Below are 57,671 nucleotides of genomic sequence, written 5' to 3'. Positions count from 1 at the left end.
GTCACCCCGCGCAACAGCGTCATGGTGACCAATGTCGCGATGAAGGCTTGCACCTTGCCTTTGGCAATGATGATGCCACTGATGGCACCTAACACGGCGCCAGCAAACAACGCCGTTGGCACCGCCACCAGCACAGGCACTTCCATGGCTATCAAACTGGCGGCAAACGCGCCACAAAGCGCGAGCACTGAGCCAACACTCAAATCAATCCCAGCCGTAAGGATCACTAGCGTCATCCCCACCGCAATAATGGCGTTAATCGAGGTCTGGCGCAGAATGTTGAGCACATTATCGACAGTAAAGAAATTGGGGTTTAAAAACGACACCACGGTAATCAGGAGCAGCAGCGCAATCAGGGATTTTTGTTCAATCAACCACGCTTTGCTAAACAGTTTTTTGTTATCAGAATCGGATTGGGTTACGGCGTTGCTACTCATGCTGCATCCTTCTTAACGTGTTTACCTACCGCGCAAGCGAGTAGTGTTTCTTGGTCCGCCTGTTTGGCGTCAAATTCACCGGTAATACGGCCTTCATGCATCACCATGATGCGGTCGCTCATGCCGAGTACTTCTGGCATGTCTGACGACACCAAAATGATGCTGGTGCCTTCGCTTTTGAACCGATTAATCAGTTGATAGATTTCTTTCTTGGCGCCCACATCCACGCCCCGTGTTGGCTCGTCGAGAATAAGCACGCGAGGTTTGGTCATCAAACCTTTGGCTATCGCCACTTTCTGCTGATTGCCGCCGGATAGATTGCCAATGAGTTGGTCTCGGCTTGGGGTTTTTATATTGAAAAGTTGAATAAAATCATCCACCGCAATCACTTCGTCGCTGTGATTGATTTGCATGCCTTTACTTAACTGGTCTAGCGAGCAAATCGACATATTTTCTTTCACGGAGAGGCCGAGAACAAGCCCATCGCCTTTACGGTCTTCTGAGATATACGCAATGCCGTTGACGAGTCCGTCACGCGGGCTGATCGGGTTGACCAACTTGCCATTTAGCTTGATGTCACCACTGTGCAAAGGTAACGCACCGTAAATCACTTTCATTAGTTCAGTACGACCCGCCCCCATCAAGCCCGACACGCCCAAAATTTCGCCGCGTTTAAGGGTAAAACTCACCTCTTTCACACCTGGACCAGATACGCCCATCACCTCTAGGCAAGTATCACCATGGGTGACAGCGATGCGTGGGTATTGCTCTTCCAGCTTGCGCCCCACCATCATTTCGATCAGGCCGTCTTCGTCGGTGTCAGCCACTTTGCATTCGCCGATGAATTTTCCGTCGCGCAGCACCGTTATGTCATCACAAATGGTGAAGATTTCTTTGAGACGGTGTGAGATATAAACGATGCCGCAGCCTTGATCGCGAAGCTCGTTAATCACGGTAAACAGGGATTCAGTTTCCGTATCAGTCAGTGCATCGGTTGGTTCATCCATGATGATGACTTTGGATTGGAACGACAGCGCTTTGGCGATTTCAACCATTTGCTGTTCGCCCAGGCTTAACGCGCCGAGCAAGGTTTTCGAGCTATGTTTCACGTTCAAACGCGCGAGCAATTTATCCGCTTCTGCGAACATTTCATTCCACAGAACGCGACCCAGTGAGCTTGTGAATTCACGACCAAGAAAAATGTTTTCCGCGATGGTCAGTTCAGGAATCAAGTTCAGTTCTTGGTGAATAATGCTGATACCGGCTTGCTGCGAATCACGAGGGCCTTTGAACGCAGCAGGTTTGCCTTCGTAATGAATGGTGCCACCATCGAGGGCATAAATACCCGTCAGCACCTTCATCAGCGTCGATTTTCCTGCGCCATTTTCGCCCATCAGCGCCATGACACGTCCGGGGTACACATTCAGGCTCGCCTTATCCAGCGCTTTCACGCCGGGAAAGGCTTTTTCAATTTCGTTGAGCTGCAATATTGCTTGAGTCATGGTTTATCCTCATTTCGCTCGGATCAGAACACAACGCCAGCTTGGAAAATGACGTTGGCATATGGCGTACATTCACCGGTGCGAATCACCGCATGGCTGCTGTGGGTGCGCTGTTTAAATGCCTCATGTGAAAGGTATTGAATCGCAATGCTTTTGCCGCAACGCCCTTCTTCTTGTTTGATCTCGGCGAGCAGCGCGACGTGGCATTCAGGGCTTACTGAGGCAAACTCTTCCGCAATGATCACGCCTTCAATTTGGGATTCAGTCAGCACCACGCGCACCGTTTCCAGAAAACCGGGAACGCCATGGGTCAACGCCAAATCGATACGAGGCACATGCTGGGGAATGGGCAAACCCGCATCACAAATGGTGTATTCGTCGGTATGCCCCAAGGTGGAGACTAAATGCGCAATGTCTGAATTAAGCAGGGTACTTTTTTTCATTCTTTTACCTTGTCATCGCGATGATTCGCGCAGAGTGAGGGTTTTCTACCTGTCGATGGAGGCGTATTCACATCACCATCGAAACGTTTCGATGACAGTAATCGAAACGTTTCGATGGGTCTTTATCCGAAATGAAGAGCTGTGATTTTGATCGTCATACATGTCGATCATTGGCAGGAAAATTTGAGCTATTTCACTTTAAGGGGTTATATCTAAGCCACCGAAAGAGACTTGTTCAACGAGAATGGGTTTGGGTATACATGAAAACAAGACCAAACCCATGTTGTGGCACAAATACACTGTATTAAGAGGCGGCAGAGCGTCTTCAATGATAGGCTTCTATACCCAAGCAACCTCTTTTATCATATAGCCGCAGGCGTTTTTACTTACATGCACGATCATAATGAATACCCTACTATCTCAGGCATTTATCCTCTCACCAACGAATGGACCATCACACTACCGTCCACTTTTCAGAGCAAAATTGAAGATGAAGACTTGGTGATCTGGAAATCAGGGCTAACTATTTGGTGTTCTGTTTGGGACATTGACCCTGTAGAAACTCAACAAGATGCAATAACTTGGGTGGTCGAGGAACAAGCCGAAAAGGCGTTCGACGTGCATCAAACGGAGAAAGACGGTCTGATTTTTTATCGTTATCGTTTGTTTGAAGAAACCAACGACTATAGCGTGGCCTCTGTGTATTGCTTTGTGTTTTCGCACTCAAGCTACATACAACTTGGTATCTATGTCGACGATGAAGCCGACTACGCACAGGCCATCGAGATCTGCGAGAGCATGACGTTTATCAATATGGCGGTTCTCCACTAAACACCAAGATCTTCGTCAATGTCACGTCTTCTGTGACAGCCCAATTTGGTTTGCTTACATCGGTTTTGATCGCACGCTTGGCGACGGTTTGAAAGACAGCGATGCCTTCTCTTCCACCCATCTTGGGCATATTTGCAAGCCAACTAAGCACTCTGAATCATAACGCTATCTCTCGCTTTCAACAGAAATGCACACCTGTCATTTCCCCAATGTAAAAAAACCTCTGCACGTCTCGCTTCTACAACACCCCCTTTGTGCCACATGAGACATAGTGTGAAGTGACTTAGTCAAAAAGCACTGAGGGTTTTCCCTCTAACAATAATAAGCATGTGTTGTTTTCTTTGGAGCATTCAAATTTGCTGCCAAAGAGGGTTTCCAATGACGGATACGATCTCCCGCCAAAAACGAGAAAAGTGGTGCCCGACTGAATTAAGTCCAAGGTACGGCTCGTCTACACCCGTGCATCATCTAAGAAACCGCTTTCTCTCTGCGTGGATCTTCTTTTGCTTAGAATCCATTTTTCACGCGACGAGTTCTCGGTTCTTTCAGATCAAAAAAACAAAATAACTGGAGGTAACATGAAGACGGATATTCCTGAAGGCGCGAGAGCGCCGCACTTATGGGAAGCCATTATCTCGCTAATGTCACTCGTTCTCGGTATTAGTGTGTCGATTGTCATGTACGGGCTTGACCCACAAATCCCAATGTTATTGGGCGTGATAGTGGCCTGTGTCATCGCGCTGCGTTGCGGATTCACGTGGAAAGACATTCAAGCAGGCATGGTAAACGGGATTTATAATGCCCTACCCGCGATGATTATTTTGATGATCGTCGGCTCGCTCATTGGTGTTTGGATACTCGCGGGCGTCGTCCCAACGCTGATTTACTACGGCCTGAAAATCCTTGCCCCTGAAGTTTTCCTCCCTGCGTGCGTCCTCATCTGTGCCGTGACTTCTTTGGCGACAGGGACAAGCTGGGGCACAACAGGGACAATCGGTGTGGCACTGATGGGCGTTGGCGGCGGGCTAGATTTCCCTCTGCCTATTGTTGCAGGTGCGGTGCTGTCTGGTGCTTACTTCGGTGACAAAATGTCACCATTGTCTGATACCACTAACCTTGCGCCCGCCATGGCGGGGACTGACTTGTTTACCCACATCAAGCACATGTCCTACACCACTGGGATGACGATAACGATAACCTTGATTATTGAAACGGTGCTCGGCCTGCAATACAGCGCCAGTGGCGGTAATATTGAGCGCATCAACACCATTTTGACGACCTTAGACAATTCTTTCTTTATCAACCCTGTGTTATTCCTTCCTCTTCTGATTGTCCTTGTCGTCTCATATAAAAAAATGCCCGCCATTCCCGGTATTGCACTTGGTGTGATCGCAGGTGCCATTTGTGCGGCAAGTTTACAAGGTGCGGATTACAACGCGATCGCCAGTGTCGCCTTTGGTGGCTATAGCGCTGAAACTGGCGTATCTGATGTGGATTCTCTGCTCTCTCGCGGTGGTATGGATTCAATGATGTACACCATTAGCCTGATCATCGTCGCCATGATGTTTGGTGGTGTGATGGAGCGAACCAACCAGCTTCGCGTTATCGCTGACAAAATTCTTGCCGCCGCTAAGTCCACAGGTTCACTGATTGTGTCGACGGTACTGACGGCAATCGGCGCAAACCTTATTCTTTGTGACCAATACATGGCGATTGTCATGACAGCACGTAGTTATGCAGAGGCATATCGAGAACGTGGTCTGGCACCAGAAAACCTTTCACGCGCCGTGGAAGATTCAGCAACCGTGACGGCCAACCTTGTACCGTGGAACTCAGGTGGTGCTTATCAGGCTGCGACGTTGGGCGTTGCAACACTGGCTTACTTGCCGTTTAATTTCTTTTGTGTCCTCTCGCCATTTGTCACCATACTGTTTGGTGTAATGGGCTGGACTATCTGGAAAACAGATGACAATGAACCACGTGAATCGAGTGTTGAACGTGATTTGTAGTTCGAATAAGCGCTTGGTTTTGAGCTTGATTTAGACACACAAATATGGCGCTCCTTGAGCGCCATTTATATTGCATCTAATGAGAACAACACATTAATTCGGCAAGAAGACCTTCGACCATCCATCACTGACGATGCCATCATCAACAAGCTTTTGAATCGCCCCAGCATCTAGTTCTAACGCTTCAAGCACCTTGCGGCTTGATGCGCCAAATCGTTCTGTCTGCTTTAACGCAATAATTTCTGCCTCGTTCGGGCGTATTGAATAATGGTCAACAATCGTGGTTTCTAGCCCGCTTGGGTGCTGGTCATAAATCGAGAATGCATAACTGCCCAAGTGGCTCCCCACTCGATCATCATTTTTCCTGCTGTATTGCTCACGTAGCCATTCGATACTTTTGATTTCTGCCGCGGCAATATCAAGTTCACAAAAGGTATTGATCCAATAGTCACTCGATTGCTTAGCTAACGCATCGGTAAAGTAGGCTTTTCGTTGCGCGTCATCGAGCGACGATACCCCTTGAAAATGCTTGAGAAGCTCAAAGGTTGGCAGGTCGTTTTCACTCGCATCAAGGTACAGCCAACCATCACTGGTTTGGTAGATGTGTGACAAACTGCCGTAACCCAGCGCTTCTCGACCTGATGGTTCATTGAATGGCGGCCGACCAGCATAGTCATAGCAGTATTTAATCTGAGCGAGATTGGTGGTGGAAGACAATGACGTTCTTGCACGCAAAGCCTGCCCCGTTCTCTCACGATGATACAGCGCAACGGCGATACTCAACCCGCCCGCAAAACCACAGTTCACATCCAGCGTCCCAAGATGCGCATGTTCTTCTGGCGTTTGTGCACCGCCAAAACGACTCATGATGCCACTGTTTGCCTGAATGATATCGTCATAGCCGATGTAATCGGTTTTCTCACCGCGTTGAGGGCCGCCCAAACAATCTAAGCGACAAAAAATAACATCGGGGTTAATCGCCTTAAGTCGATCGTCACTCAAGCCCAAAGCTTCCACTTGTCGTGATGGGGCATTGATCACCACCACGTCGCTATTTTTGACCAATTTTTCAAAAACCTCTTTGCCTTGGTCAGTCAACATATCCATCAGCAGGCTGTCTTTTCCTATGTTGGACAATACGCTGAAAAGCACACCAATCAAGGGGTCATAAAGCGGTGTTGTTGGGTCAAGCTTGGTAACTTTCGCGCCGAAGCGCCCTAGAAATGCCGTGGAGTGGGGCCCTGCGATCACGTTCGTGAGATCTAGAATACGCACCCCGTTGAGCCATTGTTTCTCTCCGCCATCCAGATCAAGAGGTGAGATATGTGAAGGTGTGGCACAAGAAAATGTTGAGCGTTGAGAGAACAAGTCCACTGCCTCGGAGAAATCGCCCTTACGACTCGGGGACACGTCGCACATTTGATCAGCCATTTCCTCAAACCAAACCAAAGGCCCTGGCTGCTTCATTTGGCCATAGGTTTCGTCTTCAACCGTCACGATTAAACCGGCTTCATTACAATGCTGACTGTTTACCCACTCTTGTGTGGTGCGATGCGGAGCACCAGGAATGCCATTTTCGCCAAAGAGCTTCCCCCACTCTTCTGAGGTTTTGCTGATAAACACCCGCTTCATTTTTTCAGAGATTTTCGCCGCCCAATTAGCCGGCAAAGGATAAACACCGATGGATGTTTCTCCCTCCCATTCCGCCATTGGCTGATACAAATCAGTCACATCAGGCAGCCCTTCTTCAACCAGTTCATCGTAAAGTCCCACAAGTTGTAAGCAACGCTTGGCATGGTTACGGTGTGATGGGCAGACGACATAAAAAAAGCGGCCATCTTTGCATTCATAGGTGCGATAGAAAGGGTCGAGGAATTCTTGCAGATCCTCATAGGTGACATCCATTTCCAGCCCGTGCTCACGACGATACGCTATTTCACGCTCACGCATAGTGAGGTATCGATCTGGTAGGCTGTCAATCACAATGGAGTTATAGGATAGGCCCTCCATCAACGCTGCAGCAATTGGCACTTCAACGTGATCACCTCGCCCATGTTTCTCGCGAGCATACAGGGCTAATGACACGCCACTTACCGCGAGTGTGGTGGCGTAAGCGGAGCCAAGTGCCAACGGTGAAAAGCTGGGGTTGCAGCCCATCAGTACGCGATTGAAACCCATGTCCGTGAATACGCCGGATGTTGCTGAAATAACCGCTTCGGTCGCTTTCCACTCTCTTCTCAACGTATCGTTAGAAGCGAAGCCAGGGACAGACAAAGTAATGAGCCTTGGGTCAGCCACACGAAGTGTGTCCAAATCTATACCCAACTGGGACAGTTTTCCCGGCCTAAAGTTTTCAATAATGACATCAGCAGAAGCGCAAAGAGACAGTGCTTGCTCCCTTCCTTCTCTTGTCTTTAAATCCAACGTAATACACAGTTTATTTCTATTTAAAACCGCATTTGCAGGATCATTCCACAGGGGCCCACCCGGTGGATCAATGTGAACAACGTTTGCACCCAAATCGGCAAGAATCATTGCAACTGCTGGCCCAGCAATATACTGCCCAAAGTCGATAACGTTAATTCCGGCAAGCGGCAGTGTATTCCTCATTTATTTTCGCTCCTACCATAGGCATATTTATCTGAAATGAGAAACCCTCCTTTTCAAAGGGAGGAGCTTTCATTACTTCCGATGATAGTTTGCGATTTAATTGAAGACTATTAATAAAAATTAGGTCTTAGTATATAAAAAATTAATGACCTTAGTTTATTGACTATATAATTCTCGATATGAATTATTCGACACGTCACGTCCAACTTCGTTTAGGATCCAATCGATAAATAACTGCGCATGTGAATGCAAAATCGTTGAATTAGAATTCACTAAATAGAACGCCTCTCGCGTTGCAACCTCTGTCTCAAATAAGCGAACAAGTTTACCTTCATTGATATAGCGCTTAACTAGACTACTTCGACCAAGGGCGATGCCTCCATGATTGACTGAAACCTCCAGCGCATTGACCAGTGTATCGAATTGGCTACCATGCTCAAACTCTGCATAAGGCAATCCCATACTGGTGAACCAATGCCCCCAGCCATCTTCATAGCCAATAACATGTAGCAGTTTTTCGTTTAGTAGTGCTGTCGGCGCGAAACCAGAAGGCAGCGTTTCTGCGTATTGCTTGCTACACACGGGGTACAACGTATCCCATGTTAATCGTCGTGCATTGAGGTGTGGCCAACGCCCGTTGCCATGCGTGATCTCCAAGTCACAATCGCTCGAACCGGTACGATTGTTCACCCATATATTACTGGTAATCTTAAGATTTACTTCAGGGTGACTATCCGTGAACCCCTGTAGCCTTGGCGCCAGCCAATGAATGAAGAACACCATATTGACACGTATATTAAGCAGTTTGGTTCGCCCTTGACCAAAGAGTTCTTCGGTCACTTCGGACAGTTTCTCAATCGACTCATGAACCACAGGCATATAAGCAGAGCCCGCATCCGTCAGCTCTAGCCCTCGGGGTAGACGCACAAAAAGCGCGGTGCCCAATTGGCTTTCTAATCCTTTGATATGTTGGCTCATGGCAGCCTGCGTAATATGAAGCTCTTGTGATGCATGGGTAAAGCTTAAGTGTCTTGCTGCCGCTTCAAAGGAACGAAGCCAATTCAATGGTGGAAGTCTCTTTTTCATATTTACGTCCTTGCTTATATATTCTCAATGTAACCCATCAAAACAGAATGTGACGTAATAAATTCGAAACACGAAAACCACGTATAAATTTTCTTATGCCATAGGCTTCGTTTTTTTTGATTGCTCAAAAATCGATAAACATGGAGTTTAATGAGATAGGAAAATTAATACTTACAGCACTAAACATTTTTCAAGTTCCAGCGAAAAAAAGCCATAAAGACAGAATGTGATGACCATCACTAAAAACCATAATAAAAGATATTGGAAAGGAGTATCGCAATGCAACAAGAAATAAACCCAGATAAACGCACAGGCATTTTTGCTGGCGTTAATCCTGTCATGGCAATTGGTTCATCCCTACTTATTATATTGTTTGTTCTTTACACCATATTAGCACCAGAGCATGCCAGTGGCGTTTATTCGGCTTCGAAAAGTTACATTGCAACAAATTTAGCGTGGTACTACATCGGCTTGATGAGCACATTTTTATTTATCTCTATTTATCTTGTATTTAGCCGATACGGAAACATTCGGTTAGGAAAAGATGACGAGAAACCTGAATTTGGTTTCTTTTCCTGGTTTTCAATGCTGTTTGGCGCAGGTATCGGCATCGGTATTCTTTTTTGGAGTATCGCTGAACCTATGTACCATCTCCAAAGTAACCCATTTATCTCTCCTGAAAATGCCATGTCGATTGAGGCTGCGCAGGTAGCGATGCGTATTAGCATCTTCCATTGGGGTCTTCATGGTTGGGGTTTATTCGCACTTTGTGGTCTGTCCCTCGCATACTTTTCTTATCGTAAAGGTCTCCCACTTTCTATCCGCTCCGGCTTGTACCCTTTGCTCGGTGATCGCATTTATGGCCCGATCGGCCACGCCGCTGACCTCCTTGCCGTATTCGGTACTGTATTTGGCATTGCGACTTCGTTAGGTCTCGGCGCTCAGCAAATGAACGCTGGCTTGAACTACCTATTCGGTATTGAAATTAATACCGTCACACAAGTTGTCATTATTATTGTCATTTCCATGGTCGCGACGTTTTCGGTGATCACGGGTGTTAACAAAGGCATCAGGATCCTCAGTGAGCTCAACATGCAGTTGACTGTCGTCATGCTCGCTTTTTTCATTATTCTGGGCCCGACGGCTTACGTGATTGGTTCATTTTTCACCAACTTGGGTGACTACTTACTGAACTTCACTTCGCTCGGATTGTGGGTTGATCCTGACCCAACGCACACTTGGCAGGGTTCTTGGACCATCTTCTACTGGGGATGGTGGATTGCATGGGCACCGTTTTGCGGCGTTTTCATTGCTCGCATCTCACGTGGCCGTACCATCCGTGAATTTGTGCTTGGCGTGCTGATTGCGCCGACGCTACTTGCCACATTTTGGATCACCATTTTTGGCAATACCGCCATGTACATCGAGCTATTTGGCGGCGGAGGTGTAGTAGAAGCGGTCAACGACGACCTCACACTTGCCTTGTTTACAACCATAGAACTGATGGACGTAGGCCCCATTCTCACCACCCTTGGTGCCACCATTTGTACCATTATGCTCGTGACCTACTTCGTCACCTCTGCTGATTCCGCAACACTTGTCATCTGCACCCTTATTTCAATGGGTAGCGAACATCCACCTACTCGATACCGTATTTTTTGGGGTATGTCGATTGGCTTTGTGGCCGCCGTTCTCTTGCTCGCAGGTGGATTGGGTGCGCTGCAAACGGCCTCTATTGTCGCCGCCTTACCCTTTTCGTTCGTGATCATTGCAACGGCTATTGGCCTTTATCGAGCACTACGTAGAGAACCTCTTCCCGGAAAACCTGACGCATTAGGAGCAGCAGAATGAGTGTATCAGTCACCTTACCCAGAATGATGGAAATTGGGGGCGGCGCTATCGCTCGCGTTCCCGACATGGTTAGAAACTTGAATGCCAGCCGTGTGCTGTTGATTACCGATAAAACCATGGTTCAGTTTGGCTATGCCGACAAAGTTCAAGCACTGCTGACTCAAGCAGATATTGAATCGCGTGTTTATGCCGACACCATCCCCGAGCCAACCGCAAGTTCAGTGAATGAAGCGGTACAAATAGCCAAAGATGGCGGCTTTGATTGCCTTGTTGCACTGGGTGGCGGAAGTGCCATTGACAGCGCAAAAGCCATCAGCATTCTTGCACGATTTGGCGGAGTGATGCGTGACTACAAAGTGCCTCGCATCGTGAATGAAGAAGGGTTGCCCATCATTGCCATCCCCACCACGGCGGGCACTGGGTCAGAGGTCACCAAGTTTACGGTGATCACGGATGACGCTACCGATGAAAAAATGCTGTGCGTGGGTTTAGGGTTCTCCCCTACTGCTGCCATTGTGGATTATGAACTCACCATGACCTTGCCTGCGCGAATTACTGCAGACACAGGGATTGATGCGCTCACTCACGCCATCGAAGCTTATGTTAGCCGCAAAGCGAGCCCGTTTAGTGACTTTAATGCACTCGAAGCAATGCGTTTGATCGCGCCAAATCTGCGCAAGGTTTATCACACCGGCAGTGATACAAACGCCCGTGAATCCATGATGCGTGGTGCAACGTTGGCAGGCATTGCGTTTTCCAACGCCTCTGTCGCTTTGGTACACGGAATGAGCCGCCCTATCGGCGCTTTCTTCCATGTGCCCCATGGCCTTTCTAACGCCATGCTCTTACCCAGCATCACGGCGTTTTCTATCGAAGAAGCCCCTGAGCGCTATGCAAAATGTGCAATGGCGATGGGTCTTGCCACCGAAAGCGACCCTATCGACGTTGCCAACACTCGACTTGTTGAAGAGTTGGACGCAATCAATCAAGAACTCAATGTACCGACATTGGCGGAGTTTGGCGTATCGCAAGACGAGTTTGAATCTGTGTTGGAGACCATGATTGAACAGGCGCTCGCGTCTGGTTCGCCATCAAACAACCCTAGAATACCCACCCCTGATGAAATGAAATCGTTATATCGACATCTTTGGTCTTAAGAGAAAGGAGCCCCTCAATGGAAAAAATTGGACATTTGATCAACGGTGAATTGCGCGAAGACTGCACAGACACACAGTGGGTCTACAACCCAGCCACAGGTGAAGCGATCAGAGAATTGCTGTTGGCGCCAGATGCACTCACCAATGAAGCTGTCGAGATCGCCAAAGCCGCTTTTCCCGCGTGGCGCGATCAGCCCGCAATTAAACGTGCACGTATCATGTTCCGTTACAAGCAGTTGCTTGAAGAAAACAAAGATGAAATCTGCAAACTCATCGGCGAAGAACATGGGAAAATTGCGCATGACGCCATGGGCGAGTTGCAACGCGGCATCGAAAATGTGGAATACGCTTGCTCCGCCACTGAATTGCTCAAAGGCGAGTTCAGCAAAAATGTAGGCCCAGCTATTGATTCTTGGTCGGAACATCAGCCACTTGGCGTTGTAGCGGGAATTACACCGTTTAACTTCCCTGCCATGGTTCCGCTTTGGATGTTCCCAATGGCACTGGTGTGTGGGAATTGCTTCATTCTCAAGCCCTCCGAAAAAGACCCAAGCACCTCATTGTTCATCGCTAAACTGCTCAAAGAAGCGGGACTTCCTGATGGCGTGATGCAGGTCATTCAAGGTGGAAAATCAGTGGTTGATGGCTTACTCACCAACGATGGCATTGAAGCGGTTAGCTTTGTCGGCAGCACACCAATTGCAAAATACATTTATGAAAAAGCCAGCCAGAATGGTAAGCGCTGTCAGGCACTGGGTGGCGCGAAAAACCACGCCATTGTGATGCCAGACTGCGACCTCGAAAACGCAGCCAATCAATTGGTTGGCGCAGCTTACGGATCATGCGGCGAGCGCTGCATGGCATTGTCAGTTGCGGTCGCAGTTGGCGCCGAAACAGCAGACAAATTGGCTGCCTTGCTCACGCCTAAACTCGCCAAGCTTCGCGTTGGCGCGTTTTACGATAATGACAATGACTTTGGGCCTTTGATCAGCCGTGAGCACAAGCAAAAAGTAGAAGGATATATTTCTTCTGCGGAAAACGACGGCGCAACCATTGTTGTCGACGGCAGAAACCCATTTATTGAAGGCTACGCAAGTGGTTATTTTGTCGGCCCAACACTCATTGATAACGTCCTACCGACCATGACGAGCTATCAAGAAGAAATCTTTGGCCCTGTTCTGCAAATTGTCCGCGTGGACACCATGCAAGAAGCCATGGCGTTAATTGATAGCCATATCTACGGCAATGGCACCTGCATTTTCACCCGTGACGGTGAGGCGGCGCGGTATTTTTCAGACAACATCAAGGTCGGTATGGTGGGCATCAATGTACCGCTGCCCGTCCCTGTTGCTTACCACAGCTTTGGCGGATGGAAACAATCCTTATTTGGGGACTTGCACGCCTATGGACCTGATGCCGTGAAGTTTTATACACGCAGAAAAACCATTACCCAGCGTTGGCCATCGGCGAACGTTCGAGAAGGCGCGGTGTTTTCAATGCCAACCCTTTGATCGTTTCGTCCGCCGTTTAGCCCGATAGCCCGATAGCCATCAGGAAAGGTCACGTCCCTCGTCCGTATGGCAAGGAGTGTAGCGGTTGAGACGTTTAAAAAAGGCAACGCCCTAGGTCTCGATGACCTAGGGCGTTTTTCTTTGTGCTGTAAACACAACACTTGTGCGTGTGACACCATGTTGGCGAATAAAACCGCAGGCAATTGAGAGCACTGACTTCGTAAATGATTTGTTAATGAATGGATAAAATTGAGATCGAGATCTCGGAACGGATTTAGGTTACCGGTAACACTATTGCAACGTTACCGGTAACATCAGTAACAAGCCGGCCAAAAAACGATCAGTGGAAACGCTGTTATTTGTCAACGTGGAACCCATAAGGATACCTCTGAAATGAAAGTGCTATCTAAAGCTTTGTTAGCTGCCACCCTCACCGGACTCTTTTCAGCATCAGCGTTAGCCGCTGATTTTACGTTAAAAATTCAATCATCTGACCCATCAGGGGACCTCAACTATAAGCTTCAGCAAGAGTGGGCTGAAAGAGTCGAACTGATGTCTAACGGCAGAATAGACATAGATCTTCTGCCTGTCGGCTCTATTGTTAAGCATACTGAAACATTAAGCTCTATCAAGCTGGGGATCATCGACGGTCACGTGACAGCAACAGGTTACTTCTCCGGCAAAGATCCTGCGTTTGGTTTGATTGGCAACATGGTTGGCGCATGGTCAGACACCACGCAACTGCTGCAGTACATGAACTACGGCGGCGGTAATGAACTGATGACCGAACTTTACGCCCCTTATGGCGTGAAATTCATTGGCGCATCCACCACGGGCGTTGAATCCTTCATCTCTAAAAAGCCACTTAATGGCGTTGACGATTTGAAAGGCCTTAAGCTGCGTGCACCGGAAGGCTTAGTTCAACAAGTCTTCGCAGCAGCAGGCGCAACGCCGGTTAACTTACCCGGCTCTGAAGTCTTCACTGGCCTTAGCAAGGGCGTTATCGACGCCGCGGACTACACCGTATTTTCCACTAACCAAAAAGCGGGCATGAACGATATTGCTACCCACCCTGTGCAACCCGGCTTCCATTCACTGCCACTTATCGACATTTCAATTTCTCAGAAGAAATGGGATGCCATGCCTGCTGATCTGCAAGAGATCTTGACTACCTCGGTCAGAGACTTCTCTTACGACATCACCACGCAGCTAAAAATAGCTGACCAAGCGGCAGTCACCGAAGCGCAGAACAACCCAAACATCACCATTCACGATTGGTCTGGCGAAGAGCGTAAGAAATTCCGCGAAATCGCGAAGACCCAATGGAAAGTGTTTGCTGAACGCTCGCCAAATGCTCAGAAAGTTTATGACTCGGTCACACTGTTCCTGACATCTAACGGTTTGCTGTAACCCCCTTCGTTTGGATTCCCTTCCAACCATTGGATTTCAAGAGGGCTCACGCCCTCTTTATTCAGGACAAGATTGTTATGGATAATAAACTGGCCAAGGCTGAAGCCAGCCACCATGAAGACGAGCCGCGCAATTTTTTAGACAGAGCCATTATTCGTGTCGGCGACGCGCTCAGCGTGCTGTTTATCGTCACCGCGTTGATCTCGTTTTACGAAGTCATCATGCGCTACGCCTTTAACGCGCCCACGACTTGGGTGCATGAAACGGCCTCGTTTATTGGTGGGTCTTTGTTCATCATCGGTGGCATTTATGCTTTTGCGGCCAACAAGCACGTTCGCGTCGTGCTGATCTACGACGCCGTATCACCTCGAAAACGCCAATACCTCAACATCGTCCACCACATTATTGGGCTCGCTTTCGCTGGCATGCTGACTTATTCCGCCTACCTCACCGCCAACGAATCTTGGTTTGCACCGTGGGGAGACCTTCGCCTTGAGACATCAGGTTCGGTGCTAAACGCCCCTTACCCTGCGCTGCTCAAAGGGCTTATTTTCGTCGTACTCTGCATTTTGGTGATTCAGTTTACGCTGCACCTCATTCAAGAAATCACCCGTTTTAGGAAGTCGAAAGATGTTTGATTTATCGGCAATCGGCCTCGGTTGGGGCAGTATTCTCATGCTGGCAATGATGGTCGCTCTCCTGCTCACTGGCATGCAACTGGCCTTCGTGACTGGCTTTGTCGCCTTGTTTTTCACCTTAGGTTGGTTTGGCCCTGATGCGCTGCCTTTGATTGCTAGCCGCACCTACAGTTTTGTTTCAGGTTATGTGTTTCTCGCTGTCCCCATGTTTGTCTTGATGGCTTCAATCTTAGATCGGTCAGGGATTGCCAAAGATTTGTTCAATGCCATGCGGATCATTGGTCGTCGTGTTCGTGGCGGCGTGGCGGTTCAAACTCTGCTTGTTGCCGTGATTCTGGCTTCGATGAGCGGTGTCATTGGCGGCGAAACCGTCCTACTCGGCATTCTCGCGCTGCCTCAAATGCTGCGATTAGGCTACAACCGCAAGCTCGCCATTGGTACAACCTGCGCGGGCGGCGCACTCGGCACCATGCTGCCCCCCAGTATCGTACTCATCATTTATGGCATGACCGCGAGTGTCTCCATCGGTGATTTGTTCAAAGCATCGTTCTTGCCTGCCCTGTTGCTGGCAAGTTTCTACATCGCTTATGTGTTGATCCGCTGTTATTTAGACCCGTCACTTGCGCCCGATACCATTCCGTCTGATGCGGAAGAAGAGGAGGAAATCAGCTACATGAAGGCGCTGTTTTTCCCGCTACTCTCTGTTGCGGTAGTGCTGGGCAGTATCTATTCCGGTATCGCGTCGGTCACAGAAGCCTCGGCACTCGGCGTTATCGGCATCATGGCGAGTGCGGCAATTCGTGGTGAACTCAACTACAGCATGCTCAAAGACAGTGCCGTCGCAACCATGCGTACGTGCGGCATGATCATTTGGATAGGCATCGGAGCCAGTGCCTTAGTCGGCATTTACAATCTGATGGGCGGCATCGATTTTGTCGGTGATGTGATCTTCTCCCTCAGTGGCGGTGGTGCGCTTTCCACGCTTCTGATCATGATGCTGATTTTGCTGGTACTGGGCATGTTCCTCGATTGGGTTGGTGTTGCTTTGCTCACGATGCCGATCTTCGTGCCCATGATCACCGAGCTGGGTTATGACCCGATTTGGTTTGGCGTGGTGTTCTGTTTAAACATGCAGGTTTCTTTCCTGTCACCCCCGTTTGGGCCCGCGGCGTTTTACCTTAAATCCGTTGCACCAAAAGACATCAGTCTAGGCGAAATCTTCAGTTCGCTGCTGCCATTTATCGCGCTTCAGATCCTTGTGCTGGGCTTAACCATCGCCTTTCCGCAACTCGCTATGTGGTGGAAATGATGCCGTTTCTAACCGGTCACTCGGTGACTTTTTTGTGCCTTCCGCATTGATAAAGGCAAGAGGATAACGATTGTAATGAAACCTAAGAAAATCTTATTCATGGGCGTTTCAGGCTCAGGGAAAAGCCTCATTGGTAGCCTGATTGCACAAAAACTGGCTATTCCCTTTTATGATGGTGATGACTTCCACCCTGAGGAAAACGTCAAAAAAATGCGTCAGGGTATTCCGCTAAGTGATGCCGACAGACACGGTTGGCTAACCACATTGAACCAATTATTCATCGACAATGATGAGCTGGTTGTTGCTTGCTCTGCACTGAAAAAAACCTATCGCGACACTTTGCGCCTCAACAACGATGACATGACAATTGTGTACCTCAGAGGAGATTTCGACACCATTTGGTCTCGCCACCAAAAGCGTACCGATCATTACTTCAACGGCGAAGAAATGCTGCGCAGCCAATTTGAAACCTTGGTTGAACCCACGGCAGATGAGGCCGTTTTTATTGACGTTTCACATCAATCGGAAGACGTAGTAGATCAAGTGATCCTCGCACTAGGAGGCGCTAGCAATGAGTCAGTCTGATATTCCATGATTGGCCTTGGCGTGATGTGCCAAGAGAAGAAGTTGAGTTCTAGCAACCGGTGCTCACACGGCGGCACAGTGTTATTGCCCTAAGTACCTCATATTCGTAAACAACCTAAAGATGCTTGGGTATAAACGAGCCACTCACAACAAAATGGTGAGCGGAATAGCGCGAAGGTGTAACATCAACGACCACGATATGTGAAAGGATGCGATTAGAATTTCATTATGGCGAGTAAGAAAAAAAGACCGACACTTCAAGATATCGCCGACCAAGTTGGCGTAACAAAAATGACAGTGAGCCGCTGTCTTCGCGACCCGTCACAGGTATCAGAAGCGCTGAAAGACAAGATTGAAACGGCGGTCGAAGCGCTTGGCTACATTCCTAATCGTGCCCCTGATATTCTTTCCAATGCAAAAAGTAACGCCATTGGTGTGCTCGTGCCTTCTTTGACTAATCAGGTGTTTGCTGAAGTCATTCGCGGCATCGAATCGGTGACCGCGCCCGCTGGCTATCAAACCATGATTGCTCACTACGGTTACAGCGCTGAACTCGAAGAGCAAAGTATTGCTTCACTGCTTTCTTACAACGTTGACGCCATCATTCTTTCGCAAACCACGCACACAGACAAATCGAGGAAGATGCTCGAAACCGCCTCTATTCCTGTGGTCGAAATCATGGACTCCATTTCTCCCTGCATTGAACAAGCCGTCGGATTTGATAACGGTGCAGCAGCCAAAGCCATGACACAGGCCATGCTGGACAAAGGATGCAAGCAAATTGCCTATTTCGCCGCACGCATGGATCAGCGTACGCAACTGAAAATGGCGGGTTATCTCGACGCCATGAATGCCAGCGGATTAGTGCCCATTACCTTGCAAACAGAGGAAGCCTCTTCGTTTACCTTAGGGTCAACCTTGCTCAAGGAGTTGGTCGCAAACCACCCTGATGTCGATGGCATATTTTGTACCAACGATGATTTAGCGATCGGCGCGCTCTTTGAGTGCCAACGCCGTGATATTCGTATTCCCGAAGACATTGCCATCGCAGGCTTTCACGGCTTGGATATCAGCCGAGCAATGCTGCCTAGACTGGCGACGGTCGTCACGCCAAGGGAAGATGTAGGACGCGTCGCTGCCGAGCAATTGCTCAATCGCCTAAAAGGCAACGAAGATTGGAAACCGTCTATCGACCTTGGTTACCAAATAGAGATCGGTGAAAGCCTCTGATCTATCGTCATGAATCCTTTATGAATCAGACTTCTATCCATTACTAACACTTTGCGAACCCTCCGCGATAATTTTGTGAGATTTGTTCGCTAGATTCTCCCTATCACTCCTGATCGCTTCGCGCAATTTGGAGCACTGATGTCAGGGAGATCAAGATGACAGTTTCACTTAATTCGGCGTTGTTTCCGCCATCACCAAAATCATTGCTAACGGGCAATGACAACATCTTCAATATTTCACCGCTGGCAAGTCTCGATGCCTTCGAGCTTCGAAAATTCATTGAGTTTGGTCGTGGCCCTCGAGAAAAGCCCTCGTTCAATACACTAAATAAAGCTTTCGAATATCACGCCGAGAATACACCCCATGCCATTGCCGCTATGCATGGCAATCGCTCTATTTCTTATCAAACCCTTAATCACAGCGCTGAACAGCTCGCAACATTTCTCCAGCAACGTGGGGTTAGACCTGGCGACTCCGTCGGCCTTTTCCTTACTCGGTCAATACCTATGTTGATTGGTTTGATGGCATGCCTAAAAATTGGCGCCAATTATGTGCCCCAGCACGCTGGCGTCGCCCCACACCCTCAGCTCGAACATATCGTTGACACTGCACGCATTAAGATCGTACTGACACTTTCTCAACACCTAAAAGACCTCCCTACACTCAACGGTTGTGCGGTAATTGAGCTGGATAATCTATTAAAATCAGAAGAGTTTTGCTCTTTAGACATAACAGGTAAACGCCCAACAAAGCCTCAGAACACCTGCTTTATTCTGTTTACCTCAGGCACGACTGGAAGACCCAACGGTGTGCAAGTTACGCATCAAAATGTCTGCAATATTGTGATGACTACACCGGGTAATCTTGGTGTCAAACCGGGCACACGCGTGGCGCAGATATTGAGTATTGCGTTTGATATGTCAGCGTGGGAAGTGTTTGTGGCACTGTGTCATGGCGGAACTTTGCTAATTCGGGACAAAATCATTGAGCACACCGCCATGAATGCCGACGTGATTGTCGCCACGCCATCGGTACTGAGTCAGATTGACCCTGAAAAGTGTCGTGATGTTAGTGTTGTTGCCGTTGCAGGTGAGCCCTGTCCTAAACCACTGGCAGATACTTGGGGCGCATTCTGCGATTTCTATAACTGTTGCGGGCCGACAGAAACCACCATCATCAATACCGCCAAACTTTACCGTCCTGGCGACTCACTGACCATTGGCAAACCTACCCCAAACAACACCGTGTATGTGCTAAATGAAAAACTCGAACCCTGCGCAATCGGCGACGTGGGTGAAATGTGGGCGGGCGGTGTTTGCGTAACGAAAGGGTATCTCGCTAACGCTGAACTCAGTCAATCACGATATCGTGCGGATCCTTTTTTAGGCGATGGACATGTGATGTTCAGAACACGAGACCTTGGCAGATGGACGCCAGATGGTGAACTTGAACACTATGGCCGCACCGACGATCAAGTGAAAGTGAAAGGGTTTCGCGTGGAGCTTGATGCTGTCTCAGCCATGATTGAGCAACTGCCTAGTTGTCGCTTGGCCGTCACCCTAAAAGCAGACACTGACCACCTCGTTTCCTTCGTTGTTCCTGCCAATGTTGACGAACAAGAAGCGATAAACCACGTTGCTGAAAACCTTCCCTATTATTGCGTGCCTGTGCGTGTCATGGCCCTCGATGCGCTGCCATTAACGCCACGTGGGAAAGTGGATAAACGCGAACTAAAGGCGCTTTATGACCAGTTTCACAACAACGTTAAGTCCCACAAGACAGGAGAGGAATAACCCATGATGGCTCCTTACTCTCATTCCCATTCTGAGTTACCTGCCAAGCAGGGTTTACTGCAACGCATGTGGAAATATCCCGCACTGGAACATTACGTTCGCTTAATCATCTTGGTGTCTGTGATCAATCTAGGTTGGCTGATCTATGGTGTCACGCAGGGACAATGGTTTTTTACAAGCCAGATTGATCTCTCAAGCCTCAGCAACATGGTGATCAGTAACTTCTTCGTTGCAATACTGATTCGACAACAGTACATCATCAATTTACTGTTCTGGCTTGCGACACGCGCCCCCGTCACTTGGCCGCTTTCTGTTCGTTGGCATCTAGGCAAAATCTATCATCACGGCGGTCTTCATAGTGGCTGTGCGGTAAACGGTTCGTTATGGTTTGCGCTTTTCACTGGTGCGCTGATTTATCAACGCAATCAAGCCCCTTCATCCGTCTCATCCACCAGCCTGTATAGCACAATGGCGATTGTTGGCTTATTGGTGGTGATCATCGCGATGGCCATGCCCAATATTCGGAAGAAGTTTCACAATGCCTTCGAGCGGACACACCGTTTTGCCGGGTGGTCAATCCTCATCTTGTTTTGGGTGCAGGCATTCGCGGTTGCGGCGGACAGCAAACCCGAGTTAACTCCATTGGCTCGCATGCTGCAAACACCATCTATGTGGCTCATCAGCATCATGACATTCAGCATACTGTTACCGTGGTTACGCCTCCGTAAAGTGCCTGTTTCTATCACGACGCCCTCACGCCATGTCGCGCTGCTGAAGTTCAATTACGGCGTCACCCCGTTTGCGGGCTCTTCAATGGCAATAAGCCGCTCTCCACTTTCTGAATGGCACCACTTTGCCAATGTACCTTCGCCAACTGAACCCGGTTATCGCTTGACCGTATCCCGCGCTGGTGACTGGACGGGGAAACTGATTGACGACAAACCGAGTCACCTATGGGTGAAAGGCATCCCGACCGCGGGTGTCGCAAACATCGAAGTACTGTTCAAACGCGTGGTGTATATCGCTACGGGCAGCGGTATTGGCCCTTGTATACCACATTTGTTAGCACAAAAATTGCCGATTCAGCTGGTGTGGTCAACGCGTGACCCTCGCAAAACCTATGGTGATGAATTGGTCGACGAAATTCTTGCCGCACAACCCGATGCACTGATCTGGGATACCGATAAGCAAGGTAAGCCTGACATGGTGCAATTGGCTTATGCTGCCTACGAAGCGTTTGATGCAGAAGCAGTTATTTGCATTTCCAATCAAAAACTTACACGTCAAGTTGTGTTCGGTTTAGAAAGCCGTGGCATACCTGCTTTTGGCGCCATCTGGGACAGTTAAGGACATGAATATGCTTATTAAAACCACCATGGACCAAGGCGTTGTTGTCATCCGCCTAAATCGTCCAGAGAAACGTAACGCGCTCAACTCAGCGTTGATGCAAGAACTCACGGCAACACTCTCGGAATATGACACTAATCCCGACGTGGGCTGTTTTGTTATCACAGGCTCTGAACAGATCTTCGCGGCAGGCGCAGACATCAGCGAAATGGCAAACAAGAACTACCAAGAAATGGCTGAATGCGATTATTTTGCGGGTTGGGAAGCTATCGACCGAATTCGTACTCCCATCATTGCGGCGGTTTCGGGTTATGCATTAGGCGGCGGTTGTGAGCTTGCGATGATGTGCGACACCATTTTTGCGGCCGATTCAGCGCTATTTGGTCAACCTGAGCTCACCATTGGCGTCATTCCGGGCATGGGTGGCTCTCAGCGCCTGACCAAACTGGTCGGAAAAGCCAAAGCCATGGACATGATATTAACAGGCAGAATGATGGACGCGACAGAAGCTGAACGTGCAGGGCTGGTGTCTCGTGTCGTGCCTGAACACCAACTGCTGCGAGAAACCATGGATGCGGCACACACTATCGCCAGTTACAGCAAACCTGCTGTTGTTCTGGCAAAAGAATGCGTTGTAAATGCAGAGAAGTTGCCCGTGAGCGAAGGGGTACGCTTTGAGCGTCGAGTTTTCCACAGTTTGTTCGCGACTCACGACCAAAAAGAAGGAATGAAAGCGTTTATTGCTAAACGTAAACCCAATTTTATTGGTCAATAACACGCAATCATTGCCGACCCAACACATTGAACAGATTTCTGGGGAGCTGCGATCAATCGAACGCCAGCCCCCCAATTACTTCTTTTACCCTAAAGTCGCTAAAACACACGTCGTACCCTATATAGCTGATATGACACTGTTTACAACAAAGTGTCTTAACTTGGACAACTTTTCCTTCTCACTCCTCATAGAATTACCTTCCGTGGATGAGTCACCATCATCCATTTTTAATGGCCATTCTGAAAATGGTCATGACAAAAAGGACGATGTGATGAGTGATGCCAACAAGCCTAGCGATGAGGAAGAAACGGATAAAGGGGAACAATCCGCCGCCGTAAACAGCGCGCGTCGCTTCACTTATTACCTGATCGCGTTAGCATTGGTCATTTGGTTCTATACCTTGTGGGCTGACCGCGTGACGCCTATGACCAGCCATGGCAGAGTCAACGGGCAGCTTATTCGCATTAGCCCTCAGGTCTCAGGCCCCATTTCGAGCATTTCGGTGGTTAACAATGCCGAGGTCAAACGCAATCAAGCCTTGCTTGCTATTGAAAAGAGTCCGTTTCAATTAAACGTAGAATCCGCGCGGTTAGCACTTCAACAAGCCTCGCAATCCGTCAATGCCGATTCTGCGGCTGTAGACGCAGCCAAAGCCACGCAAGTCGCGGCTCGCGTCAAACTCGCCAATGCAAAACAACATGCTGAACGCAACACGACTCTCGCGCGTCGAGGCGTGGTCAGCCAAGCCACGCTTGATGACAGCCTATCGGCACTGAATACCGCCAGAGCCAATCTTGCAGAAGCCACCGCAGCATTTGCCAGAGCGCAGGAAGCATTAGGTCCGAAAGGTGAAAATAACCCTCAGGTTAAATCAGCGCTGAACAAACTCGATCAAGCACTGCTCGACCTGTCTTATACCGACATCAATGCCCCTGCCGCTGGTGTCATCACCAATATCAACCTAACAGCCGGTGATTATGCGGCGACAGGACACCCTCTACTGACCTACATCAATAACAATCATTTCTGGCTAACCGCCATGGTGCGTGAAAATTCGCTGGTCTATATCCAAAAAGGCACCATCGTGAAGATTGTCTTTGATGCCTATCCCGGTGAAATTTTTCACGGCGAAGTCACTTCGATTGGCTGGGGTAGCAGCGGCAATGGAAGCCTTCAAATCGATGGCAACAATGGCTTATTTGACTCGCCAGCAGGTATTCAACATGCACAGCGTTTCCCCGTGAATGTTCGTTTCTTTGACATTCCCGATGACGTTAATCTCCGATACGGCGGCCTTGCAACCGTCAGTTTTTATCCTAGTCAGTCTGAGTTTGGAGAAGCCTTGCTTGATTTGTGGACGTGGATTTGGAGCTACCTGAGCTATGTCTCGTAGTGGTGTATCCTAATCATGTTTAGACGCCCCGGTAATGCCATTATCCGTGTTGCGGTTTTTCCCGTTTTGCTCCTATTTTGGCAGCACGTGTTTGGCACAGAAATACCGCTATTAGGCCCTGCAATCTGTGCGGTGTTTTTATGTACTTCACACAAGCCGCCGCCACTGATGATGGTGATACTAATGGCTGTTGTGCTATTTATCACGGCATGGTTTCAGGCCAGTCTCAGTAATCTATTGCTCGACAATCCTATTGTTTATTACTGCATGCTGTTTGTGGTGTTCTATTGGTGCATGTTGCGCTGTCGAATTAATCCACAAGATTTACTGGCGACGCTACTGGTGGTTTCAACAGCAATGATTGCCGTGTTCTCCCGTCAAAAAGGGATAGACGTCACACAAGTGCCACTGGCGTTGATGGAGAATATTTTTATCGCTGGGTTTGTTGCCTATCTGGCGTATTTTCTTGTTCCGGGTGGCGACCCAATAGCGCCGACACCAACGCCACAGCCCTCGGAACCCAAACACACCGAAGTCTGGCATATCGTGGTGAAAGCCAGTGTGATTTTGCTGGTTTTGATCAGTTCTATCGCCCTCAATCTGGTGCAAAGCACCATCGTCACGATTACCGTTGCATTGATACTTAAAGATCCCGATCCGATCAGTGCGCATAGTTATGGTATTCGACGTTTTCTTGCCACTCTGGCTGGCTTTCTCTTCGCGTTGCCTGTGCTCATGATGAGTGTTTTGCAAACCAATCTGATTGGGAACATGGGTATTGTATTGACCTGTTCGCTCCTTATGGGCGTTCATGCCATGAATAAAAATGCCAGTTACAGCACGATTCAATTGCTCTATTCCGGATTTGTGGTCTTGGTGTATTACGGCATTACTCAGAATGCAGGCAGCGCTTTCATCGAGGATGGAAAGCGCCTTTTCTCGATCATGGGCGCGGTGATGTTAGGAATATTTGTATTGATATTGCTTCAGCCCAGATCCACAACAGTCACAACTGCCAAAACAAAAAAAGCGAGACGAGTGACTTAGAAGCGTGGGGGGCGATGTATTTGGCTGGCTTTATTTTCGCCCACGTTCATCTGCTTGCTCATTTTTCTCGTCACTACTGCCACTAGATGGATCAGTGTCTGATGCGCTAAATGAAGGCAACGGCTCAGCGCTTGCCGGATCGTCTGTCATCATCATAGGCATGGCACCGGTTTCATCTGCGCTCTCTCGCAAACTTCCATTCACTTTCGGCAACGATGAGGTCATTTGAGGTTCATCTTCGTCTTCCATGACTGTCGATAAAACAGCAGGAACGACGCGAATTTGGCTCGCCGTCGTATTGGCGATCGAAGACAGTTCAAAATAGACACTGAATCGGTTTGCTGCATCGTCCTCTTCAATATGCTCTAGCTGACTTTGATGAAGGCTCAATATGGCGTCAACAATTTTGGTTCCCATCCCTAATGAGCCAGAAGCGCTGCCTTTGGCAACATTATTAGACAATCGAAATCCCACACGGCGCGCGCCAACTTTGACAGCCTCAACCAAAATGGTTGAATGCTGAGGACTATGACGAACTGCATTTTCAAGCAGATTGTCGAATACACGATTGATCAGTTGCTCATCAGCGATGACTACGCATTGAATGTCAGCACTCACCACAATGTCGACCTGCTTACGTTTCGCTGACAATGAAAAACGTTGCTTGATATCTTTCAGCAAAAACGACACATCAATCTCTTGATATGAAAGAACAATTTTGGCTGTTGGGGAGCGAGCGGCATCAAGCTGCTCTTTAAGATGGCGCTGAAGTCGCTGTGCATTATGATACGCCGTATCGATCATGCCTCGCCCTTCATTGTGCTGTATGCGCCACGTTTCGAGATAACCCAGCACATTCGCCAACGGAGTTTTGAGGTCATGACTCAGTTGCACAAGATGCTCACGGCGCTGTGCTTCTTGAATTCGCAGTTGAATAAACTGTTGTTGTATCACGGCCATCATACGCCGATATTGCGCCGCGATTTCTTGCAACTCGGCAGCAGAAAACTGTAACGGCGGAGTGACGCGGAATTCAGAACTTGCCGCTTGCTCAATTTGATTCACCATGAGTCGCCCTGGAATGATGATATGGCGAAACACCAGGCGATAGACACACAAGGCAAAAAGCAAAATTGCCACCAAAGCAGCAAATATCACTGGGGCATACAACAACAAGGATTCTGGATCCATCAACACGCCACGATGCGAACTGCCAATCACCACGTACAAGTAACCGGCTACGTTGCCGCCCACATCGATTTGCGCTGCTGAAAATACGTTTTGGCCACCTTTTGACAAGGGGTCATTCCCCAGAATAGGAAAAGGTTGCTTTTGAAGAAATTGTTGAATCGGCGCAACATCAACCTTACGTCTTACAACGTCTTCAATCGGTGGGCCGGAGGTAGTGATATTGCCCTCTGGGTCAAGAAAGTAGATTTCAAAGTCAGGCCCCAGCAACATTAATGTATGGAAAATGGAGGAGAGTGCCTCAGTGCTGTAATCGTCACCCACCATCAGTGGGTTATCATCTCTCATGTGAACAGCCAGCTCGCTGTGAAGTGCCTGTTGTGCCCGGAATTCATTTTCTTTCCAAACAGACACACTCAAAAATGTCAGCAAGGCTGCGCTGATCAAAAACCACACTAAGGTAAATAACAGCAGACGGTGTTTGAACGTCAATATCCCACTCCATGACAGATTTTATCTTTTAGACTCATGCTGTCTGCACACACATGCCGACAGATATCACCACGCACAATGCCAGACCAATCACTAAGCCAAACCAAACCAAAAACAGGTTATAAGCGATGTAAGGTCGCCGCTTCTCGAAATTTATACCCGACACCCCATACAGTATGGATGTACTTCGGCATGTCTGGATCACGTTCCAATTTGCTTCGTAAACGATTCACTGCACAACAAACAGTATGACGGTATCCGTCATAGTCCGTGTTCCAAACACGGCTCAATAGCTCGTCTTTGCTGAATACTCGCTCTGGCCTTTTGGCTAAACAACAAAGTAGCGAAAATTCCGTAGGCGTAAGATCAATGGTTTTGCCACCTAACGTCACACTGTGTGTTTCGGGTGAAATCTCCAGATGATTGAACAACAAGGATCCGACACTTAGCTCATCGCTGACAGCATCCGTTTCTTCTGCTGGAATGTGATGCCACTGGTTGTGCACAGCAGCCCGACGCATTAATGCGCGTATTCTTGCCTGAAATTCAATCACGCTGAATGGCTTTGCTAAATAGTCATCAGCGCCCGATTCGAAACCTTCCACCATGTCGGATTCAGAGTCCATTGCCGTTAATATCAAAATGGGCACGCCATTGTGCTGGTGACGTAATTGCTGGCACAAGGTCATACCGTCGCCATCATCAAGGCCTCTATCTAATACCACGGCATCTATTTTTCTTTCGCTGAGGACGCGAAACCCTTCTTCCAATGACGTCCCTTTTACGACTTCATTGCCCATCACTTTTAGGTGCAGTGAAACCAGTTCGGCGATGTCTGCATCATCTTCTAGTACGAGTACAGTCTGCGACATATTGACTCCCTAAACCTTTTATTGAGGACACCATGTATGAACAAGGAACGCGCAAATAAATTTCATCCTTAAACCTGGAAATGAGGTATGTCTCGTGTAATTCTCCAAACTGAATGTGAATTCTTACAAATAAAACGCACGATTCATATTAGTGGGCATTTTAAGAAGAAAAATCAGAGACTTAATTACCAAACAACCGACAGAACACCGCGCAATTTGATTAGGGAGCGAATCAATTTGAGCATGAAATGTAATGTGGGTGCAGAAAATGTGATGCGTATTTGTTATGATTACAATCAATGCGTACATACTTTTCAATCTGTTAAACCATGTTTGAATGGTTTTCGTAACAGTACGCGAGCGTCATAAATGATTAGAGCTGTATTGATTAATGCAGCAGTTCATATGAGAGGGAACTTCCATGAATAAACTTTTAGCCACGTCATGCCTGCTGCTTTCAGCAATGCCAATGACCAGTTTCGCCGCAGAATGTGGCAAGGTCACCATCGCAGACATGAATTGGAGTTCTGCAACAGTTATCGCCAATATTGACCGCTTCATTCTTGCAAATGGTTATGACTGCGACGCAGAGTTAGTGCCGGGCGATACCATGCCAACCGGTACATCAATGATTGAAAAGGGCGAGCCAGACATTGCGCCAGAATTCTGGAGCAACTCACTAAAAGCGGCATTGGACAAAGGCGTTGAAGAAGGCCGATTACGTTTTGCGGGTAGCACACTATCTGAAGGTGGCGTAGAAGGTTTCTGGGTACCTAAGTTTCTTGTCGACAAAGACCCGAGCCTAGCCACGATTGAAGGCGTAAAAAACAACCCACTACTTTTCAAACACCCAGAAGATCCAACGAAAGGTGCATTTTATGGCTGTCCTGCTGGCTGGAACTGCCAGATTTCATCAGGCAACCTATTTAACGCATTGGGACTTGAAGACAAAGGTTTTGAATTGATTGATCCAGGTTCAGGCGCTGGTCTTTCTGGCTCTATTGCCAAAGCATATGAGCGCGGTCAAGGTTGGTTTGGTTACTACTGGGCGCCTACTGCTGTGCTTGGTAAATACGAAATGGTCAAAGTTGACTTCGGTTCAGGCATTGATGAAGAACACTTCAAAAGCTGTATTACAAGCGAAGAGTGTTTAGATCCCAAAGCGACCATGTACCCACCATCAGCGGTCGATACGGTGGTAACGGAAAGCTTTGCACAACGTGCCCCTGGTGCAATGAGCTACCTGGCTAATCGTTCATTCACCACCAATGAGCTAAACACTCTGCTGGCTTGGATGGAAGATAATCAAGCAGACGGTGAAATTGCCGGTGAATATTTCCTCGAAAATCATAGCGACATTTGGACTCAGTGGGTAACCCCTGACGTGGCAGCAAAAGTGAAAGCGGCACTGTAAGCGCGCATTCAACCAACGGGCTGATGCATTCAGCCCGTTTCTTCAATCACAAATAGTGTCATTGCTCTCACCCGCCTAACGTCTCATCAGTCTCAGTTAAAACACCGAGGCTAAAATCGTACCGGGTATATTCACTATATTTTACTAATAACAACTATACAGAGGATGCTGTACTGTTATGGCAGATAATTCTTGGTTAACGGAATTCCCGGAGATGGAACGCTCCGATCTTCTAACCATCCGAAAAACACTTGATGGTGCTTATCGCGAATTCTCACGAAACTATGGCGAAACCATCGAATCATTTTTCGACCCCCTTCTTCAATTTCTCATCTGGTTTGAAAAGCTACTACTCGGCACGCCGTGGTGGTTAATGATCGTTATTCTTGCTGGCGTCTCTTATCTTGCCAGCCGCTCATGGAAACTCGGCGTCAGTGTTATATTCGTCTTCCTCGCCATTGGTTACTTTGGCATGTGGGAAGATACGATGCGGACCATGAGTATCATACTGGTATGTACCATGCTGGCCATTGGACTCGGCATACCCATCGGTATCGCCATGGCCCGTTCAAATCGCATTCAATCTCTGGTCACCCCCCTACTTGATGTCATGCAAACCATGCCAGCATTTGTCTACTTGATCCCTGTCGTGATGTTGCTTGGCATTGGTAAAATTCCGGGCGTCATTGCCGTTATCATCTATGCGATTCCACCGGTTATACGCCTGACCAATCTCGGTATCCGACTCGTGGATAAAGAAGTGCTGGAAGCAGCAACAGCCTATGGCGCGAGTTCAACACAACGTTTGTTTGGTGTGCAGTTGCCCCTTGCCATGCCAACTATCATGGCAGGCATCAACCAAACCATTATGATGGCACTAGCGATGGTCGTTATCGCCTCAATGATCGGCGTAAAAGGCCTCGGCCAACCGGTACTGAAGTCTATTACTAACCAATACTTCACCCTCGGCTTAATCAACGGTCTTGCTATCGTTGCCTTGGCAATCATCTTTGACCGAGTGTCACAAAGCTATGCAAAACGTACTCAGCAGCATTTAAGTGGAGGTCATCATGAGTAAGTCCAGCACTACACCGCTGATTCAAATCAAAGGCCTTTACAAGATTTTTGGCAAGACACCAGAGAAACTGCTGCCAGACGTGAAAGCAGGCAAGTCCAAAGATGACATATTGGCTGCATCAGGACATACCGTAGGCCTGCAGCAAATTGACTTAGATATCGAACGAGGCGAAATCTTCGTGATTATGGGTCTGTCTGGCTCAGGTAAATCCACCCTCATTCGCCACTTCAACCGTCTGATAGACCCAACTGAAGGTCAAATCATTGTTGAAGGTGAAGACGTGATGAAGTTGGACGAGAAAGGCCTACAACATTTCCGCCGCCACAAAATGTCCATGGTGTTTCAACGATTTGGTTTGATGCCGCACCGCACCGTTTTGCAAAACGTAGCTTACGGTCTGCAAGTACAAGGTGTCAGTAAAGCAGAGCGTGACAATAAAGCGACCGAATGGCTTGAAACCGTTGGCCTTGCTGGCTACGAACAGCAGTACCCGTCACAGCTTTCGGGTGGCCAACAGCAGCGTGTTGGTCTCGCTCGCGCCTTGTGTACCGATGCAGAAATTCTATTGATGGATGAAGCCTTCTCTGCGCTTGACCCACTGATCCGTAGTGAAATGCAAGATCAGCTGATTGGTTTGCAAGAAAAGCTTCAAAAAACCATCATTTTCATCACGCATGATTTAGACGAAGCGCTTCGCTTGGGTGATCGCATTGCCATTTTACGCGACGGCAAGCTTATCCAACAGGGTCGCCCGGTTGATATCCTACTTAACCCAGCCGACGACTATGTTGAAGCTTTCGTCAAAGATGTGAATCGCGCTCGCGCACTGACCGTTGATACAGTGATGCAACCACAAAGCCTTCGTATTAGCACCGAAACCATTGGTGAAGCCCTCGCGCAAATGCGTCAAGCAAAAGTGCAGCACGGCTACTACATGAACGATGAAGGTTACCAAGGCGCATTATGCAGAGAGCGTTTGGAATCATTCGATTCATCACGTCATGGCGATGCTATTGATGACAAAGTGCTTGAAACGGTTCCAGGGATTCAATCAGACGCCCTGATAGAACAAGTTATCCCTGATACCATTGAGCATGAACTTCCACTACCCGTGCTTGATGAAGACGGTGAACTTCAAGGCCAGCTTTCTCGCGCTAGCGTGGTAGAGGTCTTGACTGATCAGCAAAGCAACGAAGAGAACACCGTAGATAAGGCTGAGGGCACAGACAAAAAGAAACCCGATGAGGAAAGAGTATCAGCCTAATTTTTCTCGCTTAAAGACTACGTGACTCATCGTCATCCAATCAATGCGCTTCATCTCGAAGCGCATTTTGTTTATCTTCCACATTTTTAAATCCCTGTCAGCTCACCAATAACCAACGAACTCTTCGCTATACTAGTTACATGTTTTCATTCTTGAGACGATATTGTGTTCGCGACCAATAGCAAAAACTCATACGCTCACAGCGCCTTTGGCCTTAAGCTCGCGACGATTAACTTGTTTAATTTTATCGAGCCACCTGGTGCCTTTTATGAGTTCAGTAACATCTACAGCGAAGATCAATGGCGACAAAAGCGCATGTGGCTTAATCGCTACATTGGCAGCTACCAGCCTGACATCATTGCGTTTCAGGAAGTGTTTAGCGCATCAGCACTCAAAGCACTGCTTGAACCGCTGGGATATCGATTTTTTTCCGTGGTGGATGAGCCTGAGCCAATCAATTCCGTCAACGATTACGTGTATAAAAGCCCGGTTGTTTGCCTTGCTTCGCGTTATCCCATATTGAGTGCCTTACCCATGCATGCTGATCCTGTGGTGTCAGAAAAACTGGGTATGAAAAAGGACTTCGAATATAGCCGCCTCCCCCTGTGTGCGACGCTCGAACTCCCTTCTCTCGGTCAAACGGATATTTACGTAGTGCACTTGAAATCCAAACGCCCAACCATGGAAGAAGACGACGAAAGTAAAGCTAAAGAGAAAACGCTTCATGATTCTATGCAGGCAGAAATTGCTGGATCTTGGGCATCATCAATTCAACGTGGTTCAGAAGTTTGTCAATTGATGGCATCCATCATTCAACGTCGCTTTCAAACCAATAATCCCGCGATTGTCATGGGTGATTTTAACGATGATTTGAATTCAGAGGTATTGCGCGCTTTTCATGTCACCGGCTTACGTTCAATTACGGAAGATATGGCGGATATGCCGCTGTCACACTATCAGCTTCATGATAGCTGGGATCTCTTTATCAAAAACACCGGTGAAACAGGCCTTGAACGCCCTAGCACGCACTATTTTCACGCAAAAGGTTCAGTGCTTGACTACATTCTGCTTTCCAACGAATTTAACAGCAGCGATCCGGCCAGCCTTGCAGAAGTTGGCGATTTTCATTGTGAAGACAGCCACCTCATTAACCCAAAGTTCGATCAAGATGCTTACAGCAGTGATCATGCCATTGTCAGTGTCACCATCGGTTTGCGCAGATAATCAAACATCGCGTTAGGAAAAAACAATTCGCTATTTATTCGCGACGCTCTCTAATCTGACGTAGTTTTAATAGAATAGTCTCAACAAAGAGACATTCTTTGTAGCTACTTATGCCGGAGAGCGCTCGCATGTTTCACACCTTACTATCGGCTCAACCACGACTCAAACCTTTGGGACTATCCACTTTAGCTTTTTTGTTATTTGCCATCACATTCTCTACGACTGCGCTCGCCGAGAAAAATGCGCCCAAGGAAATTGTGATTGTGAGCGAAGCATGGGAAGACGCCACAGAGAAAGACGGGACGGGTCTTTACTTCGACATCATGCGCAAAGTTTTTGAGCCTCTGGGATACAACGTTAAGACCCTAACGACGACCTATTCGCGCAGCATTTACTTAGTTCAAACCCAAAAAATGCATGCGTTTCTTGGTTCTTACATCGATGAACAAGAAAAAGTGCTTTATCCCTATTGGCATTTTGATGCCGAGCAAGTCTCAGCGGTTTACAAGGCTTCTGTTATTCCCAAATGGACAGGTGAAGAATCACTAAAGGGAAAGACGGTAGGATGGGTTAAAGGTTATGACTACAACGAATACATCACCACGTCAGTGAACGTGAGAGAAGTAAAATCACGCCGTCAGGGCTTAACCATGGTGTACTCAGACAGACTGGACGTACTCATCGACGCACGCTCTGAAATTGAAGAAGAATTCGAACAAGGCTACATAGACCGAAATGCGTTTGCAGTGTCGAACGTGACAGATTTAAAACTCTATCCAGCATTTACGAACACGACGGAAGGTGAAGAACTGCGAATGCTTTATGATCAGCGGTTTGAGGTATTGTTAAAATCAGGGGAATTACAGGCTATGTTTGATGAATATGAATGGGACTACTTCCCTTTTCAAACTCAGTAGCTGCGAGGCATAAGTCCCCCGACGCACCATTTTAAAGGGCTTGCCACTTATAAAGCCAACAATGGCATAAAATCAACACGTTAAAACATCCAAAACAAAAACGCCGCTAAACAGCGGCGTTTTTATCGAATTTTTGACTAACGATTATCAGTGACGTCGTGATAATCACCATCAATAGTTTGACCTTGATGACGCTGTTTAGGGCCATAAGGCGTTTGCTCAATGGGCTGTTCATGCTTTTGCTGGTACAAATTCGCTTGTTCCGCTTGAACTTTGCGTAGCTTTTTCATGATGAAAGGTTTGGCGATCAAAGCGCTAATTGAAACGATCAAACCAAACACCGCAGCAAACATTAACGTAAAGAAGCCTAAAATAAGCGTCACCACACCGATCAGGATTTGTCTCATGTAAATTCCCCGTGGATTAAAATCGAGTTGGCTTCAATACCATTAAAATGCGCCTCTCGCGCTCAATTTTCAAGGGTACTTTACAGATATTTACACTCTCGCCTTCCTATCCTTGCTCTACTGTCATACCAATAACTCAATGTGTCTCAATCATCGCTTTGATTTCATTCACTAATAACGGTACATTTTGCCACAACACGAAATGCCCTTCATTGTTAAGCATTTTCAAACTGGCGTTAGGTAAACGTTGTTTTGCGAAGTAGGCGTTCCCCGGATCAGCCAGATCGTCGTCTGCTCCATGAACCAAAACAATAGGCATAGTTAACGACGTCCAATCCTGTGCAGCAAGTTTCTCTAGCTCATGTTCCAATACCATCATCTCGGCATTGGAGCGCAACATGTCGTCAGGAACTAGCCACGTTGCCAATAGTGTGTCGGCGATATAGTTATACCACTTTGGTGATTCCAGCTTTGGATCAAACGCCGACGCAATCAGCAATAAGCTATCAACATGTTCCGGCGCGAGTAGCGCTAATTGCAACGCTATTGGTCCGCCTAATGAATGCCCAACAAGCAAGGTATTCTTGTTATCTTGAAGCAAAGGCAACAAGGATTCGGCTTGCTTTTTCAAGCTAGTCTCAACCGGCATTGAAGATTGGCCAAAACCCAGCCTGTCCACAGAGACCAGTTCGATTTGCTGTAAAGAAGGATGATTTAAATAATCGTCATACGCTTCTTTGCTACCCGGTGAGCCATGAATAAATATCACACGATGCGCAGACAAAGGGTTGCCCGCTGTCTTTTGAGGTACATGGGCATTGTCTGACGTTCGTTTTGGCACACTTTTGTGATCTACCTGGTCTGCTTGAGCATAGGTCGACGAACACATCATCAAGCCGATCAGCGCCAACATCCTTTTTTTCATTAAGTCTTTGTCCTTCTCTTGCTTGTCTTCCAAGCGCATAAATAAGTGTTCTAAGAATAGACCGCTAACCCCAATATTCGATTCCATCGGGCCGAAACTAATATGTGCCGAAAAGGAGACTTTACACATCCGCTTGCTTTTGAGACAGATTGGCAATGCCATCAAATGTAACCTGTTGCTATGTATCAATAAGCATAATGTCAGTAAGAGGATGTTTGACATGAAAGCCTTCAAAATAACAAAGAAGTCAGTAAGTCTTGTCAGTGTGATTGCCATAGCATTCGCTCTAAGCGCATGCTCAACAACACGCCATGATCAGCTTGCCAATTTGGGCTTCGCAACGCCTTATTTAGAAGGCTATGACGATGGGTGTCACAGCAAAGTTACCGCTGCAAAAACGATTAAAGATGGCTTTCGCAAAGACCCTGAACGTATGTTTAAAGAAGAAAGGTATGCTGAAGGCTGGGAAGATGGCTATGAGCAATGTTACGTGGTCAACAAATCATTCTACTGACAAAGTAAAAATCCTGCTCTTTGCAGGATTTTAGATATATATCATTCGTTTATCGTGTGTAGATCATGACATCAATGATCGCGCGGGATCACAATCGATCGTTGTATCTCGTTGCCATTTTCTAGCATGGCCGTAAACACGCCTGTACGCGTGAATGGGGCTTCAGTCATGACAAATACCCTCCCATTTTCTGGTGTAACATACTCTCCCAACGAGCCTGATAAAGTGACCGTCGCGCCTTCAACTGGCGCACCATTTTGTAGCACCTGAACCCAAGCGCCCTGACCGACAGCAGTGACACGCATATCCACGTCATCGTTCATCGTACCAGCGAAAGCTGTCGACGAAGCAGCAAGCATACTCATCGCGATTAGTACTTTCTTCATGGTGACCTCTCTATGATTGTATAAATGTATCTCGATACAAATTCTTCTTTTTATTCACTTCTTTCTATAAACATAGTTGCCCATACACGAAGTGCCAATACGTTAAAAGTCGAACATTTGTTCACTTCAATCTCCACCGTTGCCTCCCTCCTTCCTCACACCGACTGGACGACATCGCGTTAACAAATGATGCTGTAATATTTTTGCAACAATTTATGTGAGGCACACAAAAGCTGTCCTATATTTAATACAGCAATGTATAGAAAACATATTTCATGCGGCGGTCGATGCAGTAAAAGCGCAACTTACGATAAAACAGGAGAGTTCATGCGTAAGCCCCTTCCTCGAACCATCAAAGCACAACTGAGTAGTATTGTTCTTTTGATTTTGACATCCGTTATCGTGTTTTCGATCACTTTTCAGTCGTCATTTAAAGAGCTTGAAACGCTAGATAGTGCATCCGTCGATATACTGAAGAGTCAGACATCAGTGTTGATGCTTCGCCGACATGAGAAAGATTTCATGGCGCGGAATGATGTGAAGTACAAAGACAAATTTGACGCGGAATATAGGGCACTAAGAGCAAAGCTTTCTGCTGCATTGAACAAGTTAACGGTCCTCGACATGCCCGGCAGAGAAGCCATCAACGACATGATGTTGAAACTCGACAATTACCAACGAGATTTTGACTCTTTGATCGCACAACGCGTCAATGTGGGCGTCGAGTATGACAGTGGGTTACAAGGCATAGCACGCACAGCATCTCATCGCGTCGAACAAGCCATTCAGCGCATCCAAGACGATACCATTTACAAAATGCTGCTGATGCTCCGTCGTCATGAAAAGGACTTTCTGCTCCGTTCTGATGTGAAATACATCGACGAGTTTAATGCGCAGATGAGTAACGTTGGCTTAGTCATTGCCAGCAGCGAAATACCATCAAGTCATCGCCTTTTGATGGAAACCTCTCTAGGTGATTATCACAAAGCCTTTAATTCGTTGGCGACCAGCCTGCAGGATATTGGTTTGACACCACAAGAAGGTTTACACGGTAGCTTGAGAGCTTCGGTGAGAGAGACAGAAGCGCAGATGAAGTCACTTAGCGAGAACTTAGTGCACGCCATTGATCAACGTGAACATCAAGTCACAACGCGTCTAACCCTTGTTGGTGGCACACTGGCCATCATTGTTTGCCTTTCGTTAGCGTTTATTATCCGCCATGTCACCCACAAGATTTCGGTGGCCAATCAGTTAATGAAAAACATAGCCAAGGGCAACAGTTCACTGGATGTACGTATGCAATTGCCCGGCGACGATGAACTTTCGCAACTGGCGACCAACTTCAATCGTTTTATTGCCAACCTACAACACACCATGGAAAAAATTGCAGGTATTTCATCTGAACTATCGTCCAATGCGCGACACAGTTTAGTGATGGCAGGATCTACTGCTGATAATGCTGAAAAACAGCGAGCAGAGTCGGATTCAGTGTCTACTGCAATGAATGAAATGACGGCGACCAGCCGAGAAATCGCTCAGAGCGTTGCACGCGCGGCAAGTGTTGCCAGAGAATTACAAACCTCTGCGCAAACAGGACGTGATGTGAACAGTGAAACCTCCGTGAAGGCGACAGAACTGTCTGAAAGCATGCGCAGTGCCAGTGACAACATGCAAAGACTGAATGCAGACAGTGAAGAAATTGGCTCAGTGATTGACGTGATACGCTCCATTACTGATCAAACCAATCTTCTCGCATTAAACGCTGCTATCGAAGCTGCGCGAGCCGGAGAGCAAGGAAGAGGCTTTGCCGTGGTTGCCGATCAAGTTCGCGAACTTGCGATGAAAACACACCACTCGACGGATGAAATAACCAAGATCATCGAGCAGCTACAATCAGGGATCCGCCATAGCGTCAGCGTAATGAATGAAAGCAGTAACATGGCAACAATAAGTGTCAATCAATCACGTGAAGGCGCTGCAGTAATGAGTGCCATGGTCGAGCAAATTGAAGACATTGCAGGCCAGAATATGCAGATTGCCACCGCCTCTGAAGAGCAAACCATGGTGACCGACAGCGTTGATCGTAATATTGTGGTTATCGCTGAGCTTGCCGGACAGACTGCATCGGCGGCTCAAAAATCCAACCACTCTGCCAGCGCCATTGAACAGCTAGCCAATGAGCTCGACCGACTGGTTGGTACATTTACGGGCGAGCGAGGAAAATCGCATTCAGAAACGCCCAGCACACCAAAGATTGACGGGACAATGAACATGACACAAAGCCAATGGGCAAGTGCGTAAGTTATCAACGACATACGCTCGCTGGTATTTTTCGCCGTTCAGCGAGCGAGTTTAGCAATCCGATGCAAAGGTATTTCCATCGACTATAGTAATGAAAACGCCATTGCATTGGATTGCTTATGAAAAAGCCCGCACTGCCAAAAGATGAAGCCCTCAGACTGCAATCTTTAGAGAACCTTAATATTCTCGATACCAGCGCCGACGAGCGATTCGATAGGCTTTCCAGACTAGCAAGCCAGATGTTTGCCACTAAGGTAACTGCTATTAGCTTTATCGACGCCAACAGGCAATGGATGAAATCATGTATCGGGCCCTTTAGCCAAGAGATCCCACGAGATATATCCTTCTGTGCGCATACGATTTTAGATTCAAAGCCTTTCATCGTGAACAACGCACTTGCAGACCCTCGCTTTAGTGACAATCCGTTAGTTACCGCTGAGCCAAATATTCACTTTTATGCTGGCTATCCCATTAAGCACGCCAATGGCACTGTTTTGGGCACACTAAGTATCATGGATGATGAACCGCGAGGTTTCGACGACTATGACATTCAGTGTTTTAAAGACATCGCCGATTTGGTGCAGAGCGAGTTACATGCGATCCAACTGACCACACAAGATCAGCTAACTGGCCTTCTCAATGCACATGGCTTTCAGGTGCTATCACAAAACAGCCTAAACATGTGCGAGCGCCTTAACGCACCGACTTCACTGGCTTATTTTGATGTACGGGGACTCAAGCAGATTAACCAACTACAAAGTAATCGAGATGGTGACAATGCGTTAATGTTTTTTGCTGAATTGTTGACGTTTGGTTTTCGTGACTCTGATGTGCTGGCGCGTTTAGAAAGTGACAAATTTGCTGTGCTGCTCACCAACACACCGATTGCCAATACCAAGGATATTTTGGACCGTTTTAAAGAAAGGGTAGACAGATATGCGGTTGAAAAACGACTCCCCTACACCCTTGATTACAATGTTGGCGTGTCATGGGTGGATGAGGAAGGCGATTATGATTTTGCAGAACTGCTCAATATTGCGCGAAGCCTAGCGGAAAAAACCAAGCCCTAGCGTTTCCAAGTACCGCTTCTTCTCAGCAATGCTGAGCTTCATTTCGCGCTATCAGCTCATCAGTCATCAGTTCAATGCATGACACTTGAAAAGAGATTGATAACCACGACGCCAGCAATGATCATGCCCATGCCCAACATTGCACCTAAATCAAGCTGTTGACCATGCCAAAGCCATGCGACAAGTGACACCAATACAATTCCCGCAGCACTCCAAATAGCATAAGCAATGCCCAAAGGCATGGTTTTAACCGTAATGGAAAGCAGATAGAACGACACAGCATAGCAGGACAACACGACACCAGTGGTGACTGGCTGTGTGAACGACTGCGTCTTTGGCATCATGGACGTTGCCATGATTTCAAATAGAATGGCGATAGCCAATGATACAAAAGGTGGCAATGTGTAGAGAATTTTAAGCACGCTATTCTACTCTTTAGTGACGCTTCCTTTCGAGAAATAATCGTGGCGTCTTCAGACAGCACAAATAGCAAAGCCTCGCCAATAGGGGCGAGGCTTTGTTTAGTCAATCAAACTAAATTATACGCGGTTTGCCGCGTAGTCATTCAGTTCGTCAACAGAAACAGTCGTGATGAACTCATCGTTCAGGTAGAAGTTAACCATCTCACCGTCTTTCTCACCGCGCAGTACCTGCGTAGTGCCATCAGCATAGGCAACAGACATTTCGATAGATTTGTCGTTAACTTGCTTAACGTCTGCCGCAGAAATTTTAATCGGCGCAGTAGTCAGATCTTTGTCTAGTTTCTGGTTGATACGAAAAACAGCGTTCGCAGGCATGTCTGCTACTGCTGGAGATTTACCAGAAATTGGGTTTGTGCCGGTCCAAAACTCGATAGAGTTGAAGATAAACAGGTCGGCTGCAGCTGCAACGCCATAAACTGGGCTCATCAGTACATAAAGACCTGCACGTGCATAACGGTTATCAACAGCTGTCAGGTTCATTTTCATTACCATACCTGACGTTGCCATTTGACCGATACAACCCGTCAGAGACACAGTCAGTACTGCAGCAGCAATAGCTTTAATCGCAATTTTTTTCATCGTTTTACACACAGTGAATTCAAAAAGTTGGCGAAGTATACAGCGAATTTCTCACTTGAAAAGATCGAAAATCAAGCAGGAACCTGTGGCACGCAACAGTGAATTAACAGGTTTTTGTAAGGGCAATGTCAAGATGGTTAAGTGAGGGTTACCAAGTCACAACAGTGGACCCTGACGCCAATGAAAACACACAACTCATTTACCGCGTGAATGCATGGGCATTTGTTTGATTGCTCGTTATTTATACTATTATCTTCAAGTTTACTTATTATGCTTGAGTCTCCTTGTGGTTTGTCCTTACAATCCCTCCTCAAAAAATTGACGGTCACCGACGATGAACAGAAAAAAGAAAATGATTCAAACGCTGAAGAAGCGTGAGAAGAAGAAAAACGCGAAGTTGCATACTTCTAACAAGCCAAAATACATTTCCAAAGCGGATCGTGAGAAGCTCGCTCTGGAAACTGAAGTAGTCGTTGAAAATACAACTGCTAGTGAACAAGCCAGCACTGAAGAAAACGTATAATCCACATAAACGGCTGTTTTTCTGAAATTTAGAATCATTCGATATTTCCAGCTTGGCGAATTACTGCCACAGGTATTCTCATTCTCTTTCATGCGGTATGGTTAACACCATACAAACTGCAAGAGGAAAGTGGCATGTCAGCGCCAAGTTGGGATTTTTCATTCGTTTATCAAAGCCTTCAAGACCCTGCAATTTCTCATGACCTTCAGCTGAGTCAGCAACATTTAGCGTCGTTTGCCAATCTACCTGCCGACTCGGTAGAAAGCTGCCAACAAGCACTAACGCTTCACGACAACATCCACAACCTGATCCTGTCTGTGGCCAATTACGCGGCTTGTCAGTCTTCTATTGATGCAACAAACGAACAAGCAAAATCTTTGGTCATAAAAACCGATGTGATGCTGTCAGCCCTTACACAAGCTTTTAGCCCGTTTGAAAGTCAGTTATCAACCTCCGACGATGTTTTCTTTGCCGCCGTCATGTCTGGTGCCGATGACTCAGGCAGCTATGATCGTCATGCATTTCGTCTTTCTCGCCAACGCCTAAATCGTGTTTTCCGCCTATCCGTTCCTGAAGAGCAATTGCTTTCTGCGATGCAAGTGGATGGCAAAAATGCATGGGGAAGACTTTACGACGCCATAACAGGGACGGCCAAGGTCACCCTAAAACTTGAAGATGGTATCGAAGAAAAAATTGGACTGTCGCAAGCTGCCAGCTTGCTATATGGCGGTGACAGATATAGACGAGAACCTGCTTGGCGAGCGATTTACTGCGCCATGGAAGAGCAGGAAATTACCTTTGCAGCCATTCTCAATGCGCTGGCTGGAAATCGCCTGACCGAATATCAAAAGCGTAGCCACACCCAACCTCTGCATTTCCTCGCTCCAGCACTAGAAGAAAGCCGCGTCGAGCGACAAACACTCAATGCCATGATGAATGTGGCGGAGCAGCACAAAGCGCTTTCCCGCCGTGCTGCCAAAGCCATGGCAAAGATGTTTGGTACTGACAAATTAGCACCGTGGGATGAAATGGCTGCCATGCCCCCACAAGGCAAAGCTATAGTAGCGAATTACTCATTTAATGAAGCCATCGCGATTATTCGCCGCGCTTTCCATTCAGTGAACGGTGAAATGGCAGAGTTCGTCGACATGATGGTTGAGCAACGCTTAATTGATGCCGCTCCTCAGCCGAATAAAGTCATGGGCGCCTATTGCACCAAGATCCCCAAGACACGCACACCCCTGGTATTCATGAGTTTTGGTGGCAGCATGTCTGATGTCCTCACGCTTGCTCATGAACTCGGTCATGCTTTCCATAACTGGGTGATGAAAGACATGCCGCTGGCTGAAACTGATTACCCAATGACACTGGCCGAAACCGCCTCTATCTTTGCGGAAAACGTCGTGCGTGATGCCTTGCTTGAAGAAGCGGCCAACGATCAAGATAAATTGTTAATGCTGTGGGAAGAGGCACAAACAACCGTTGCTCTCATGCTGAACATTCCAGTTCGCTTTGAATTTGAACGTGCTTTCTATGAGCAGCGACAGCAAGGTGAACTCACTCCGATGCAATTGCGCAACCTAATGTCAGAGACGTGGAAGAATTGGTATGGTGATGCCATATCAGAGCCAAACGATCTGTTCTGGGCGAGTAAACTTCACTTCAGCATTGCCGAGATCAGCTTCTATAACTATCCGTACCTGTTTGGGTATCTATTCAGTACAGGCGTTTATGCTCAGCGTGCAGAAAAAGGCGAAGCTTTCTATGAAGATTATAAGTCGCTCTTGAAAGATACCGGACGCATGAGCGCAGAAGACGTGGCGACAAAGCACCTAGGTGTGAACTTAGGAAAAGTCGATTTCTGGGCGCAAAGTATCGCTATTACTGAGAAGCGAATAATGGCTTTTGAAGCGCTTGTGAATAAACTCATGCATTGATCTGAACACACTGCTTTAAGCAATCGGCACAAAAAAACACCCGCTTCAGCGGGTGTTTCCGGTACCTAAACTTCGTCAAGAGATTAACGACAGACACAGCACACATGGTCTAGGGTCAATTGCATTGCTCATTGATTGACCTGCCACTTGAGGACTCTCCTGATCGTGAGTAGGAAGAAGAGTTCTCGCACATAGTCCCATCGTCACCTCTGTCATCTATGCCATACCGGCCTGCCGCCACAATAATATTTCCCTTGGCTACATTGTTCATTCCGTATGACGGAGAATCACTAGAAAAGTACAGTCCACTTCCCGCTGGAGCAACGATCCTGTTTCCATAGAAATAGTTACTATTTCCTCGAGACGCTAACCCACCCGAGTTCCCATCCATTTGTCCCATGCAAGTATTATCTACAGCCCAGTTATTGAACGCACCTTCCTTAAACTCAATACATTCATTGCCAAGCGTATTTATTACATTGCGAGAGAATATGTTCTTTGAGGTTGTGTCAGGATCCGATGCTGGGTTTTTCCCATCTCCCCATTGCTTAATCGACGTTCCAACGTAAATACCTTCCCCATTTTTCCCTCCGAGTTTATAAACGAAGGCATGAACACCACAATTTGATATAAACGAGTCTTTAATTGATGAGCGAACGATTTTGTATCTAAATCGTATGCACTCTCCGCCAGCATTTCTAAAGGTCACTCGACGAATATGGACACCCGTTAGGCCATCTAACCGATCGGTGTTGTGAACAAACAGTAATTTATCAGTGTATGATTCGGGTGAATCTCCGCCGTCGAAGAACCCATCTACAACAACGTCCTGCAGCGTAATATAACTATGGCGAATTTGGATTAAGCGGCCATTATTTTTCTTTGGTGGTTTAATAGTCGGTCTTAGAAGAACATTTTTCGTCTGGTTATCAAGGTCTAAGTAATCCGACTCATTTCTTAAGCCTTTGATCGATATTGGGCTTTCTAATAGTCCATCCCTCACGGTCACAATGTTTTCATGATAGACACCGGGACTAAGATAGATTGAATCACCTGGGTAAGCAGCTTCTAGGGCTTTATTGATCGTTAGAAAGGGGGTATTTCTTGTCGTTCCATCATAAAAATCACTGCCCGATTTACCGACAAATATATTGCCCCCAATTGCTGCAATAGGTACTAAAAACAAAAAAATAACAATCACATTCATTAGTTTCATCGATTTATCCTCACCTGCCTGTTACAAGACGACGTTTGATAATTTAATGCTTTACTAATTATTAAGTGATTTAAACTTAGTACTTTTATAGTACTTTAGTGTTAATTAATGCAAAAAAAACCGCGAATGCGGTTTTTTTGAAAGCTATCAGAGGCTTCTAAAGATTAAACACCGCGAGAATTAAGGAATTCCGCATAGGTGCCTTTAAAGTCGGTGATTTGACCGTCTTTAATTTCAATGATTCGTGTTGCCAATGAGTCAACAAATATACGGTCATGCGATGCGAAGAACAAAGTACCTTTGAACTGCTCAAGTGCCGTGTTCAACGATTCAATCGATTCCATATCCATGTGGTTAGTCGGTTCATCAAGTAACAACATGTTGGGTTTGTGCATCATCAGCTTGCCCAGCAACATACGGCCTTGCTCACCACCAGACAGCACTTTCACTGATTTCTTGATGTCATCTTGTGAGAACAGCATGCGACCAAGGAAACCACGAACAACTTGCTCGTCTTCACCTTCTTGACGCCATTGACCCATCCAATCAGTCAGGTTCAAGTCTTCTTCAAAATCAGACGCATGATCCTGTGCATAGTAACCAAGGTTGGTATTCTCAGACCACTTGTAGAAACCAGTACGCGGTTCCAACACACCCGCTAGTGTGTTTAGCAGAGTCGTTTTACCGACACCATTCTCGCCAATAATCGCGATGCGCTCACCGACTTCGAAAATGCCGCTAAATCCAGCAAACAAATCATGTTCAAAACCTTGGCTCAGGTTTTCAATTTCAAGCGCGTTACGGAACAATTCTTTAGATTGTTCAAAGCGAATAAATGGCGTTTGACGACTAGATGCTTTCACTTCGTCTAGTTTGATTTTATCAATTCGCTTAGCACGAGAAGTTGCCTGCTTGGCTTTCGATGCGTTTGCAGAGAAACGTGCGACGAAGGTTTGAAGCTCAGCAATTTGCGCTTTTTTCTTCGCGTTATCGGTTAACAGACGATCACGGGCTTGAGTTGCCGCAGTCATGTATTCGTCGTAGTTACCCGGATAAACACGCAGCTCGCCATAATCCAAATCTGCCATGTGCGTACACACTGAGTTCAAGAAGTGACGGTCATGCGAAATGATGATCATGGTACAGTTACGTTCGTTCAACGTATCTTCCAACCATCGGATAGTGTCGATATCCAAGTTGTTCGTTGGTTCATCGAGTAACATGATATCAGGGTCAGCAAACAGAACCTGTGCCAACAGAACACGTAGTTTCCAGCCAGGAGCAACACTGCTCATCAGACCATAATGTTGATCAAGTGGTATACCCACAGCAAGAAGCAGCTCACCTGCTTTAGACTCCGCCATGTAGCCGTCCATCTCGGCAAACTCCACTTCCAGATCTGCGACACGCATACCATCGTCTTCAGTCATATCTGGCAACGCGTAAATGCGGTCACGCTCTTGCTTCACTTCCCACAATTCTTTGTGGCCCATGATCACAGTGTCGATAACCGTAAATTCTTCGTACGCAAATTGGTTCTGGTTCAGCTTTGCAACGCGTTCGTTGGGATCAACGCTCACATTACCACCGGTAGGTTCCAGCTCACCGCTCAGGATCTTCATAAAGGTTGATTTGCCGCAACCGTTCGCGCCGATAAGGCCATAACGGTTTCCATCGCCAAACTTAACGGAAATGTTTTCGAAAAGAGGCTTGGCGCCAAATTGCTGGGTGATATTAGCTGTACTAATCAAAGTTATTACTATCCTGAACAGTGAATACAAAACGCCGCAAGAGTACAGAGATCGCTCCATTACTTCAAGCAAACAGCGAATTGAGTCACAGACTCACATGAAAAAATCGAGTATTTACGTCAAAGTCAATTTGTGAACTCCCTTGCCATACGCTGCTTCATCAGTCTTTGGTCAATCAACTGAGACAAACAACCAATTGATTGCCTTGTGCTTCCCACCTCTCAGATCCTGCTATTTGTTTGACTTATCTATTGATATTGAAACTACACTTAGGAGCTAAAACGTCTCATTTATGAGGCATTAATACCGCATTCAGAACGACAGAATAGATGGAATTGCTATGAGTAATCGCTTACCACGCATAATCAAAACCACAATCGCTCGATTATTCAGCCTTCATGTATTAGTACTATTGGCTGGCGCACTGCTAACAACAAGTGCCATCACCATAGGGTCCACGAATGCTTCTGCGGAAACGGGCGCTAAGCAACTACTCTTTATTAATTCACACCACCGCGGCTATGGTTGGAGTGATGAAGTAGAAAGTGGCCTGAGAGAAACGTTCGAATCCTCAGCTGTCCCCATAGAATTGTCTGTGGTATATCTTGACACGCTGCGCCACGACGCATTGCCAATCAAAGAAAAATTGGCCGATATTCTTGCGCTTAAACATGTTTCTGAAGCCACTGACCTTGTTATCACGTCAGATAATGCGGCACTAGACTTTGCATTGGCTCATCAAAACGAGCTATTCCCTCGCCAGCCAATTATTTATACGGCGCTAAAAGATTTTTCGACAAACGCCTACGACGTAAATACGCGTGTCACGGGAATATCCGAATATACCGATTACCAACAAGCCATTAATGTCGCACTCTCGCTGCATCCAAAAACTCAATCCCTTGCATTTATAGGCTCTCAACGAGAACCCCATAACCAACGCATTATCGACATCATCAAAGAAAGTGTTGTCCCGGTTCTTTCCAGCAAATTAGACATCGAAATCTACATAGATAAGTCCATTGATGAACTCGATGATATGTTAAGCGAGCTGCCCACCAACACGATTGTTTTCGCACTTAGCAACACCCTACCCAAAATTGACGGTATGCTTTACAGTCCTGCTGAAACAGCGCGATTATTGGCATCGGTTACGCCATTTCCTGTCTATACGTTTTGGCACTCTCATATCGGCCACGGCGCAATTGGCGGTCAGATTGTGACCGGGTTTAGTCAAGGGAAAGCGGCAGCACAGCTCGCGTTGCAAGTGTTAGCATCAGACGTTGATGCGCCGCTACCGAGTCATCAGACAGCACCTGCATCTTTGTTTTTCGACCTTGAAGCGGCAAAAAAGCACAGAATTGACAAAAACCTGCTGCCCGAAGGCGCAAGATTTATCAACTATCAAGCCCCAATTTGGCAAGAATATAAGACAGAAGCTTTGACGACGCTGGTTATTGTTTTTGGCCTGCTCTCTCTCGTACTCGCGTTTGTATTACTCGCAAAACGACAAACTGAGACTATTCATCAGATAAGTGATGAAAACGTCGAACTGACCCACGCATTAGATATAAACCAAGAAACTTTAGACGATGTTACACATCAACTCGAAGAAGTGAATACGATAGATGACCTCACGGGATTAGCCAACGTCCGCCATTTTAACGACATGCTAGATAAAGAGTTACGCCGAGCAAGCCGCTATAAGACACCACTCAGTTTGTTGTTGATTTCAGTTGATCAATTCGATGGCTATATTCATACCCATGGTGAAGAAGATGCGAGTGAACAGCTCGTGACTATCAGTCAGGTCATCAAAGATACCTGCCAGCGCTCTTCCGATGTCCTAGCGTTTCTTCTCGATAACAAGTACGCCATCATATTGCCGCATACTACGCGTGATAACTCAAAAGTGGTTTGCCAAAAATTACATGATGGCCTTAAACAGAAAAATCTGCCTTTCATCCTGTCAAAGACTGGCGCAATCACCTTAAGCATAGGGTTGTCATCACTTGAAAGTACGGCCGACCGTATCAATCCACAACATATGTTGAATACCAGTGAAATGATGCGTATTGATGCGGAAAGAAAAGGAGGGAATGGAACACGATCCGATGTTATTGCGATTCAGTCACCTCAGAACACGATCCATAAAGATTAGTAGCCCATTCATTCTGTCATAGCGCTACTTATCGCCAAATATTGATGTTTATCTCATTACTTTCCACTCATACCTTTTTTGCGTTACCGTGGCTGTGTTGGTTGTTTTTCCAATCTTGTTAATCCAAACATGACGGGAAAGCCACTGTGCATCCGAAATACCTTATCGAAAGGCGCGCATATTTTTTGCTGCGCCTATTTTTTAGCCGACCATATGTACGGCAGTTTAAATACATGGAAACAATTTTTGTTTCCTCGACAATTATCACTTTCCTTTAGGCAATTAGGTATTTCGATTTGCCTTGATAAAATCTAACATCGTCTATGATTGATTAGGCACATACTTATGGCTAAAAAACCTAAAATCTTAGATCGAACTCGCATCATACAATCCATCATTTTATGCCTCGTTATCGCATACACCACTAAATACATTTTTGGTGGGGCACTGATGTATCACTTTGCTATTTCTGCTGGATATGGCATTGCTTTCACGATCGCAAATATTACTATTTCTAACGCTTATCCTCATCGCCCAGTTGGACGAAACATCATTTTGGCGACACTCATTGGTATGCCATTCGGCACCATCAATATGCTGTTATGTATATATTTCTATAAAGGCATTTGGAAAATCGGTGCCATTATGCCGATTCTTATCGTCACGATGGCTATTGCTGTCTTTATTGCATACTTTTTTATTGCACGAGAACGAGCAAACCGCGCCGAGTCCGAATTGAAGGACATCCAATTAAGGCAAGCTGAGCAAGAAAAAGCACTTATCAATAGCCAGTTAAGAAATCTTCAAGGACAAATGGAACCCCATTTTCTTTTTAACACATTGGCTAACATTCAAATTTTGATTGAAACTGATGCAGCAAAAGCAAAAAAACTTCTCGGGAAAATCACCGAATTGCTTCGTGCTAGCCTCAAACAACAACGTAAAGACACCATTACATTAAGTGATGAATTAAAGTTGCTAGACAGCTATTTAGCTATCCAGCAAATCCGCCTGTCAGAGCGTATGGGATATAGCATCTCACTTGATGATTCTGTATCGCCACAAACACTGGTTCCTCCTTTTCTTATACAACCTGCAGTCGAAAATGCCGTTGTTCACGGTATCGAACCCTCAATTAAAGGGGGTCATGTTCATTTACATTTCTCTCGCAATAATAATGTTATTACCGTTGAAGTGTCTGACAATGGTATTGGCTTTAATGAGGCGTCGAAAGGAAATGGTCTCAGTATGAAAAATGTTAGACAACGTCTTTCGGTACTCTATGGCGAACACGGGAAACTTGAACTTATTCCACATAGTGACGGCGGATTTACAACAAGGATTTCAATTCTATGCGCGCATTGATTGCCGATGATGAACCATTACTTCGCCACCACTTAAGCAAATTGCTCAGTGAACTCAGTACAAGTATCGAGGTTGTTGCCAGTGTTAAAGATGGCATTGAAGCTGTTGATAAAATAATCCAACTCAAACCCGACGTTGTGTTTTTAGACATCAGAATGCCAGGGCTGGATGGGCTAGATGTGGCAAGTGCCATTAACAAACTGGATGTATTGCCACGTATCGTCTTTGTAACTGCTTACGATCATTATGCAATTGAAGCTTTCGAAAAAGGGGCGATTGATTACTTAGTCAAACCAATTGATGAATCCCGCCTCCAAAAAACGTGCGAACGATTAGAGAGCCAGCTTGAACAGAACCTTAATCGAGACGACTTAATCCAACTACTTACTCAAACACAAGTTAAACGAGAATCACCTCTTACATGGCTAAAAGTAGCTAAAGGTGAGGATATACACCTTATTCACGTGGATGATGTCGAGTACTTTAAAGCAGAAGATAAGTACGTGACCGTTGTCACGCAAGACAGTGAGTACATCATCAGAACGCCCCTGAAAAGCTTATACAAAAGTCTATGTAGTGATACGTTCTGGCAAATCCACCGTTCGATCATCGTCAAGGTGGCATCAATTAACCGAGTATCTCGAGATATCACTGGAAGAATGGTTGTTGAAATGACCAACGATAATCGAAAACTCCCCGTTAGTCGAAACGCAAACGCATTGTTCAAGCAAATGTAACACCTCCATACATCAACCACCTGTATTCTTAGCGCTCGCATTTACGATTTATCTGGATGATTCACCCTTTGTCGCATCGTACTTTTCATTGAGCCTAAGCGATATAAAGTGGCGGCATACAAAACACGCTTTTTCGTATTTGGAGGCAAGGAATGCCACGTAAAGACAGCTTACTTAGTCGCACACTCATCTGCGGCATCCTCGTTTTTACAAGCATTATGCCTATCTGGTTTGCTCAAGTTAACGCTGACCCTATCCCGAAAACACTTCAGGAAGTATTCATCGATGCAACGTCAGGGGTAAGCGGGGCTGGAGAGCATGTGTTAAGTGCCGTCGACAGTCTACTCAGACAATATCCAGAAGATGCCTTGCTCACCGCATACTACGGCAGCACCCTCTATGTGAAAGCCAGAGATTCTTGGTTACCTTGGGACAAAGAAAAGTACTCAACGTTGGGTATGGCGTCACTCAACAAGTCGTTAAGATTGCTGTCTAACGAATCATTTTCCAAACCCTATTACGGTCTGAACGAAGGGATTTACATACAATCCATTGCGGCTATAACATTTGTGAATACGCCGGATTTACTTCATCAAAAAGCGCGTGGGTATAATATGCTCAAAAACATGTTAGCGTCGGAACAACTTCAGTATTATCCATTTGAACCACAAGCATGGATACACCTTGGTGCGGTAAAAGCGGCTTTGGATATGGAAGAACCCCATGTTGCACAAGCTTGGGCACAAGAAATGAGAAAACTTGCTCCGACTCACCCTCTTACGCAAGAAGCCTTATCTCTTACGGCAAATACCAACGCATAGCCTTTTCAACGAAAGGCTCTTTTCGAGTCTTTATGTCCCCTTATCCATTCTCGACATGACATCCTGCCGATTTATACGTAACTTCAAACTCAGCAACTTTTTTGTCACTTTGATGGTCTTACTCAAGCAATCTCAAGATGCTAACTTGCAGATATTGAAGTCACCGCATCTAGATCGAATTTACAATTCACAATGTCAGAGAGGGCTTTCATGCACTTACGTCTTGTCTCACTTCTTTTTATATCGGTATTGGCGGGATGCGCAAAAAGCGTTTACACCGACTACGATCAACAGTATCCCTACAGTGACATTCAATCTTTCAATATCGTCGCCCACCCATCTTCTGTACCGATCTCTTTGGATGACAGTCGAATAAAACGCGCGGTAGAAGAAGAATTACTCCTACTGGGCCTGACGGAGGCCGATAACGCCCCAAGTGTAAATATTCGATACTTTATTGAGTCTAAAACTGAAAGTGTGGCTTATGGTCCATCTTTTCGTTTTGGTTATGGCTTCAATCGAATTGGCATTGGTTACGAAACCCCCGTTCGTGTTGAAGAGCGAGACTATGGACAACTGGTCGTGGAGATGGTCGACCCAATCACAAACCAAGTGATTTGGCGCGCCATATCGAATAGAAAGCTCACTGATAACATGACGCCATCAAGCAAAAATGTTTTCATTCAGGAACAAGTCAAAGAAATGTTCAAACAGTTTCCTCCGGATAAAAGCAGCTAAAGCAGCGTTTGCTTCAATAGCGAATGTCGGCCAAGACTAGAATGGAAGAACAATACATGTCAGCAACACTACTTATTAAAAATGTTGTTATTCGTGGTCAAGAACCCCTCTCGCAAATTTTAATTGAAGATGGCGTGATTCGTGTCATTGAAAGCAATGATATAGATATCTGTGCCAATCCTGACATCAAGGTTATCGATGCAGAAAAAGGCATGGCCTTGCCGCCATTTTGTGAACCACATATTCACTTAGACACCACCCAAACAGCTGGCGAACCACGCTGGAATATATCAGGCACACTGTTTGAAGGAATTGAGTGCTGGGCAGAGCGCAAAGCGCTCTTGTCGATTGAAGATGTGAAAAAACGTGCCATGCAAACACTCAAGTGGCAAATCGCGAACGGCATCCAGCACGTTCGCACACACGTTGATGTCTCTGACCCCAAGCTGACCGCGCTCAAAGCCATGTTGGAAGTGAAAGAAGAAATGAAAAACTGGGTGGATATCCAGATTGTCGCATTTCCACAAGAAGGCATTCTTTCTTACCCCAATGGCAAAGCGTTACTGGAAGAAGCCGTGAAAATGGGAGCGGATGTTGTGGGCGCAATACCCCACTTCGAATTCACCCGCGAGTACGGTGTTGAGTCGTTGCATTTTGCATTTGAGCTCGCGCGAAAATATGATCGGCTTATCGACGTACATTGCGATGAAATCGATGATGAGCAATCCCGCTTTGTCGAAACTGTTGCTGCGCTGGCACACAAACACGATATGGGCGCTAAAGTCACTGCCAGTCATACCACGGCAATGCACAGTTATAATGGCGCGTATACTTCACGGTTATTCCGTTTACTTAGCATGTCAGGCATCAATTTCGTCGCCAACCCTTTGGTGAATATTCATCTGCAAGGTCGATTTGATGATTATCCGAAACGCCGTGGCATAACTCGCGTAAAAGAAATGCTGGCCGCCAATATCAACGTCTGTTTTGGCCATGATGATGTGTTCGACCCTTGGTACCCACTTGGGACTGCCAACATGCTACAAGTCGTCCACATGGGCATGCACGTCTGCCAGATCATGGGGTACGACCAACTGAATCATTCTCTTGATCTAATCAGCCATCACTCAGCACGCACGCTAAACATTCAAGGTCGCTACGGCATTGAAATTGGAAAGCCAGGTAACTTGATTATTCTTCCTGCAGAGAATGATTTCGATGCTCTACGTCGTCAGGTCCCAGTGCGCTTCTCCATACGCCACGGAAACGTCATAGCAGAAACACATCCAGCAACAACATCGATCCACTTGCAGTCCACAGAAGTCGTTACTTTTAAACGCTAGGTTTCCAATGCCCTGCAACAACTGGGCATTGGCTCCCCATGTCCGTTCGTCGCGTTAAATTTGCGATGTTGTTTTCAAAATATGGCTAACTTTCTATACACTTTAATAATGTGAGTGTTTAATAGAGTGATGCTTTTACAACGATGAGAATCACGCCATGCCCCCTCAGATCATCATTCTCAACGGCACAGGTAGTTCGGGAAAAACCAGCATTGCCCGCGTGCTCATCGAGAAACTGCAAACCCAGTATCTAAATTTCAGTATTGATAGCGTCTTGTATTCACTTCCTCCTAGCGATCTTCAAAAAATGATGGCGGGTAAAGCCATTACTCGCGACGGTTACAGTTACACAAAATTAGTGGAAGGTTACCATCAAGCTGCACGCGGACTGGCAAAGGCAGGCTGCAGATTGATTCTCGATAATGCATGGATACCTGAGAAGGAAAAACTCGATATGCTCAACGCATTGTCAGAGTTTGATGTTTGTCTCGTAGGCGTGAAATGTCATTTGCTTGTGGCAATGGAACGAGAACGCCAGCGTGGAGATCGTGCCATTGGATTGGCAGAAAGTGAATACAACCATGTACACACCAATATGAGCTATGACTTTGAAGTAGACACAACAAAACTCTCTTCAGAGGTCAGTGCTGACCAAATCATGGCCTTTTTCAAAACTAAGCCTGCACTTTCAGGCGCACCCACCAGCAGAAAAACGTTAGAAAAGATCGCGATATCCGAAACTCAAGTCGCAAACTAACGCAGACAAAAACCCGCGATGTTTTTATTTCTTTTCTTGGCACACTGAGAGTTCAACCAGAACACTAACGCGAAGCAGCTTAAAAACATTGTGCCCCCACCTCCGCCGCCACCAACTGCTTCTGCGCTGGGCTGATCTGAGCCTGATGTTTCCGACATCGACAATGTTGCGCCCTCAAAGGCTTGAGAACCATAAATCATCACGTAGTACGTGCCCGCACTCATTCCAGACAAGGAACAAACTTCCTGATTTGAACTTGATGACGATCGGCAGTCATACAATGTGGTAGTCGGTGCTGCTCCTGCTCGTACATAAAGGTCTGCATCACCCAAACCTCCAGCCAAAGAAATGGTTACGCCACCCGCAGAAAAACCACTAGCATTCAGTGTTGCGCGATTTGAAGCTAACACGCCAGCACTGGTGATGGTAAAGGAATAATAAATTGCCTCACCAACAGTGCCCTGCAGATTGGTTATCGGTGTCGCAGGGTCGATAGGGTCAGCGCGCTGTTCTGGCGGCAACGATGGCGTGCTTTTTTGCAGAGATAATGCCACACCAGCAAAGTCACTATAGCCATGAAGCATCACATAGAATGTGTCTCCTGCCTCGCCAGATGCCGTGCATGTTTCATTATTTCCGTAATAGTAGGGCCGGCAATCGAAATCTGACTGAGACGGTGTACTACCGAGGTTCAAATACAAGTCTGCGTCACCCGAACCGCCAGCGATACTCACGTCCAAATCACTACCATCGTCAGGTATCTCGAAGAGATAGAACAACATGTCGCCCCGGCTGCCCGCGAGGCTTAACACACTCTCTCCTACCGCTAATGTTTGAGGTGGCGTTACCGTAACATCAAGTTCTATCGTTGCACCGCTATAACTCGTGTCTCCAACCACCAACACGTTGTATTCGCCGCTTCCCTGCAAGGTCACGTAGCACACTTCATTGTTGTTTGCCCCAGCCGCGATGCAATCATAATCCGAAGGAGTCGGCCAGCCGTTGTACTTCACATACAGGTCGGCATTACCCGTCCCACCAGACATGGCGACCGTAGCATTATCCGTGTTTGTCGGAAGCGAGAAGTAATAATAGGTTTCAGATCCCGCACCGCCGCTAGTATTCGAAACTGGTATTTCATCCAACAATTCGATTGCATCCAAACAGGCGTAGACACCCACCTGTTCAAAAGCGTCGATCACATCTGAAGTGTTGTAACCGAGATCGTCTGCGGCTCGAACAACGCCGCAACCGCCATCATCAAAATCAGAGCTTGCTTCCCAATACAGTTTGTTGGCGAATGCAAACGCTTCAAATGCCTTTCTGATATCCCAACCTGAGGTATTGGCAAGGAGATAAAAAGCACGATTAAACACACCGCTCGAGTAGTGAACATCCATACCCGAATAATACTCACTGGCATGATCAATCGAACGACCATCATCGGATGGGGTCACGAAGTAGCGCAACCCGCTGCCAGTTTTGAAGATGTCAGCACCGACTACCCAATCAACACTACCCTTCCAGTAATACTCTGCCGCCTCACCCGCAATATCGGAAAAAGCTTCATTGATGCCGCCCGACATTCCCGAATAAATCAGATTGGAATTTTGACTTGTGAATCCATGGCTAACCTCATGCGCAGACACATTGACATCTACCAAGGGATAAAAGGTGCTGTAACCATCTCCAAATGTCATGGATGATCCATTCCAAAAAGCATTTTCGTAGTTGTTGCTGTAATGCACCCTCATCACAAGCTGGAAAGAAAGGGGCGCCATACTCAGCCAATCGTTGTACATATCAAACACAAGCTGACCAAAGAAATGCGCATCGTTCAAAGGAGAGTTGGCACCGTTGATGCTTTTGTGTGTATTGGTATTGCTGCTGTCATTACACGTATATGAAAACGCGGTAGACCCCGACGTTCCATGGTTCAAATTAACGGTTTTCACATTGGTATTCTCAAGCGTACAAGTATTGTCTGCCTTATTGATATTCAAGCCTGCGTAATCAACACCGTAGTCATAACGCCCTGTTTTCGTGTTGCCACCTGGCCCTTGACCAATATCTGCCGCATGCGCTAAACCTTCCCACATTTTGAGGATATTACCCGTTTTTGCATCGATGTAAGCATGTGGTCGTGTTGGTTTTTGAGTTGGAATAAAAAAGCTGACTTCATAAACTAAGCGAGGAATATTGTTATCATCGAGCCATACAAACAACTCGCTAGTTTCATCTTCAGGGATAACAACATCAACAAAAGGCGGTGACAGCAGGTACTGATTTTTAAGTAATTGTTTTGCACGTTGATGACTGACCGAGGGGGTGACGGCCGTCAAACTTTGAGACAACCCAGTCACATGTTTACCGCGTGCATTGGAAAAACCACCAGCATCTTTATCAGAAACAATACGGCCTTTTCGAACAGGCAGACCTTGATAGTATTGCTGGTGTTTCGACTTGACCTTGCCATTAGGCAAAACAACGGTTTCGATAGGTACAAATCCAGAAAATGGCGATTGCGAGCGCGAATAGGTAGCGCGCTGAACGTCTGAGAGCAATGCGCTTTGACCGCTTACCTTTTCGATGTTTGCTGCAGTCGCGACGGCGACTGGCGAACAGAGAAAACACAAAGCACTGAATTGACGCCAACATACCATAAATACAACACCAAAATCTTATATGAGACAGCTGATCGCTATTCAATAATCATGGTTGATGATCGGTGATTGATAAAGGCATGGACATGAGTTAGTCGCGGTTATTCTTGGCACGGAAATGTGTATCAATGTAAGGCGCTGATGTGCAATACATTGTGTTATATCGCCACTATCTGTGGCCACCATCGTTTTCCAACACTGACCTGCACACCAATACGAAAACACCTGCAAACCCCACGATCTCCTTCAACACGCTAAACTTTAGGAAATAGCGGCCTCGCTAACTGCGCAATATCAAAAACAGCGCTTGCTGTCCCTTGATAAGCCTCAATTTAGTCAGTAGTGTTGCGCCGAAGCATTTTACCGATTTAAGTACTCGCGTATAACAGGAAGCACCAGTGGAACAACTTCAGTCACTCATCACTTTTTTTAGTGAGCACAAATTTCTCCTGACCTTGTTGATCATCACCGTCATCTGGACGATTCGACGCATCATGATCAAGTTCATTTGGGGCGATACCAATTTTCTTAGCGAAGAACAGCGCAAATGGATCTCACAAACCAAAAACGGATCCTTCACCATTCTGCTGATCGTGATGTTTTTGGTCTGGCAGTCAGAGATCAATGAATTTGCACTGTCACTGACTGCCATTGCGGTAGCCGTGGTGGTTGCTTCGAAGGAAATCATTCTGTGTTTTACAGGATCGATCCAACGCGCGAGTTCGCGGTCGTTTCAAATTGGTGAATGGATTGAAGTCGGCTCTCTGTGCGGTGAAGTGATTGAGCACAATTTGATGGCGACAAAAATTCAGGAAATCGATCTCTACCACGGGACGTACAACTACACAGGTAAAACTGCTACGTTTCCTAACAGCCTATTTTTCACCACACCAGTAAAGAACCTTAATTTCATGAAACGCTATGTTTATCATGAATTTAAAATCACAGTAAAAGAAACAACCAATTTATACCCAATGGTACCAAGCCTATTGGCGCACATTGATGATCACTGCCAAGATTTCTATGAAGTGGCCACGCGATACAACCATGTGATTGAGCGTCATGCTGGTGTCGATCTCCCTGGCGCCGATCCGCACGTACAAGTCACATCGACGGACTTAGGAGACCCACAGGTCCATATTCGTATATTTTGCCCGACAGAACGCGCCACAGAATTAGAACAGTTGATCCGCGAAGATTTCATGACGCTTTATTGCGAACGCATACTAAAACACCCCCCCATTGCGATATCAGAAGACTTGCTGACAGAGCTTGAGTCTAAGGCCCTACACTGCTGATTCATCAGAAAAGTCACGCCATACGGCTGCCTCAATAAAAAGGCAGCCGTAACTTGTTACTGCCTAATTACCTGAACCCTCGCTGCACCACAAAGTAAAAAAATCATCATTCCTCATAAAGAAAAGTACTTTTCTTCACCGCTTTTATTCACTATTGCCTTTTTTTGTACTTACATTGTTAAACAGATGTTAACACCAACGATGTTCATCTTTTAACCATGAGGAACTAAAAATGCTGTCTACAAGGAAAACGTTAACCGCCTTTGCTGCATGCTGTACCGCTT

Annotated in this window: 50 protein-coding genes (2 of these 50 only partly in view); 35 read left to right on the top strand and 15 right to left on the bottom strand. The window is 46.7% G+C overall.

Annotation, left to right across the window (positions count from 1 at the left end):
• The 3 genes in view from rbsC to rbsD are tightly spaced (at most 23 nt apart) and all read right to left on the bottom strand, a layout consistent with a single transcriptional unit that may run on beyond the window.
• Window positions 1–437, bottom strand: partial view of a ribose ABC transporter permease gene (gene rbsC, locus ACED36_RS13645; protein ID WP_016960456.1) — the 5' end (the start) only. 544 nt of this gene lie to the left of the window's left edge; 437 of the gene's 981 nt are visible here — the first part of the coding sequence; its start codon is at window positions 435–437; its stop codon lies beyond the left edge, outside the window.
• Window positions 434–1,939 carry a ribose ABC transporter ATP-binding protein RbsA gene (rbsA, locus tag ACED36_RS13640; RefSeq protein ID WP_016960455.1) on the bottom strand — a complete coding sequence of 502 codons (1,506 nt, stop codon included), beginning with the start codon at window positions 1,937–1,939 and terminating at the stop codon, window positions 434–436. Before rbsA ends, rbsC begins: the two co-directional genes overlap by 4 nt.
• A gap of 23 nt (window positions 1,940–1,962) precedes the next feature.
• Entirely contained in the window at window positions 1,963–2,382 is a 420-nt protein-coding gene (gene rbsD, locus ACED36_RS13635; RefSeq protein WP_016960454.1) for a D-ribose pyranase, read from the bottom strand.
• A gap of 390 nt (window positions 2,383–2,772) precedes the next feature.
• Between rbsD and ACED36_RS13630 the strand changes: the two genes are divergently transcribed.
• From ACED36_RS13630 to nhaC, 3 genes are all read left to right on the top strand, one after another.
• Window positions 2,773–3,213, top strand: coding sequence for a hypothetical protein (locus ACED36_RS13630; protein WP_016960453.1), 441 nt, complete (start codon window positions 2,773–2,775; stop codon window positions 3,211–3,213).
• Window positions 3,194–3,376, top strand: coding sequence for a DUF4260 family protein (locus ACED36_RS13625; protein WP_083248059.1), 183 nt, complete (start codon window positions 3,194–3,196; stop codon window positions 3,374–3,376). Before ACED36_RS13630 ends, ACED36_RS13625 begins: the two co-directional genes overlap by 20 nt.
• Before the next feature lie 415 nt (window positions 3,377–3,791).
• A complete protein-coding gene (gene nhaC / locus ACED36_RS13620) occupies window positions 3,792–5,222 on the top strand; it encodes a Na+/H+ antiporter NhaC (RefSeq protein ID WP_016960451.1) in 1,431 nt (476 codons plus the stop codon).
• 93 nt (window positions 5,223–5,315) lie between these two features.
• Here nhaC and ACED36_RS13615 read toward each other — a convergent pair whose 3' ends face one another.
• Together ACED36_RS13615 and ACED36_RS13610 are read right to left on the bottom strand one after the other, a co-directional pair.
• A complete protein-coding gene (locus tag ACED36_RS13615; RefSeq protein ID WP_016960450.1) occupies window positions 5,316–7,832 on the bottom strand; it encodes a CoA transferase in 2,517 nt (838 codons plus the stop codon).
• A 156-nt stretch (window positions 7,833–7,988) separates the two neighbouring features.
• A complete protein-coding gene (locus tag ACED36_RS13610; protein WP_016960449.1) occupies window positions 7,989–8,918 on the bottom strand; it encodes a LysR family transcriptional regulator in 930 nt (309 codons plus the stop codon).
• 279 nt (window positions 8,919–9,197) lie between these two features.
• Here ACED36_RS13610 and ACED36_RS13605 point away from each other — a divergent pair, with 279 nt between their 5' ends.
• The 13 genes from ACED36_RS13605 (at window position 9,198) to ACED36_RS13545 (ending at window position 24,964) form a co-directional block, all read left to right on the top strand.
• A complete protein-coding gene (locus tag ACED36_RS13605) occupies window positions 9,198–10,769 on the top strand; it encodes a BCCT family transporter (RefSeq protein ID WP_016960448.1) in 1,572 nt (523 codons plus the stop codon).
• Window positions 10,766–11,926: an iron-containing alcohol dehydrogenase gene (locus ACED36_RS13600; RefSeq protein ID WP_017003324.1), complete on the top strand. Its 1,161-nt coding sequence runs from the start codon at window positions 10,766–10,768 to the stop codon at window positions 11,924–11,926. Before ACED36_RS13605 ends, ACED36_RS13600 begins: the two co-directional genes overlap by 4 nt.
• Before the next feature lie 17 nt (window positions 11,927–11,943).
• The gene (locus tag ACED36_RS13595) at window positions 11,944–13,437 is read left to right on the top strand and encodes a CoA-acylating methylmalonate-semialdehyde dehydrogenase (RefSeq protein WP_371733426.1); all 1,494 of its coding nucleotides are present in this window, start codon (window positions 11,944–11,946) and stop codon (window positions 13,435–13,437) included.
• A gap of 393 nt (window positions 13,438–13,830) precedes the next feature.
• On the top strand, window positions 13,831–14,847 hold the full coding sequence (locus ACED36_RS13590) for a TRAP transporter substrate-binding protein (protein WP_017003322.1): 1,017 nt from the start codon (window positions 13,831–13,833) through the stop codon (window positions 14,845–14,847).
• A 77-nt stretch (window positions 14,848–14,924) separates the two neighbouring features.
• Window positions 14,925–15,485 carry a TRAP transporter small permease subunit gene (locus ACED36_RS13585; RefSeq protein ID WP_371733425.1) on the top strand — a complete coding sequence of 187 codons (561 nt, stop codon included), beginning with the start codon at window positions 14,925–14,927 and terminating at the stop codon, window positions 15,483–15,485.
• The gene (locus tag ACED36_RS13580; RefSeq protein ID WP_016960443.1) at window positions 15,478–16,794 is read left to right on the top strand and encodes a TRAP transporter large permease subunit; all 1,317 of its coding nucleotides are present in this window, start codon (window positions 15,478–15,480) and stop codon (window positions 16,792–16,794) included. The genes ACED36_RS13585 and ACED36_RS13580 overlap by 8 nt, the downstream gene beginning before the upstream one ends.
• Window positions 16,795–16,869: 75 nt before the next feature.
• Complete coding sequence (locus ACED36_RS13575; RefSeq protein WP_016960442.1) at window positions 16,870–17,379, top strand: gluconokinase; 510 nt, start codon at window positions 16,870–16,872, stop codon at window positions 17,377–17,379.
• 228 nt (window positions 17,380–17,607) lie between these two features.
• Entirely contained in the window at window positions 17,608–18,609 is a 1,002-nt protein-coding gene (gntR, locus tag ACED36_RS13570) for a gluconate operon transcriptional repressor GntR (RefSeq protein WP_016960441.1), read from the top strand.
• Window positions 18,610–18,764: 155 nt separating this feature from the next.
• The gene (locus tag ACED36_RS13565; protein WP_017003321.1) at window positions 18,765–20,402 is read left to right on the top strand and encodes an amino acid adenylation domain-containing protein; all 1,638 of its coding nucleotides are present in this window, start codon (window positions 18,765–18,767) and stop codon (window positions 20,400–20,402) included.
• A gap of 3 nt (window positions 20,403–20,405) precedes the next feature.
• Entirely contained in the window at window positions 20,406–21,749 is a 1,344-nt protein-coding gene (locus ACED36_RS13560) for a hypothetical protein (RefSeq protein WP_017003320.1), read from the top strand.
• 10 nt (window positions 21,750–21,759) lie between these two features.
• The gene (locus tag ACED36_RS13555) at window positions 21,760–22,524 is read left to right on the top strand and encodes an enoyl-CoA hydratase (RefSeq protein ID WP_016960438.1); all 765 of its coding nucleotides are present in this window, start codon (window positions 21,760–21,762) and stop codon (window positions 22,522–22,524) included.
• Window positions 22,525–22,795: 271 nt separating this feature from the next.
• Window positions 22,796–23,917 (top strand): HlyD family secretion protein, encoded by a 1,122-nt coding sequence (locus ACED36_RS13550; RefSeq protein ID WP_029486469.1) that lies wholly within the window; start codon window positions 22,796–22,798, stop codon window positions 23,915–23,917.
• Between the two features lie 15 nt (window positions 23,918–23,932).
• On the top strand, window positions 23,933–24,964 hold the full coding sequence (locus ACED36_RS13545) for a DUF2955 domain-containing protein (protein ID WP_016960436.1): 1,032 nt from the start codon (window positions 23,933–23,935) through the stop codon (window positions 24,962–24,964).
• Window positions 24,965–24,994: 30 nt separating this feature from the next.
• Here ACED36_RS13545 and ACED36_RS13540 read toward each other — a convergent pair whose 3' ends face one another.
• The gene (locus ACED36_RS13540; protein WP_371733423.1) at window positions 24,995–26,644 is read right to left on the bottom strand and encodes a sensor histidine kinase; all 1,650 of its coding nucleotides are present in this window, start codon (window positions 26,642–26,644) and stop codon (window positions 24,995–24,997) included.
• Window positions 26,645–26,763: 119 nt separating this feature from the next.
• Entirely contained in the window at window positions 26,764–27,516 is a 753-nt protein-coding gene (locus tag ACED36_RS13535; RefSeq protein WP_016960434.1) for a response regulator transcription factor, read from the bottom strand.
• A 421-nt stretch (window positions 27,517–27,937) separates the two neighbouring features.
• Here ACED36_RS13535 and ACED36_RS13530 point away from each other — a divergent pair, with 421 nt between their 5' ends.
• The 5 genes from ACED36_RS13530 (at window position 27,938) to ACED36_RS13510 (ending at window position 33,413) form a co-directional block, all read left to right on the top strand.
• Window positions 27,938–28,930, top strand: a complete 993-nt coding sequence (locus tag ACED36_RS13530; RefSeq protein ID WP_016960433.1) for an ABC transporter substrate-binding protein — start codon at window positions 27,938–27,940, stop codon at window positions 28,928–28,930.
• A gap of 178 nt (window positions 28,931–29,108) precedes the next feature.
• Complete coding sequence (locus ACED36_RS13525; protein ID WP_026023853.1) at window positions 29,109–30,008, top strand: proline/glycine betaine ABC transporter permease; 900 nt, start codon at window positions 29,109–29,111, stop codon at window positions 30,006–30,008.
• A complete protein-coding gene (locus tag ACED36_RS13520) occupies window positions 30,001–31,272 on the top strand; it encodes a glycine betaine/L-proline ABC transporter ATP-binding protein (RefSeq protein ID WP_016960431.1) in 1,272 nt (423 codons plus the stop codon). Before ACED36_RS13525 ends, ACED36_RS13520 begins: the two co-directional genes overlap by 8 nt.
• A 234-nt stretch (window positions 31,273–31,506) precedes the next feature.
• Window positions 31,507–32,496: an endonuclease/exonuclease/phosphatase family protein gene (locus tag ACED36_RS13515; RefSeq protein WP_371733422.1), complete on the top strand. Its 990-nt coding sequence runs from the start codon at window positions 31,507–31,509 to the stop codon at window positions 32,494–32,496.
• Between the two features lie 263 nt (window positions 32,497–32,759).
• Window positions 32,760–33,413, top strand: a complete 654-nt coding sequence (locus ACED36_RS13510; protein WP_371733421.1) for a substrate-binding periplasmic protein — start codon at window positions 32,760–32,762, stop codon at window positions 33,411–33,413.
• Window positions 33,414–33,550: 137 nt separating this feature from the next.
• Here the strand turns inward: ACED36_RS13510 and ACED36_RS13505 are convergent, their stop codons facing one another.
• Complete coding sequence (locus ACED36_RS13505; protein ID WP_016960427.1) at window positions 33,551–33,820, bottom strand: hypothetical protein; 270 nt, start codon at window positions 33,818–33,820, stop codon at window positions 33,551–33,553.
• Window positions 33,821–33,956: 136 nt separating this feature from the next.
• Window positions 33,957–34,784, bottom strand: coding sequence for an alpha/beta fold hydrolase (locus ACED36_RS13500; protein WP_017005795.1), 828 nt, complete (start codon window positions 34,782–34,784; stop codon window positions 33,957–33,959).
• 181 nt (window positions 34,785–34,965) lie between these two features.
• Between ACED36_RS13500 and ACED36_RS13495 the strand changes: the two genes are divergently transcribed.
• Window positions 34,966–35,259 carry a hypothetical protein gene (locus ACED36_RS13495; protein ID WP_016960425.1) on the top strand — a complete coding sequence of 98 codons (294 nt, stop codon included), beginning with the start codon at window positions 34,966–34,968 and terminating at the stop codon, window positions 35,257–35,259.
• A 71-nt stretch (window positions 35,260–35,330) separates the two neighbouring features.
• On the opposite strand, the gene ACED36_RS13490 is transcribed toward ACED36_RS13495, so the two are convergent.
• Window positions 35,331–35,645, bottom strand: coding sequence for a hypothetical protein (locus ACED36_RS13490; RefSeq protein ID WP_017005796.1), 315 nt, complete (start codon window positions 35,643–35,645; stop codon window positions 35,331–35,333).
• A gap of 327 nt (window positions 35,646–35,972) precedes the next feature.
• On the opposite strand from ACED36_RS13490, the gene ACED36_RS13485 reads away from it, so the two are divergent.
• Both ACED36_RS13485 and ACED36_RS13480 read left to right on the top strand, forming a co-directional pair.
• Window positions 35,973–37,946 (top strand): methyl-accepting chemotaxis protein, encoded by a 1,974-nt coding sequence (locus tag ACED36_RS13485; RefSeq protein ID WP_371733420.1) that lies wholly within the window; start codon window positions 35,973–35,975, stop codon window positions 37,944–37,946.
• 119 nt (window positions 37,947–38,065) lie between these two features.
• Complete coding sequence (locus ACED36_RS13480) at window positions 38,066–39,016, top strand: diguanylate cyclase domain-containing protein (RefSeq protein ID WP_016960422.1); 951 nt, start codon at window positions 38,066–38,068, stop codon at window positions 39,014–39,016.
• A 71-nt stretch (window positions 39,017–39,087) separates the two neighbouring features.
• Here ACED36_RS13480 and ACED36_RS13475 read toward each other — a convergent pair whose 3' ends face one another.
• Together ACED36_RS13475 and ACED36_RS13470 are read right to left on the bottom strand one after the other, a co-directional pair.
• The gene (locus ACED36_RS13475; RefSeq protein ID WP_198928795.1) at window positions 39,088–39,417 is read right to left on the bottom strand and encodes an SMR family transporter; all 330 of its coding nucleotides are present in this window, start codon (window positions 39,415–39,417) and stop codon (window positions 39,088–39,090) included.
• A gap of 138 nt (window positions 39,418–39,555) precedes the next feature.
• Window positions 39,556–40,077, bottom strand: a complete 522-nt coding sequence (locus ACED36_RS13470; RefSeq protein WP_016960420.1) for a DUF3332 domain-containing protein — start codon at window positions 40,075–40,077, stop codon at window positions 39,556–39,558.
• Between the two features lie 334 nt (window positions 40,078–40,411).
• Between ACED36_RS13470 and ACED36_RS13465 the strand changes: the two genes are divergently transcribed.
• Window positions 40,412–40,600, top strand: a complete 189-nt coding sequence (locus tag ACED36_RS13465; RefSeq protein ID WP_016960419.1) for a DUF2986 domain-containing protein — start codon at window positions 40,412–40,414, stop codon at window positions 40,598–40,600.
• Window positions 40,601–40,734: 134 nt separating this feature from the next.
• Window positions 40,735–42,537 (top strand): M3 family oligoendopeptidase, encoded by a 1,803-nt coding sequence (locus tag ACED36_RS13460; RefSeq protein ID WP_371733419.1) that lies wholly within the window; start codon window positions 40,735–40,737, stop codon window positions 42,535–42,537.
• Between the two features lie 115 nt (window positions 42,538–42,652).
• On the opposite strand, the gene ACED36_RS13455 is transcribed toward ACED36_RS13460, so the two are convergent.
• Both ACED36_RS13455 and ACED36_RS13450 read right to left on the bottom strand, forming a co-directional pair.
• The gene (locus ACED36_RS13455) at window positions 42,653–43,753 is read right to left on the bottom strand and encodes a DUF1565 domain-containing protein (RefSeq protein WP_017003307.1); all 1,101 of its coding nucleotides are present in this window, start codon (window positions 43,751–43,753) and stop codon (window positions 42,653–42,655) included.
• Window positions 43,754–43,917: 164 nt separating this feature from the next.
• On the bottom strand, window positions 43,918–45,504 hold the full coding sequence (locus ACED36_RS13450) for an ABC-F family ATPase (RefSeq protein ID WP_016960416.1): 1,587 nt from the start codon (window positions 45,502–45,504) through the stop codon (window positions 43,918–43,920).
• Between the two features lie 340 nt (window positions 45,505–45,844).
• Between ACED36_RS13450 and ACED36_RS13445 the strand changes: the two genes are divergently transcribed.
• The 7 genes from ACED36_RS13445 to ACED36_RS13415 all read left to right on the top strand — a co-directional run bounded on the left by ACED36_RS13445 (window position 45,845) and on the right by ACED36_RS13415 (window position 53,426).
• The gene (locus ACED36_RS13445) at window positions 45,845–47,665 is read left to right on the top strand and encodes a diguanylate cyclase domain-containing protein (RefSeq protein ID WP_016960415.1); all 1,821 of its coding nucleotides are present in this window, start codon (window positions 45,845–45,847) and stop codon (window positions 47,663–47,665) included.
• 345 nt (window positions 47,666–48,010) lie between these two features.
• Entirely contained in the window at window positions 48,011–49,030 is a 1,020-nt protein-coding gene (locus ACED36_RS13440; RefSeq protein WP_016960414.1) for a sensor histidine kinase, read from the top strand.
• On the top strand, window positions 49,018–49,767 hold the full coding sequence (locus ACED36_RS13435) for a LytTR family DNA-binding domain-containing protein (RefSeq protein WP_016960413.1): 750 nt from the start codon (window positions 49,018–49,020) through the stop codon (window positions 49,765–49,767). Before ACED36_RS13440 ends, ACED36_RS13435 begins: the two co-directional genes overlap by 13 nt.
• 152 nt (window positions 49,768–49,919) lie before the next feature.
• On the top strand, window positions 49,920–50,588 hold the full coding sequence (locus tag ACED36_RS13430; protein ID WP_016960412.1) for a hypothetical protein: 669 nt from the start codon (window positions 49,920–49,922) through the stop codon (window positions 50,586–50,588).
• 210 nt (window positions 50,589–50,798) lie between these two features.
• The gene (locus ACED36_RS13425) at window positions 50,799–51,326 is read left to right on the top strand and encodes a DUF4136 domain-containing protein (protein ID WP_017003306.1); all 528 of its coding nucleotides are present in this window, start codon (window positions 50,799–50,801) and stop codon (window positions 51,324–51,326) included.
• Between the two features lie 56 nt (window positions 51,327–51,382).
• Window positions 51,383–52,669: a cytosine deaminase gene (locus ACED36_RS13420; RefSeq protein WP_017006316.1), complete on the top strand. Its 1,287-nt coding sequence runs from the start codon at window positions 51,383–51,385 to the stop codon at window positions 52,667–52,669.
• 157 nt (window positions 52,670–52,826) lie between these two features.
• Window positions 52,827–53,426, top strand: a complete 600-nt coding sequence (locus ACED36_RS13415) for a chloramphenicol phosphotransferase CPT family protein (protein WP_016960409.1) — start codon at window positions 52,827–52,829, stop codon at window positions 53,424–53,426.
• On the opposite strand, the gene ACED36_RS13410 is transcribed toward ACED36_RS13415, so the two are convergent.
• Window positions 53,423–56,089 (bottom strand): M4 family metallopeptidase, encoded by a 2,667-nt coding sequence (locus ACED36_RS13410; protein ID WP_371733418.1) that lies wholly within the window; start codon window positions 56,087–56,089, stop codon window positions 53,423–53,425. The genes ACED36_RS13415 and ACED36_RS13410 overlap by 4 nt on opposite strands.
• Before the next feature lie 398 nt (window positions 56,090–56,487).
• On the opposite strand from ACED36_RS13410, the gene ACED36_RS13405 reads away from it, so the two are divergent.
• On the top strand, window positions 56,488–57,387 hold the full coding sequence (locus ACED36_RS13405; RefSeq protein ID WP_016960407.1) for a mechanosensitive ion channel family protein: 900 nt from the start codon (window positions 56,488–56,490) through the stop codon (window positions 57,385–57,387).
• 232 nt (window positions 57,388–57,619) lie between these two features.
• Window positions 57,620–57,671, top strand: partial view of a sugar ABC transporter substrate-binding protein gene (locus ACED36_RS13400; RefSeq protein WP_016960406.1) — the beginning only. It continues 1,265 nt past the right edge of the window; only the first 52 of its 1,317 coding nucleotides appear in the window; the start codon lies at window positions 57,620–57,622; the stop codon falls past the right edge of the window.

This window comes from Enterovibrio sp. FF113 (assembly GCF_041439165.1).
In the GTDB taxonomy this organism is placed as follows: domain Bacteria; phylum Pseudomonadota; class Gammaproteobacteria; order Enterobacterales; family Vibrionaceae; genus Enterovibrio; species Enterovibrio norvegicus_A.
The sequence above is the reverse complement of the archived record's forward strand: the minus strand, read 5'-3'. Positions and strand labels throughout refer to the sequence as shown.

Bases quoted from the DNA above. Each gene is read 5' to 3' on its own strand.
- ACED36_RS13565 (WP_017003321.1), top strand. From the start codon at position 18,765: ATGACAGTTTCACTTAATTCGGCGTTGTTTCCGCCATCACCAAAATCA.
- ACED36_RS13505 (WP_016960427.1), bottom strand. From the start codon at position 33,820: ATGAGACAAATCCTGATCGGTGTGGTGACGCTTATTTTAGGCTTCTTT.
- ACED36_RS13630 (WP_016960453.1), top strand. From the start codon at position 2,773: ATGCACGATCATAATGAATACCCTACTATCTCAGGCATTTATCCTCTC.
- ACED36_RS13415 (WP_016960409.1), top strand. From the start codon at position 52,827: ATGCCCCCTCAGATCATCATTCTCAACGGCACAGGTAGTTCGGGAAAA.
- rbsD (WP_016960454.1), bottom strand. From the start codon at position 2,382: ATGAAAAAAAGTACCCTGCTTAATTCAGACATTGCGCATTTAGTCTCC.
- ACED36_RS13600 (WP_017003324.1), top strand. From the start codon at position 10,766: ATGAGTGTATCAGTCACCTTACCCAGAATGATGGAAATTGGGGGCGGC.
- ACED36_RS13440 (WP_016960414.1), top strand. From the start codon at position 48,011: ATGGCTAAAAAACCTAAAATCTTAGATCGAACTCGCATCATACAATCC.
- ACED36_RS13610 (WP_016960449.1), bottom strand. From the start codon at position 8,918: ATGAAAAAGAGACTTCCACCATTGAATTGGCTTCGTTCCTTTGAAGCG.
- ACED36_RS13555 (WP_016960438.1), top strand. From the start codon at position 21,760: ATGCTTATTAAAACCACCATGGACCAAGGCGTTGTTGTCATCCGCCTA.
- ACED36_RS13410 (WP_371733418.1), bottom strand. From the start codon at position 56,089: ATGGTATGTTGGCGTCAATTCAGTGCTTTGTGTTTTCTCTGTTCGCCA.
- ACED36_RS13550 (WP_029486469.1), top strand. From the start codon at position 22,796: ATGAGTGATGCCAACAAGCCTAGCGATGAGGAAGAAACGGATAAAGGG.
- ACED36_RS13465 (WP_016960419.1), top strand. From the start codon at position 40,412: ATGAACAGAAAAAAGAAAATGATTCAAACGCTGAAGAAGCGTGAGAAG.
- ACED36_RS13590 (WP_017003322.1), top strand. From the start codon at position 13,831: ATGAAAGTGCTATCTAAAGCTTTGTTAGCTGCCACCCTCACCGGACTC.
- ACED36_RS13595 (WP_371733426.1), top strand. From the start codon at position 11,944: ATGGAAAAAATTGGACATTTGATCAACGGTGAATTGCGCGAAGACTGC.
- ACED36_RS13485 (WP_371733420.1), top strand. From the start codon at position 35,973: ATGCGTAAGCCCCTTCCTCGAACCATCAAAGCACAACTGAGTAGTATT.
- ACED36_RS13545 (WP_016960436.1), top strand. From the start codon at position 23,933: ATGTTTAGACGCCCCGGTAATGCCATTATCCGTGTTGCGGTTTTTCCC.
- ACED36_RS13445 (WP_016960415.1), top strand. From the start codon at position 45,845: ATGAGTAATCGCTTACCACGCATAATCAAAACCACAATCGCTCGATTA.
- ACED36_RS13580 (WP_016960443.1), top strand. From the start codon at position 15,478: ATGTTTGATTTATCGGCAATCGGCCTCGGTTGGGGCAGTATTCTCATG.
- ACED36_RS13460 (WP_371733419.1), top strand. From the start codon at position 40,735: ATGTCAGCGCCAAGTTGGGATTTTTCATTCGTTTATCAAAGCCTTCAA.
- ACED36_RS13500 (WP_017005795.1), bottom strand. From the start codon at position 34,784: ATGCGCTTGGAAGACAAGCAAGAGAAGGACAAAGACTTAATGAAAAAA.
- ACED36_RS13605 (WP_016960448.1), top strand. From the start codon at position 9,198: ATGCAACAAGAAATAAACCCAGATAAACGCACAGGCATTTTTGCTGGC.
- ACED36_RS13615 (WP_016960450.1), bottom strand. From the start codon at position 7,832: ATGAGGAATACACTGCCGCTTGCCGGAATTAACGTTATCGACTTTGGG.
- ACED36_RS13490 (WP_017005796.1), bottom strand. From the start codon at position 35,645: ATGAAGAAAGTACTAATCGCGATGAGTATGCTTGCTGCTTCGTCGACA.
- ACED36_RS13420 (WP_017006316.1), top strand. From the start codon at position 51,383: ATGTCAGCAACACTACTTATTAAAAATGTTGTTATTCGTGGTCAAGAA.
- ACED36_RS13530 (WP_016960433.1), top strand. From the start codon at position 27,938: ATGAATAAACTTTTAGCCACGTCATGCCTGCTGCTTTCAGCAATGCCA.
- ACED36_RS13430 (WP_016960412.1), top strand. From the start codon at position 49,920: ATGCCACGTAAAGACAGCTTACTTAGTCGCACACTCATCTGCGGCATC.
- ACED36_RS13425 (WP_017003306.1), top strand. From the start codon at position 50,799: ATGCACTTACGTCTTGTCTCACTTCTTTTTATATCGGTATTGGCGGGA.
- ACED36_RS13455 (WP_017003307.1), bottom strand. From the start codon at position 43,753: ATGAAACTAATGAATGTGATTGTTATTTTTTTGTTTTTAGTACCTATT.
- ACED36_RS13560 (WP_017003320.1), top strand. From the start codon at position 20,406: ATGATGGCTCCTTACTCTCATTCCCATTCTGAGTTACCTGCCAAGCAG.
- ACED36_RS13575 (WP_016960442.1), top strand. From the start codon at position 16,870: ATGAAACCTAAGAAAATCTTATTCATGGGCGTTTCAGGCTCAGGGAAA.
- ACED36_RS13435 (WP_016960413.1), top strand. From the start codon at position 49,018: ATGCGCGCATTGATTGCCGATGATGAACCATTACTTCGCCACCACTTA.
- nhaC (WP_016960451.1), top strand. From the start codon at position 3,792: ATGAAGACGGATATTCCTGAAGGCGCGAGAGCGCCGCACTTATGGGAA.
- ACED36_RS13480 (WP_016960422.1), top strand. From the start codon at position 38,066: ATGAAAAAGCCCGCACTGCCAAAAGATGAAGCCCTCAGACTGCAATCT.
- ACED36_RS13495 (WP_016960425.1), top strand. From the start codon at position 34,966: ATGAAAGCCTTCAAAATAACAAAGAAGTCAGTAAGTCTTGTCAGTGTG.
- ACED36_RS13470 (WP_016960420.1), bottom strand. From the start codon at position 40,077: ATGAAAAAAATTGCGATTAAAGCTATTGCTGCTGCAGTACTGACTGTG.
- ACED36_RS13535 (WP_016960434.1), bottom strand. From the start codon at position 27,516: ATGTCGCAGACTGTACTCGTACTAGAAGATGATGCAGACATCGCCGAA.
- ACED36_RS13585 (WP_371733425.1), top strand. From the start codon at position 14,925: ATGGATAATAAACTGGCCAAGGCTGAAGCCAGCCACCATGAAGACGAG.
- ACED36_RS13525 (WP_026023853.1), top strand. From the start codon at position 29,109: ATGGCAGATAATTCTTGGTTAACGGAATTCCCGGAGATGGAACGCTCC.
- ACED36_RS13520 (WP_016960431.1), top strand. From the start codon at position 30,001: ATGAGTAAGTCCAGCACTACACCGCTGATTCAAATCAAAGGCCTTTAC.
- gntR (WP_016960441.1), top strand. From the start codon at position 17,608: ATGGCGAGTAAGAAAAAAAGACCGACACTTCAAGATATCGCCGACCAA.
- rbsA (WP_016960455.1), bottom strand. From the start codon at position 1,939: ATGACTCAAGCAATATTGCAGCTCAACGAAATTGAAAAAGCCTTTCCC.